Annotated in this window: 58 protein-coding genes and 1 tRNA gene (1 of these 59 running past the window's edge); 8 read left to right on the top strand and 51 right to left on the bottom strand. The window is 44.6% G+C overall.

Annotation, left to right across the window (positions count from 1 at the left end; all coding sequences use genetic code 11):
* The 15 genes from DWZ40_RS14850 to DWZ40_RS14910 all read right to left on the bottom strand — a co-directional run.
* On the bottom strand, positions 1–1,460 hold a 1,460-nt coding region (locus tag DWZ40_RS14850; RefSeq protein WP_182431760.1), incomplete at its 3' end, for a type IV secretory system conjugative DNA transfer family protein.
* Positions 1,457–1,948 (bottom strand): PcfB family protein, encoded by a 492-nt coding sequence (locus DWZ40_RS14855; RefSeq protein ID WP_027090292.1) that lies wholly within the window; start codon positions 1,946–1,948, stop codon positions 1,457–1,459. The genes DWZ40_RS14850 and DWZ40_RS14855, both read right to left, overlap by 4 nt.
* Before the next feature lie 82 nt (positions 1,949–2,030).
* Complete coding sequence (locus tag DWZ40_RS14860) at positions 2,031–2,825, bottom strand: ATP-binding protein (RefSeq protein ID WP_027090291.1); 795 nt, start codon at positions 2,823–2,825, stop codon at positions 2,031–2,033.
* Positions 2,825–3,643, bottom strand: a complete 819-nt coding sequence (locus DWZ40_RS14865) for a replication initiator protein A (RefSeq protein WP_027090290.1) — start codon at positions 3,641–3,643, stop codon at positions 2,825–2,827. Before DWZ40_RS14865 ends, DWZ40_RS14860 begins: the two co-directional genes overlap by 1 nt.
* 10 nt (positions 3,644–3,653) lie before the next feature.
* Positions 3,654–4,502, bottom strand: a complete 849-nt coding sequence (locus DWZ40_RS14870; RefSeq protein WP_118543699.1) for a replication initiator protein A — start codon at positions 4,500–4,502, stop codon at positions 3,654–3,656.
* Entirely contained in the window at positions 4,495–4,887 is a 393-nt protein-coding gene (locus DWZ40_RS14875; RefSeq protein WP_027090288.1) for a hypothetical protein, read from the bottom strand. Before DWZ40_RS14875 ends, DWZ40_RS14870 begins: the two co-directional genes overlap by 8 nt.
* Before the next feature lie 13 nt (positions 4,888–4,900).
* Positions 4,901–5,299 carry a single-stranded DNA-binding protein gene (locus DWZ40_RS14880; protein WP_027090287.1) on the bottom strand — a complete coding sequence of 133 codons (399 nt, stop codon included), beginning with the start codon at positions 5,297–5,299 and terminating at the stop codon, positions 4,901–4,903.
* 13 nt (positions 5,300–5,312) lie between these two features.
* Positions 5,313–5,711: a hypothetical protein gene (locus DWZ40_RS14885; RefSeq protein WP_027090286.1), complete on the bottom strand. Its 399-nt coding sequence runs from the start codon at positions 5,709–5,711 to the stop codon at positions 5,313–5,315.
* A gap of 126 nt (positions 5,712–5,837) precedes the next feature.
* A complete protein-coding gene (locus tag DWZ40_RS14890) occupies positions 5,838–6,149 on the bottom strand; it encodes a DUF6050 family protein (RefSeq protein WP_027090285.1) in 312 nt (103 codons plus the stop codon).
* Positions 6,139–6,306: a hypothetical protein gene (locus DWZ40_RS19650; RefSeq protein WP_173681429.1), complete on the bottom strand. Its 168-nt coding sequence runs from the start codon at positions 6,304–6,306 to the stop codon at positions 6,139–6,141. Before DWZ40_RS19650 ends, DWZ40_RS14890 begins: the two co-directional genes overlap by 11 nt.
* A gap of 4 nt (positions 6,307–6,310) precedes the next feature.
* A complete protein-coding gene (locus DWZ40_RS20350; RefSeq protein WP_255633202.1) occupies positions 6,311–6,445 on the bottom strand; it encodes a hypothetical protein in 135 nt (44 codons plus the stop codon).
* On the bottom strand, positions 6,442–7,347 hold the full coding sequence (locus DWZ40_RS14895; RefSeq protein ID WP_027090284.1) for a ParB/RepB/Spo0J family partition protein: 906 nt from the start codon (positions 7,345–7,347) through the stop codon (positions 6,442–6,444). The genes DWZ40_RS20350 and DWZ40_RS14895 overlap by 4 nt, the downstream gene beginning before the upstream one ends.
* Complete coding sequence (locus DWZ40_RS14900) at positions 7,337–8,122, bottom strand: ParA family protein (RefSeq protein ID WP_027090283.1); 786 nt, start codon at positions 8,120–8,122, stop codon at positions 7,337–7,339. Before DWZ40_RS14900 ends, DWZ40_RS14895 begins: the two co-directional genes overlap by 11 nt.
* 330 nt (positions 8,123–8,452) lie before the next feature.
* A complete protein-coding gene (locus tag DWZ40_RS14905) occupies positions 8,453–9,016 on the bottom strand; it encodes an Arm DNA-binding domain-containing protein (protein WP_243035353.1) in 564 nt (187 codons plus the stop codon).
* Positions 9,013–9,216 (bottom strand): HTH domain-containing protein, encoded by a 204-nt coding sequence (locus tag DWZ40_RS14910; protein ID WP_117827592.1) that lies wholly within the window; start codon positions 9,214–9,216, stop codon positions 9,013–9,015. Before DWZ40_RS14910 ends, DWZ40_RS14905 begins: the two co-directional genes overlap by 4 nt.
* Before the next feature lie 157 nt (positions 9,217–9,373).
* Between DWZ40_RS14910 and DWZ40_RS14915 the strand changes: the two genes are divergently transcribed.
* Entirely contained in the window at positions 9,374–9,979 is a 606-nt protein-coding gene (locus DWZ40_RS14915) for a helix-turn-helix transcriptional regulator (protein WP_118543700.1), read from the top strand.
* 67 nt (positions 9,980–10,046) lie between these two features.
* Positions 10,047–11,975 (top strand): AAA family ATPase, encoded by a 1,929-nt coding sequence (locus DWZ40_RS14920; RefSeq protein WP_182431761.1) that lies wholly within the window; start codon positions 10,047–10,049, stop codon positions 11,973–11,975.
* A 314-nt stretch (positions 11,976–12,289) separates the two neighbouring features.
* On the opposite strand, the gene DWZ40_RS14925 is transcribed toward DWZ40_RS14920, so the two are convergent.
* From DWZ40_RS14925 to DWZ40_RS14960, 8 genes are all read right to left on the bottom strand, one after another.
* On the bottom strand, positions 12,290–12,787 hold the full coding sequence (locus DWZ40_RS14925; RefSeq protein ID WP_009247521.1) for an aminoglycoside nucleotidyltransferase: 498 nt from the start codon (positions 12,785–12,787) through the stop codon (positions 12,290–12,292).
* Positions 12,788–12,871: 84 nt separating this feature from the next.
* Positions 12,872–14,416: an ATP-binding cassette domain-containing protein gene (locus DWZ40_RS14930; protein ID WP_009247522.1), complete on the bottom strand. Its 1,545-nt coding sequence runs from the start codon at positions 14,414–14,416 to the stop codon at positions 12,872–12,874.
* A 453-nt stretch (positions 14,417–14,869) separates the two neighbouring features.
* Entirely contained in the window at positions 14,870–15,247 is a 378-nt protein-coding gene (locus DWZ40_RS14935) for a TnpV protein (RefSeq protein ID WP_009247523.1), read from the bottom strand.
* Between the two features lie 26 nt (positions 15,248–15,273).
* Positions 15,274–16,413: a plasmid recombination protein gene (locus DWZ40_RS14940; protein WP_019190307.1), complete on the bottom strand. Its 1,140-nt coding sequence runs from the start codon at positions 16,411–16,413 to the stop codon at positions 15,274–15,276.
* Between the two features lie 355 nt (positions 16,414–16,768).
* Positions 16,769–17,923, bottom strand: a complete 1,155-nt coding sequence (locus tag DWZ40_RS14945; RefSeq protein WP_055200169.1) for an AAA family ATPase — start codon at positions 17,921–17,923, stop codon at positions 16,769–16,771.
* Positions 17,913–18,248 (bottom strand): hypothetical protein, encoded by a 336-nt coding sequence (locus DWZ40_RS14950; RefSeq protein ID WP_009247526.1) that lies wholly within the window; start codon positions 18,246–18,248, stop codon positions 17,913–17,915. Before DWZ40_RS14950 ends, DWZ40_RS14945 begins: the two co-directional genes overlap by 11 nt.
* On the bottom strand, positions 18,238–19,329 hold the full coding sequence (locus DWZ40_RS14955; RefSeq protein ID WP_009247527.1) for a site-specific integrase: 1,092 nt from the start codon (positions 19,327–19,329) through the stop codon (positions 18,238–18,240). The genes DWZ40_RS14950 and DWZ40_RS14955 overlap by 11 nt, the downstream gene beginning before the upstream one ends.
* Positions 19,330–19,518, bottom strand: a complete 189-nt coding sequence (locus DWZ40_RS14960; protein WP_009247528.1) for a transcriptional regulator — start codon at positions 19,516–19,518, stop codon at positions 19,330–19,332.
* Positions 19,519–19,966: 448 nt separating this feature from the next.
* On the opposite strand from DWZ40_RS14960, the gene DWZ40_RS14965 reads away from it, so the two are divergent.
* Positions 19,967–20,497, top strand: coding sequence for a helix-turn-helix transcriptional regulator (locus DWZ40_RS14965; RefSeq protein ID WP_009247529.1), 531 nt, complete (start codon positions 19,967–19,969; stop codon positions 20,495–20,497).
* A gap of 292 nt (positions 20,498–20,789) precedes the next feature.
* Here DWZ40_RS14965 and guaA read toward each other — a convergent pair whose 3' ends face one another.
* Positions 20,790–22,334, bottom strand: a complete 1,545-nt coding sequence (gene guaA / locus DWZ40_RS14970) for a glutamine-hydrolyzing GMP synthase (protein ID WP_118543702.1) — start codon at positions 22,332–22,334, stop codon at positions 20,790–20,792.
* 258 nt (positions 22,335–22,592) lie between these two features.
* On the opposite strand from guaA, the gene DWZ40_RS14975 reads away from it, so the two are divergent.
* The gene (locus DWZ40_RS14975; RefSeq protein WP_118543703.1) at positions 22,593–23,774 is read left to right on the top strand and encodes a DUF4349 domain-containing protein; all 1,182 of its coding nucleotides are present in this window, start codon (positions 22,593–22,595) and stop codon (positions 23,772–23,774) included.
* A gap of 102 nt (positions 23,775–23,876) precedes the next feature.
* Here DWZ40_RS14975 and ytvI read toward each other — a convergent pair whose 3' ends face one another.
* From ytvI to DWZ40_RS15040, 13 genes are all read right to left on the bottom strand, one after another.
* The gene (ytvI, locus tag DWZ40_RS14980) at positions 23,877–24,989 is read right to left on the bottom strand and encodes a sporulation integral membrane protein YtvI (RefSeq protein WP_118543704.1); all 1,113 of its coding nucleotides are present in this window, start codon (positions 24,987–24,989) and stop codon (positions 23,877–23,879) included.
* Positions 24,990–25,119: 130 nt separating this feature from the next.
* Positions 25,120–26,178: a histidinol-phosphate transaminase gene (gene hisC / locus DWZ40_RS14985; RefSeq protein ID WP_118543768.1), complete on the bottom strand. Its 1,059-nt coding sequence runs from the start codon at positions 26,176–26,178 to the stop codon at positions 25,120–25,122.
* A gap of 124 nt (positions 26,179–26,302) precedes the next feature.
* Positions 26,303–27,499: a pyridoxal phosphate-dependent aminotransferase gene (locus tag DWZ40_RS14990; RefSeq protein WP_118543705.1), complete on the bottom strand. Its 1,197-nt coding sequence runs from the start codon at positions 27,497–27,499 to the stop codon at positions 26,303–26,305.
* Positions 27,500–27,655: 156 nt separating this feature from the next.
* The gene (locus DWZ40_RS14995) at positions 27,656–28,945 is read right to left on the bottom strand and encodes an O-antigen polymerase (protein ID WP_118543706.1); all 1,290 of its coding nucleotides are present in this window, start codon (positions 28,943–28,945) and stop codon (positions 27,656–27,658) included.
* Positions 28,946–29,047: 102 nt separating this feature from the next.
* Entirely contained in the window at positions 29,048–30,766 is a 1,719-nt protein-coding gene (gene ptsP, locus DWZ40_RS15000) for a phosphoenolpyruvate--protein phosphotransferase (protein WP_118543707.1), read from the bottom strand.
* A 119-nt stretch (positions 30,767–30,885) separates the two neighbouring features.
* The gene (locus DWZ40_RS15005) at positions 30,886–31,149 is read right to left on the bottom strand and encodes an HPr family phosphocarrier protein (RefSeq protein ID WP_118543708.1); all 264 of its coding nucleotides are present in this window, start codon (positions 31,147–31,149) and stop codon (positions 30,886–30,888) included.
* A gap of 16 nt (positions 31,150–31,165) precedes the next feature.
* The gene (locus DWZ40_RS15010) at positions 31,166–32,524 is read right to left on the bottom strand and encodes a CdaR family protein (RefSeq protein WP_118543709.1); all 1,359 of its coding nucleotides are present in this window, start codon (positions 32,522–32,524) and stop codon (positions 31,166–31,168) included.
* Positions 32,502–33,398, bottom strand: a complete 897-nt coding sequence (cdaA, locus tag DWZ40_RS15015; protein ID WP_118543710.1) for a diadenylate cyclase CdaA — start codon at positions 33,396–33,398, stop codon at positions 32,502–32,504. The genes DWZ40_RS15010 and cdaA overlap by 23 nt, the downstream gene beginning before the upstream one ends.
* Positions 33,399–33,460: 62 nt before the next feature.
* Entirely contained in the window at positions 33,461–34,423 is a 963-nt protein-coding gene (locus tag DWZ40_RS15020) for an ABC transporter permease (protein ID WP_118543711.1), read from the bottom strand.
* Positions 34,401–34,847, bottom strand: a complete 447-nt coding sequence (locus tag DWZ40_RS15025; RefSeq protein WP_118543712.1) for a hypothetical protein — start codon at positions 34,845–34,847, stop codon at positions 34,401–34,403. Before DWZ40_RS15025 ends, DWZ40_RS15020 begins: the two co-directional genes overlap by 23 nt.
* A 253-nt stretch (positions 34,848–35,100) precedes the next feature.
* Positions 35,101–36,555: an IMP dehydrogenase gene (guaB, locus tag DWZ40_RS15030; protein WP_118543713.1), complete on the bottom strand. Its 1,455-nt coding sequence runs from the start codon at positions 36,553–36,555 to the stop codon at positions 35,101–35,103.
* 385 nt (positions 36,556–36,940) lie between these two features.
* Positions 36,941–38,563 (bottom strand): chaperonin GroEL, encoded by a 1,623-nt coding sequence (gene groL, locus DWZ40_RS15035; RefSeq protein WP_118543714.1) that lies wholly within the window; start codon positions 38,561–38,563, stop codon positions 36,941–36,943.
* Between the two features lie 44 nt (positions 38,564–38,607).
* Entirely contained in the window at positions 38,608–38,892 is a 285-nt protein-coding gene (locus DWZ40_RS15040; RefSeq protein WP_118543715.1) for a co-chaperone GroES, read from the bottom strand.
* 251 nt (positions 38,893–39,143) lie between these two features.
* Here DWZ40_RS15040 and DWZ40_RS19655 point away from each other — a divergent pair, with 251 nt between their 5' ends.
* Positions 39,144–39,812, top strand: coding sequence for a hypothetical protein (locus DWZ40_RS19655; protein WP_182431762.1), 669 nt, complete (start codon positions 39,144–39,146; stop codon positions 39,810–39,812).
* Between the two features lie 170 nt (positions 39,813–39,982).
* Here DWZ40_RS19655 and DWZ40_RS15050 read toward each other — a convergent pair whose 3' ends face one another.
* The 3 genes from DWZ40_RS15050 to DWZ40_RS15060 all read right to left on the bottom strand — a co-directional run bounded on the left by DWZ40_RS15050 (position 39,983) and on the right by DWZ40_RS15060 (position 46,986).
* The gene (locus DWZ40_RS15050) at positions 39,983–41,401 is read right to left on the bottom strand and encodes a PLP-dependent aminotransferase family protein (protein ID WP_118543716.1); all 1,419 of its coding nucleotides are present in this window, start codon (positions 41,399–41,401) and stop codon (positions 39,983–39,985) included.
* 20 nt (positions 41,402–41,421) lie between these two features.
* Positions 41,422–43,119, bottom strand: coding sequence for a glutamine--tRNA ligase/YqeY domain fusion protein (locus DWZ40_RS15055; protein WP_118543717.1), 1,698 nt, complete (start codon positions 43,117–43,119; stop codon positions 41,422–41,424).
* A gap of 165 nt (positions 43,120–43,284) precedes the next feature.
* Positions 43,285–46,986 carry a doubled motif LPXTG anchor domain-containing protein gene (locus tag DWZ40_RS15060; protein WP_182431763.1) on the bottom strand — a complete coding sequence of 1,234 codons (3,702 nt, stop codon included), beginning with the start codon at positions 46,984–46,986 and terminating at the stop codon, positions 43,285–43,287.
* A gap of 240 nt (positions 46,987–47,226) precedes the next feature.
* Here DWZ40_RS15060 and DWZ40_RS15065 point away from each other — a divergent pair.
* Together DWZ40_RS15065 and DWZ40_RS15070 are read left to right on the top strand one after the other, a co-directional pair.
* Positions 47,227–47,299 (top strand) — tRNA-Thr (locus DWZ40_RS15065).
* 84 nt (positions 47,300–47,383) lie between these two features.
* Complete coding sequence (locus tag DWZ40_RS15070) at positions 47,384–47,749, top strand: hypothetical protein (RefSeq protein WP_118543719.1); 366 nt, start codon at positions 47,384–47,386, stop codon at positions 47,747–47,749.
* A gap of 158 nt (positions 47,750–47,907) precedes the next feature.
* Here DWZ40_RS15070 and DWZ40_RS15075 read toward each other — a convergent pair whose 3' ends face one another.
* The 4 genes from DWZ40_RS15075 to DWZ40_RS15090 all read right to left on the bottom strand — a co-directional run bounded on the left by DWZ40_RS15075 (position 47,908) and on the right by DWZ40_RS15090 (position 51,933).
* On the bottom strand, positions 47,908–48,303 hold the full coding sequence (locus DWZ40_RS15075; protein ID WP_118543720.1) for an adenylate/guanylate cyclase domain-containing protein: 396 nt from the start codon (positions 48,301–48,303) through the stop codon (positions 47,908–47,910).
* A gap of 11 nt (positions 48,304–48,314) precedes the next feature.
* Entirely contained in the window at positions 48,315–49,271 is a 957-nt protein-coding gene (locus tag DWZ40_RS15080; protein ID WP_182431764.1) for a CHASE2 domain-containing protein, read from the bottom strand.
* Between the two features lie 176 nt (positions 49,272–49,447).
* Positions 49,448–51,007, bottom strand: a complete 1,560-nt coding sequence (locus tag DWZ40_RS15085) for an HD domain-containing phosphohydrolase (protein WP_118543722.1) — start codon at positions 51,005–51,007, stop codon at positions 49,448–49,450.
* Between the two features lie 92 nt (positions 51,008–51,099).
* Positions 51,100–51,933 (bottom strand): MBL fold metallo-hydrolase, encoded by an 834-nt coding sequence (locus DWZ40_RS15090; RefSeq protein ID WP_118543723.1) that lies wholly within the window; start codon positions 51,931–51,933, stop codon positions 51,100–51,102.
* A 222-nt stretch (positions 51,934–52,155) separates the two neighbouring features.
* On the opposite strand from DWZ40_RS15090, the gene DWZ40_RS15095 reads away from it, so the two are divergent.
* Positions 52,156–53,157 (top strand): DUF4397 domain-containing protein, encoded by a 1,002-nt coding sequence (locus tag DWZ40_RS15095; RefSeq protein WP_182430563.1) that lies wholly within the window; start codon positions 52,156–52,158, stop codon positions 53,155–53,157.
* Positions 53,158–53,354: 197 nt separating this feature from the next.
* Here DWZ40_RS15095 and DWZ40_RS15100 read toward each other — a convergent pair whose 3' ends face one another.
* The 7 genes in view from DWZ40_RS15100 to DWZ40_RS15130 are tightly spaced (at most 19 nt apart) and all read right to left on the bottom strand, a layout consistent with a single transcriptional unit that may run on beyond the window.
* On the bottom strand, positions 53,355–54,419 hold the full coding sequence (locus DWZ40_RS15100) for a PilT/PilU family type 4a pilus ATPase (RefSeq protein ID WP_118543725.1): 1,065 nt from the start codon (positions 54,417–54,419) through the stop codon (positions 53,355–53,357).
* Positions 54,420–54,437: 18 nt separating this feature from the next.
* Positions 54,438–54,863, bottom strand: a complete 426-nt coding sequence (locus DWZ40_RS15105; RefSeq protein ID WP_118543726.1) for a hypothetical protein — start codon at positions 54,861–54,863, stop codon at positions 54,438–54,440.
* A complete protein-coding gene (locus tag DWZ40_RS15110; protein ID WP_118543727.1) occupies positions 54,864–55,370 on the bottom strand; it encodes a hypothetical protein in 507 nt (168 codons plus the stop codon).
* Positions 55,367–55,861, bottom strand: coding sequence for a DUF4860 domain-containing protein (locus DWZ40_RS15115; protein WP_118543728.1), 495 nt, complete (start codon positions 55,859–55,861; stop codon positions 55,367–55,369). The genes DWZ40_RS15110 and DWZ40_RS15115 overlap by 4 nt, the downstream gene beginning before the upstream one ends.
* The gene (locus DWZ40_RS15120) at positions 55,845–56,189 is read right to left on the bottom strand and encodes a hypothetical protein (protein WP_347560102.1); all 345 of its coding nucleotides are present in this window, start codon (positions 56,187–56,189) and stop codon (positions 55,845–55,847) included. The genes DWZ40_RS15115 and DWZ40_RS15120 overlap by 17 nt, the downstream gene beginning before the upstream one ends.
* Before the next feature lie 19 nt (positions 56,190–56,208).
* Positions 56,209–57,252 (bottom strand): type II secretion system F family protein, encoded by a 1,044-nt coding sequence (locus tag DWZ40_RS15125; RefSeq protein ID WP_118543730.1) that lies wholly within the window; start codon positions 57,250–57,252, stop codon positions 56,209–56,211.
* 19 nt (positions 57,253–57,271) lie between these two features.
* Positions 57,272–57,671, bottom strand: partial view of a transglutaminase-like domain-containing protein gene (locus DWZ40_RS15130; protein ID WP_243035354.1) — the 3' portion only. The gene runs 713 nt beyond the window's last position; only the last 400 of its 1,113 coding nucleotides appear in the window; the start codon falls outside the window, past its right edge — the gene reads right to left on this strand; it ends in the stop codon at positions 57,272–57,274.

Here is a 57,671-nt window from a genome sequence, read left to right on the forward strand (position 1 = left end):
TTCAGATAGTCACGACCCATGCGGCTCATGTCCTTGATACACAGATACTCCACATTTCCGGCTTCAACCTCTTTCATCATTGCCAGAAATCCGGGACGGTCAAAGCAAGTGCCGCTAATGCCATCGTCCGTGAAATGGACAATGTTCGTAAACCCCTGCCGTGCGGCGAACTCCTCCAACATTGCTTTTTGGTTGGAAATGGAATTGCTCTCACGCTGTTGGTCATCATCTTTGCCAAAGTCATCACGGCTCAATCGTTCATACAGAGCAGTGATTTTCTCGTTTTTTCTCATAACTTGCGCTCTTTTCTTCGGTTTTAGGTTGTGTGTTCTAAGAGACTTCCCAACCGCTTGATTAAGAAGTCTTTTAGAGCATACAACACCGGCGGCCATTTTGTATTTTTTATACTGTCTGACCGCAAAGTGCTGCGGATCTCTTTCTTCCAGTTCCTGGAACATCATATCCACTGGATTCTGGTAAGTTTCATCCTCTTCACGGGTTTCGCTTTCATTCAAAAGATCCAGAAGAGTATTCAGATTCTTTTCCTCTTCATCACCTTCATACCAGATAAAAGCAATCAGTGCTGTATACAGCAATTTCTCTGCTTTCACCCAAAAATCTTCGGAAGCTTTTTCCCCTTCGCCTTTGGTATTTACAATGATTGTTGTCACCAGCTTCAGGATATCTTTTTCAGACCGTATATAAGCAAATGGATTGTAATGAAGGGATTTAGAAAAATTGATCGTATTCAAAACCTTAATCACATAAGGCTCATATACCACTTTCCTGGATTTATCTTTGATGACATTTCCATCTTTATCCCTCTTCGGCGGTCCCTTTGCTAACATCTTCCCGCACTCCTCGATCAGAGTGCCTTTGGGATCTGTAATGACCATGGAACAGTTCATCTGCATGACCGATGGTTTTACGAAAAAACGTGTCTTACCGGAACCACTGCCGCCGATAACTACAATATTTTTATTTCTTGCATATTTCGGTTGCTTCGGTCTGCTCTCCATCGTCAGTGCTTCTGTTGCTGTCAGTGGAATGTTCATCCATGGATCATCTGACATATAAGGCTTGATATCCTCTGCAGTTCCCCATCTGGCTGAACCATACTCGATTCCTTTCCGGAGTTTCTTTGCATCTGACTGTTTCTGCCAAACCAATAGTTTCAAAATAACTGCGACAGTAACTCCAACCAATAGGTCTCTCAGGTCAAAACTTAGCAGAATTCCTGTAAAGATCCGATCTGCATGTTCCATCGCATATAACAGTTTGTTCCCTATATCTTCTCCGGGACTTCTCCTGTATAAGCAGGAGGCCCGGTCCGCATAAAAAGCGGTCAGAACATAGGGAAGATTCGTAAGAACCAGTTTCTTTTTATCCAGGGCGGACAGCCTGACCCCAGCCTTATTCTTCCACTTCTGCATCAGCTTATTGCCGTGTTGTTTCATCATCGGCTCTGCTCCTGATGCCGGTTCTTTACTTTGTCCTTCGATTTCTTTGGCATCATTGCCCGGTAAGCTGCAAGACGCTTATGAATGGAAGGCTTATTCGCTTTTTGAATCTGTTTCTGGGAAAACTCACGGAAAGCAGCATTGAGGGCATCCTGATCACGTCCCTTGAAAAATACCAGATAAACCGGAGGCTCTTTGCTCTTGTCTTTTTTCAGAGCATAATTGATCCCGTATTTTCTGGCATACCGTTCAAAGGACTTGATATTTTTGTCCGTGATCTCGATATTGACCATCCCGGCATTCTGTTTTGCCAGCTCTTTTACCGTGACCTTTCCCTGTTTTGGCTGATTTTTCTGTGCTTTCTTCTCTACTGATTTCTGCTTCTGATGACGCAGATACGCAACAAGAACCTTTTTCAACAGGTCTGCCGTAATCTTAGTAGTCCGAATACAGAACGTGACCGTTTTCTGAGTTACCTCTTCCTGCATGACTTTTCCCTCCTTTCAGCGATTCAACTGCTGTCCAGATCTGTAATCATGGCAATCACCCCCTTTAATGAAAAAAGACAGATTAACCGGTAATCAGGTTCTGCACCTGTACGAGTTTTTCTGTCCCTTCTTCTTTTCTCTTATCTTCTCCACCACAATAGATGGGAACACACATTTCAAGTATTCTGCTATAAATACGCTGATGAGCAGTATCTAAATCTGTAGATTTCATTTCATTCAGTCCCAGATTCGTTGTTACGATCAGCGGAAGCATTTTACAATAACGGCTGTCTATCACATTATAGACCTGCTCCAAAGCAAACTCGGAATTTCGTTCTATTCCCAAGTCATCAATAATCAGCAGCGGATAATCCACAAGATTTTGTATAATCTGGTTCTTATCTGCCTGATAGCTGGTCATTTCATTTAGGATCCTGGAAAAATTTGTCATCATGACACGTTCTCCCTGTTCCAAAAGTGCATTTGCAATACAACCTGCAAAGAAACTTTTCCCGGTTCCAACAGGTCCCATCAAAAGCAGTCCTACATTTTTTCTCTTCATATCTGTCCAGTTTTCTACATACTGCCTGGCAATTAGTATCTTCTGGTTGCTTCCGTTGTCATTTTCAAATTTCCATTCCCAGAATCTTCTTTCCCGAAGTCCGACGGATTTTCTCTGATAAAGCTGCCGCTGTGCTTCTTCCCACTGCATCTTCTCATCTAGTTCCTGCCTGGCTTTTACCTCGCATTCGCACAAACAGGACACTACATGCTCAAATCCCATCAGACTGACCTTCATCTGTTTTCTTTTTCTACAGATACCACAATGAAGGCACCCATCTTCGTCCACATAATCTTCAACCACTTTATTTTTCATTAAAGGCTTTCTCCTTCCTGAAATTCATATTTGTCCATTCCTGCCCTGGTTCCATCCCTTTCTGCCCAAAGACAGATTGTTGCAAAATGGTTCTGATATTCTTTTCCACTGGATTTCATATAAACAGAAAGATGATCAATCCGTTTCTGGTAATCCCATGGAAATAGCGTCATCAGCTCCTGCAGTTCAGCTTCCGACAGAACAACATTTTTAAATCTACCATACTGACTGAATTTTTCTTCCAAAGTGGGAGTATTGCCCTTACTCTTATCAGTATGATTCTTTTCAGTCTTATTTATCTTAGTATTACTTCCATCCAGATTCTTGCAGTCCGGACTTCTATTTTTTTGCGTTCCGGACTTCCAGTTTCTTGCAATCCGGATTTCCAATTCCTTGCAGTCTGGATTTCCAGTTTCTGGCGTTCCAGAAGCAAAGTATCTTACTGGCTTTCCTCTGCTCCGTTTCACAAAATTTTTCACGTATATGACAGAAGGACGATTATTCCCCTGCCGATACCGTTCGATCAATCCAATGCCATGCACACTGTCAAGCTCATAAAGAAGCTTTGTCACTGTCGTATGCGACATTCGCAACAGCTCCTGTAATTCTGCGATTGTGTAAATGATATAGACATAACCATCACTGTCGATCCAGCCATTTTTCTTGGATAGGCTGATTCGATCAAGCAGAATTCCGTAAAGGAGCTTTGCGTCTGTGGACAGGCTTGCAAACTCTTTTTCTGTGAACAGAGCTTTGGGTATCCGAAAAAAAGAAAACTGGTCAGATTCTTCTGCTCTGAAATATTCAAAATCTGCCATAACTTATTTCCTATTCTTCGGCTTCGTTTTCTTCATAACGTGAATCATACAAAGCATAATCGAATCCCTCCATAAAATCCTCCAGATACATTTTTTTTAACTTCTTATCTGCCATGCTCAAGTCATAAATAAAACTCTTATCATAATCAATAGCGTAAGCAAGTGCTTCCAGGATAATGCTATATCTCTTTCTTGAACAGTCTTTATACTGTCTGTGAAGATATTGCTGAAGTCTTCTTACTCTTTTAAAATCTTCTTCATTTTCATGCAGATATTTAAATGCAAGGTTCATTCCAAACTCAAAACCAGACGTTGGGAAATCCTCTTCTTCCAGATCCTCAAAATCCTCCTGTTCTTCACCTTCCATTGGTTCTGAATCATACTCATCCAGATACCCCATATCTACAATAGTTTTCAGAATATCTCTGGATGCTGCCACCATCTTGTCCATGATAATTTCTCTTTCTTCCAGTGGCATATTTGCCATAATTCTGTCTAATGTCATCATTGATTCTTCCTCCATCTCATTTTCATAAATATCGTTGATATAAAAGTGGTTCGCTTTTCCATTATTCGGAATAATACGCACCAGCTTTCCAACCTGAACCAGTTCCTGTACAGCCTGATCTACTCCATATCGGGTCATATTCAGATTTTTCTTCATTTCACTTTTCGGATAGACAACAAACAGATCTCCATTATGATCTACCCAGCCATTCTGTACCGCAAATTTCAAACGATCCAGAAATAAGCTGTATAAAATCTTTGCTGTATTTGACAGATTTTTGTATTTTTCCATCTGGAACAGCACCTTTGGCACCTGCAGACAATCTACCGGCATATACTCCATCTTACTCATTGATTGTTTTCTCCTTCTGTTTGTACAGCACTTCAGCTGAATTGATATTGATTTCCAACATCCCCACGAAAACCTGATAATACAGCAGGCATATCTGTTCATCCTCCCTTGCCAGATACAATCCTTCCAGTTCATTGGACGGATGTTTCATCCCATATACTGCCTGACAGATATCATGGATTTTCTCACATTCCACACTTCTAAGATGCATCTCCAAGGTGTGATTGAATCTCTGCCAGTCCTCCAGTTTTTGATTTACTGCCATCATGCACTGGAATAGTTCCGCTGCTTCACATGCTGCTGACAGCACTACATTTTTGTTATTGATACTTCCATCGGCATTTTTCATATGCCCTATCATATACACCTGATCTACTGAAACCATCTTTTATCCTCCTCTATCTAAACGGCATTTCCTCTTCCATGCCCTCCGGTATCTCTAAGAACCCTTCCGCATCTTCTGGGAATGGTGGTCTGTCAACCATTTTTGCACCTGCGAATTCAATCCGGTTTGCATACACTTCGGTGGTATAAATCTTTTTCCCGGTATCCTTATCTTCATAATTACCCGTGACAATCTCGCCTTCCACCATGACCTTCGTTCCCTGCATCAGATAATCTCTGGCAAATTCTGCTTTCTTTGCAAAAGCCTTTACCGGAATGAAACTGACTTCATCAGAATAATTTCTTCTGACTGCCAGAACAAACTTGGCAATCTTATGAAGTCCTTTTTCATTCTCCACTTCATTGTATCCAGGATTTCTTACCAATCTCCCGGAAATAATTGTTGTATTCATTGGCTTAACCCTCCTATACTTTCATTGATTTGTAACAGATACCGATACATGGACCACATTTTCCATAGGCACATCCGTAACATTCATCTTTTTCCAACTCTTCCTGCTTCATTTCATCTGCAAACATCTTTAAAAGAGTTGTATAAATCTGTTTCACTGCCAGGAACTTTTCCTCCGCTTTTTCCATCTTCTCTTTGTAAAATGGAATCAATCTACGAAGAATCGGATGGAAACGCTCATTCTCATCATCCCAGGCACAATTTTTCATCATACAGCGTGGCTGTTTCTCATAACTTCCAAGATAATACGGACAAAACGTACAACCTCTTTCTTTGATAATCTCAGGTGAAATTACCGGCATCTGACTTTTGATTTCTTTTGTTACATGCTTGCTTTCAATGCGTTCTCTCATAATAAAATCCTCCAAACTAATATTTGCAAAAGGGATTTACCCTGAATTGCCTGTTTTTAGGCACAAAAAAAGAGGCAGACTTACGATTTTTGTTTTCGCAAGCCTGCCTCTTATCAAACTAATCTTCTATTTTCCAATGATATACCGTATAAAAACGTATATCGCTCTGATCACATACACTGGAATCATGATACTTCCGATCAATGCTCCAATGATGACACTTAATGCAGCCATACCAAGTGTTGCTGTGGTATCCATTCCCCTTGGGATTAGAATCAGCCGCATTTTATGTATTCCAAATGGTAATCCGGCAATAAATATCCACCAGAACCAATCTGTCTGACCGCTGACTTTCATAATTGTTTTTGTCATCCAAAACCAGAATACCATAAATGCCAGCGGCAGAATTGATTTTTTAATTACATCTTCAATCGTCACCTTTTTTCTCCTTCTGTCTGATTCCTTCCGTCACCTCCCGATTGAGGTTTGCCAATATTTCTCTAACCACAGGAGAATCCAATCGAAAGGTTTCCAGATCTTTCTCCGTAAGCTCCCTTCCGTTCGCATCATATCTTCGTACATTTTTTAAAGCCATACTTTCACTTTCTTCCTGCTGATAATCTTAATGTTTTCAACAAATGTTTAAACTTCTCTCTTTTCATCTGTTTAACACGTATCTTTTCTATCTTTTTCCTATAGACTTGTATTCTACTTGCCATATCTTCATTGCTCATTCTTCACCCTCTCTTTCTGCCCACGATGCCAGAAGCATAAATATAATTTCTTCCATCTGAGTCTTTGTATATGTCTCTGGAAAATATTGTTTCAACTTTTTCGCCGGAATCTGCACTTGAACTTTTTCAGTACTTTCATTCATGCAAATCTGGTCAATCTCTGAATACGTCAACATCCGTTCTTTTGAAATCTGTTTCAATTCCTTTGCCTGCTTCATGGACGGTACCATATTGTGATTACTCATATACTGAAGTAACACCTGTTGTTCTTCATTTCTCAAATATGAAATTTCAACAGCCGTGTTAAAAGGAAGTTTCTTATCATCTGCCATTTCCAACAGTTCGGGAAGTAACAATGTCAAATGAATATATCTTAATATTTGTCTGGAACTATCTTCAGTATTCTGACTGACTTCCTCTGCCGCCAACTTCTTGCCAACTTGGCAAGAAGTTAAATCGGATCTCTTACCCTGTCGTTTCAATGCCTCATATTTCATTTTATAAGCAAAAGCTTTTTCACTGATTAAGAGTTCTTCTCTTTGAATATTGGAATCTACCATAATCACCGTTGATTCATCATCCGTAAGATCTTTGATGATAACCGGCATTTTCTCTAATCCTGCAAGTTCACATGCTCGTTTTCGCCGATGACCTGCTACCAACTCATAACCCCCAGACTCTCTCAACCGCACAATGCCAGGAACCAATACGCCGTATTGTATAATACTTTCTGATAATTCTTCCATTTTCTTATCATCTCTTACTTGAAATGGATGATTCGGAAATGGATGAAGACTTCCGATTGCTATCTCACTAATTCCATTGATTGACTCTTCGTTTGTTCCAAACAATGCATCAAGCGGCTGTAAGGAAACGGGAGTTGCTCTTTTTTTAGATGGCATCTTCTAGCACCTCCTCCGTCACTCTCCGATAAGCCTCTGTAGCTTTGCTTTTCGGATCATAAGAGAAAATACTCTGTCCTTCTCTGACTGCTTCCTTCATTCTTACAGAAAATGGAATATAATTATCAAAGATATGGATTTGACTTCCATATGCATTTCTGAGAAGCTCCATATTATTTCTGGCATCATTCGTATGAGCATCGACCATCGTAAACAAAATACCTCCTACTTGCAGCTTCGGATTGATCTGCTTACGGACCTTGCCGATTGTTTTTAACAGTTGCTGCAATCCTTTGATTGGTAGGTAGGACGCTTCAACCGGAATGAGAACTTCATCCGATGCAGCCAGCGCATTAATCGTAATCATTCCCAATGATGGCATACAATCTATGATGACTGCATCATATTGATCCTTGATACCATATAAAATCTGTTTCAATACATATTCCCTGCTCATTGCATTTACCAACTGTACTTCCGTACCTGCCAGTCCAATGTTAGAACAGATAATGTCTATCCCCTCTGCCTGATGTCTGATATAACAGTCGGAAGGAATATCTTCATCTTTCATTACTGCATCCATAAGAACTGTAAGTGTTTCATTACTGTCATCACAATCACGATATCCAAATCCTGCGGATACATCAGACTGTGGATCGGCATCAACGATTAACACTTTCATATTTTTTTGTGCTAATCCTACTGCTAAATTAGCTGTACATGCGGACTTTCCAGTTCCCCCTTTTTGGTTTACAATAGAAATAATTCTAGCCATTTTTTCATCACCTTTCAATCAATAAAAATGACCGAATCAGCTAAACAGATTTTCATCCATTACGAGCTAATTCGGTCCTGTTTTCGCTATTAAATTGTAATATCATCACTTTCGTGATACAGTAAAAGCATCTCAGATAAAAGCGAATATTTTCTTTCATCTGAATAAGGTTTTTATAAAAGATAGGCCTTTCCTTCATAAATTTGTTGATTCGTTGCAAGTTTTTTTCAGGACCAAATCGCCTCAACCCCTTGTATTTACTGGGTTTCCGTTGATTTAGTCTTATTTTATCATCATCATCTCCCAAACGCATTCCCGTCCAGTACAAAGTCATAAATGCCATATAAGAAAGCCTTTGTTCATAACACTGTCGATAAACCTCCTAAACTCCTCTCCTGTCCAGAAATCCATTTCTTCTGCCTTACTCTTACCCATGCTTCCGGCTTTTGCACAGGGATTACTTTTCAAATCATAATATCGAACCGCATAATTAAAAATTGCACTCAACTGGTTATTGATTGTTTTCAGATAAGTGGGTGAATACCCCATTTTAATCAACTCATTCTGCCATTGCCGGATGTCAGCTGCAGTAATATCATTTACCCGCTTATTCCCAAAATACGGGAGAATTTTCAGCTCCACAATATACTTTTTCGTTCTCATGGTATGCTCCCGCAGGCGAGTTTCCATATCTGCACAATACATCTTCCAAAAATCCGCAAACTTCATATCAAAATCCGCTTTTTGCGTAATAAGGAAATTTCGAAGCCATTCCTCCGCCTCTCTTTTGGTCGCAAAACCTCTTTTGGTAGATTTCCGACGTTTTCCTTGCCAATCCGTATAACGATACTGAATCAACCATTTTCCTGTTTTCTTGTCTTTTTCCGCTTTCATTCGACCACCTCCCACACACTGAAACCATACCAGCGTTTTTCAAAATAGCGTCTGGGAACTTTGCCCGCAATCACCAGAAATCCTTCTTTTTCCAGTTCCTGATTCAGCTTACGGATCAGCTTGTAAGCATGACCTACAGAAACACCCAGCATTTCTGCGAGTTCATTTGCAGTAATATAAATCTTTTTGTTTTCTGCCATATATGCATCCTCCTTTTCTCTATGTAGCGAAGTCGCTACTTTGTAATCTCATTATATGTAGCGACTTCGCTATTGTCAAGTATTTTGAAATGCCAGTAGAAAAAATTTTTTAAACATGGTATAATGTAGCCATCTCGATACATGGAGGACGATGAAAATGACCATAGGAGAAAAAATCAAATACTGCCGAAAGCAAATTGGCATTACGCAAGATAAACTGGCTGAGCTGACCGGCATCCATCCGGTTTCTATCCGAAAATACGAAACAAATAAAATGCAGCCACAACCTCCTCAGTTAGAGAAAATTGCAGCTGCACTCGGTGTCAGTTATAATGCTTTGAATGGCAGTGATACCGCCGGACTTCGTCTGGAAACAGTCGGTGATCTGATGGGCGTACTTATGGTGCTTTGTAATTCCGGCATCCTCCAGATCAGCGGAGAGCGTGGAGAAGACAAGATGTTAAAAGATAATACTGTATCCATCCATCTGAATCCGGTTCTCTCTTCTTATCTCGAAATCGGATACACCACCAGAGGGAAGGTACATACGCTGTCTTTGCAGGATGCATTGTTGAATATCAGAAATTACAAGGTATTTAATGACCTGTTGAAATGGGAAAAAATGAATTACATCTACCAGAGTGTTTTGGAATCCGCTGGTGATAATCCAAATGAAGCAACACAGGCAGCTATAGATGAGATAGCCGAGACAAAAGAAAAAGTGGAATTGGAGTTACAGAAAAGTCAGCTACCGCTTGATTAGATTTATAATATTAAAGCATAATTTTAATTGATTAATATCTGATTTTACAAAAGAGGAGGAATAAATATTGTATTTAAAAGAAATCGAAATTCAAAACTATGGTGCTATAGAAAATTTGAAATACTCATTTCCATTTGATGAAACAGGTAATCCCCTACCCGTTATACTAATTGGTAAAAATGGCTCCGGGAAAACTTTAGTTTTATCAAATATTTTGCACTCTTTAATTGAAAACAAACGTCACTTCTACAATGTACTTGAAGAAGTCTCCTCCACAAATTATTACCGATTAGGTTCAAAACACTATATTCGCTCCGGGAAAAACCATTCATATGAGCGAATTACTTTTTCCGATAATTCAGAATATGTAGATTTAATGATATATAATTATGAAACATTTATAGATAATTGTCATAGGGCTGATTTTCCAAATGTAGATTTTGATAATAGAAAATTAAAAGATGACGGTTTCTTTAATAAAATGTCATATTCAGCTGATAATGTATTTGCTAAAGAACTTTTTTTATATTTTCCTGTTGATCGATATTATATACCCACTTGGGAAAATTCCCAAAATGACAAATTACAATTTGTCATTGATGATAATAATTATCTCGGACATTCAACACATAATATTGTTCAATATAATTTATTGAATAATGTTGAGGCTTGGATATTAGATGTAATTATTGATAAAATGCTTTATGAAGAAAAAGATATTCGTATCACAAATACATCTGGTGAAATTGAACACCGAAAAATATATAATGGTAAAAATTCAAAAATACAAACAATGCTTAACCAACTACTTTCACATATATTTAAAAGTTACGATTATAAGTCTTTTCGATTTGGAATTTCTGATAAAACATATCGTAAAATAGTAGTTATCGGAATTAAAAATGATGGTTCTGAAGAAGAACTTGTAGACAAATTTTCTAACCTTTCTTCTGGTGAAATTATGATTTTAGGAATATTTGCTACAATATTAAAAGAATATGATAGAATTTCCGGAAATACAGCAATGGATTTCAAAAATGTGCAGGGAATTGTATTAATTGACGAAATTGATATTCATCTTCATTCCGATTTAGTCAAGGATTCCTTACCTGCATTAATAAAAATCTTTCCAAAAATTCAATTTATTATCAGCAGCCATTCACCATTCTTTTTATTGGGAATGCGAGAAACCTTTTCTCAAAATTGTCAATTTGTTGCACTCCCTACAGGGACTATCATGGATAATATAGACTATTTTGATGAAATAAAAAATTGTTATTCTATTATAGATGAAAACTATATTAATATTTTAAATACATTAGAGCAATACAAAACTAAATTCGAATCGATATCAAGAACACTAATCATTACCGAAGGCAAAACAGATTGGAAACATTTAAAAAATGCATTAATAAAATTTCAAAACAGAGGAGATTACTCTAACTTAGATTTAGATTATTTGGAATATAGTGAAGATTTAGGAGACTCAAAATTAGAAAATTTGCTCAAAAATCTTGCGAAAGTGCCCCATTCTAATAAAATAATTGGTGTATTCGACAATGATTCTTCCATTGGTCAAACATATATTAATCCAGTTTCATTCGGAAATAACGTATATGGATGCAGCATCAAAGACACACAAGGTTTTAACTGTCCAATATCCATTGAAATGCTTTATTCACGAGATGACATTACCAGGTTAGATAAAAACGGAAGGCGTATTTATTTATCAGATGAATTCACTGAAAAATCACATCAATTAAAAGAAAATACCAGTATTGTATGCAATAATAAAACATTAATTGACGCCCAAAAGAAAAGGACTATTAAGATTGTTGATAAAGAGGTTTTCAATAATAATGAAAACAGTTTAGCACTTTCAAAAGAACAATTTGCCGAAAACATCCTCAATAATGTTGATAACTTTGCAAATGTTGATATTATCGGTTTTAAAAACATATTTGATGTTATTTCATCCATTATTGCAATGCCTTAATTTTTTTGTACTCAATCTGTACTCAAATCACATAGCTAGAGCCCGGAAACCCGCATAAACACTGGATTTCCGAGCTCCATTTTTTTATTCAAACTCTACAAAGACTAACGCTTTTTGTTTAGGAATTATTCTCTGTAATGTTTCTCGTTCTTTTGATTATTTGATATATCCATATTATCCTGCCTATACGAGCTAATGTTATCATTTTGTTATCGGCATTGATAACACCTACTCGATAACTGTGGATAATAACTATATGTAGCATGTCAAATTATAAGCTATTTTGCTTAGAGATTCAACACAAAACTGAAATTTTACTTTTCCTTATATTCATCTGGTATTGCTATTTGAAATGTTTCACACAACAGCATCACATCATGCACATCATTTTTATCGTGTTCATATCCCAAATGAAGCATTACCTGACTCAATGGTTCAATACAAGAAACAGTTATATCTCCAACTTTTCCAATACCGGAAAAAGTTTTTGATGGAAATATATCTCCCTCATAAACAATTCCGTCATCTGTAAATTCAAAACAATGTAAATCAATGATTCTTTGTTTATCATCTTTCCAGACAGTATGACCATCCGTTGTATAATCAGTATTTACTTCCTCAAATCCATGCTGCTTAATCACATAAATATAATCATGATAATGTTTCAGTTCAACAAACAAATCAATATCATTGTGTATTCTTGATTCTCTTTTAAGAAGTGCATCAACACCCCATCCGCCATCTAAATATACTTTAATTTCGTTTTGCAAAGCATATTTTATAATTTCACATGCATCTTCTGTACGTACCATAATCTATCCTCCAAATTCAAATCTTTGTATGCTTTCCAACTCACTAAAAGCCTGAAATTTGTCAGTCTTTCATCCTTTTTGTTATCAATCACCAATTAGCTGTAATCCATTAGGATTTAGCTGATATATTTTATCGCACACCTCTTCAATATACTTTCTATCGTGAGAAATGCTAATGACAGCCCCCGGAAATTCTCGGAGCATTTTTCTTATTACCGGACCGGACAATGGTGAAAAATTTCTTGTCGGTTCATCCAGAATAAGAACATTTGCACCACTTAAGCTCATCCTCAAGAGAAGCACTTTCGCCTTTTGTCCGCCTGATAACTCCCGAATCGGATGCTCCATTTCATCTGGTGTGTATTTAAGTGAACCAAGGTATGTTCTAATTCTTGTACGCTCTTCTTTATCTCCTGTTTTATCAAGGTAATCAACCGGTGTAACATCCAAATCCAGCAGGTCTTCATAAGTTTGAGGCATATATTCTGCTTTAATGTCATTCCGATTTAGGAGTTCTTCCGCTATCTTTTTTAGAAGAGTCGTTTTTCCTGCCCCGTTGGCTCCTATCATACAGATTTTTTCTGAACCTTTTATTTTTAAATGAATTCCTTCTGCTAAAATTCTTTTGCCATCCGGAGTCACAAGCTTTGAAAGTTCATATTCTATGACCGTTTTTCCTGCGGGAATGTGTGAGTTTTCATCCCCTAATTTGACAAAGATTGCTTCTTCCTGTTCCGGCATCTGAGTCATATTTTCATCTTCTTTTTCAAATCTTCGTTCCATTGCCTTAACCGTATGCATTTTGTCCTTTAAGTTTTTGGCAACAGACGGTGCTTGTCTGGTACAACTTCTTAATGCACCTTGTACACTCTGCATAACTCTTTGATATTTTTCATCGCGAATCTTTTTCTCCCTACGGTCACTCAGTGCCCGCTGTTTTTGGATTTCAAATTTATGAAGCCGTTCTTCCACATAGCGTCTATAGGGAAGCTTTGCCACGGTATATCTCGCCTTTGTTTTTCGTATAATCTGCTCGATATGTATCACCATGTTGGCAGTACGCTCTATCAGCGTTTCATCGTGTGAAATAAAAAGCACAATGTGCTTCCAGTCATTTATGATTTTTTCCAGTAATGTAAGCGTCGCAATGTCGATGTCATTGGAAGGTTCGTCCAACAACAGCACAGAAACATCGCGAATGAAAAGCCTCATAAGTTGTGTCTTGACTTTTTCGCCTCCTGAAAGACTACCCATTGTCTGGTTACTGTAGAAAAAATCATTTTTCATTCCAAATTTTCCCGCAATAACAGACAATTCTTTAGGCGTTTTCTCCCAGAATATTTCCTCTTCAGAAAAATATTCGTATATTGTTTTTTCCTTATCTTCATCGAGCATCTCCTGCGGAAGATAACCAAGACGTTCGTGTCCCATTATCCTTTCCCCATCTGCTTCTATATAGTTTTCTACAAGCGACGGATTGTATATCCACTTCATTAATGTCGATTTCCCATTTCCCTCTTCTCCAATAATAACTGCCTTATCTCCATCATTTAGCACAAGGTTGAAATCATTAAGAATTATTCTCAGGTCTTTTTTATGTGTTAAATTTAATTTTTTTATCTGCAACATTAAAGTTTCTCCTTTTCGAAGTCTGAGCCAATTATTATTTTGAACACACAAAAACGAGTCTTTTTTGCATACGCAAAAATAGACTCGCTAAATAGACCCTTATTTCTTTTCCAAAAGGAAAACAAAGGAAATGCCTCTTGCGATAATCCAACTTAAGCGTACACAAAACAAACCTATTCTCTACAGGCTCAATAACTATATGTGTCTTACTTAAATCAAATTATCTATTAATCATTTCCTCACCTTACACAAAATGTGCCTTTCTTTCTTCTAATGGCAATACTATCATACTGTATTTTTTGTGTCAATACATTTCACCTTATGGAAGTGCAAATTAAAATTTTCACTTCCTAATTATACATCCAACCATTACGAAATTCAATCTTTCACAACCTCTTTACAACCACAACCACAGCACTCCAGCAAACGCAGGAGCACCATACCGTAAAACGCTTATGTGTAAATCAACTCCGTTCCTACAACTTCCCTCACACAAGCCTGAATATTATTCATTCTTCCAATCCATTCGTAGGGATTATCTTTCTTTAATTGTTCCGTCACATCTTGTCTGTCGGCATATTCCTTTACCAGTCGAAGAAACATATCCTCTGCTTGCTTATCGACTTCTGCAAGATAACTATGCAGCTTTCCGCTTGTCAGCAGGTTCATATATAACACTTTATAGTGTTCCTTTAAATGCCTTGCATGTCGTTTCCCCCATAAACCAATCGGCTCTATTTCTTCTTCGGCTGGTACTGTGATGTTCGGCAATAAATAATCACCCACCTGTCTATAAGTTCCGCCCATTTCTTCAAAAATTGTCTTTGTCATTTTCCTTTTCCTCCTGTGATTTTTGTCTATCGTGATCGTGTATTATCACGCTTGCGACCTTTAACTGTTCTTGCCTGCTCCAACAAATCATCTATCTGTTTGCGACCAAAAACCTTACGGAGCAGGCTGTAATCTTTATTTTCTGCTTTTAGGATTTTGTTTTCTTCGGTCAATCTTTCATTGACTTTCTCCAAACGCTGATTGGTGCGGTATAACTGTGCATTCGCTGTATTCAGCCTATGATAGTTGTCCCACCCCTCAAAGCAGCGGGCAAGCACCGTTTTGACAAGTTGCTTCAATTTCCTTACAACCGGCTCTGCCATTTTGGTTTTATATGCCTTTGCAGTCATAAATTTCTCTGGTTCTGGCAACTGATATTTCGGTGCAGTATCAAGCTCTATTTCAAGATTTGACAGCTCGTCTTTTGCCTTATCATAGTTCAATACTCGTTCCGACAACACATCAAATTCAATCTGTTTCTGCTCGATTTTCGCACCTAATGCCGCCACTTCTTTTTCTCTTTCCTGCTTTTTATAATCCAAAACAGAAAGATGTTTTTCGTGTGTGCCTAAATGTTCCCACTCAATCCCATAACGTTCCATCACCGCCGCAAGCTGTTCTTTTTCGGACTGTATCCATTGCGACCACTCCGTATCGCCACGACTGCCGCCCTTAAAACCTTGCGTTGCAAGAGCCTGCTTTAGTGACACTCTTGTATCAAGTCCACGCTTGCTGCCTGTGGTAAAAGGTACAAAATCTATGTGCAGATGTGGTGTAGCTTCATCCATATGCAGATGAGCCGAGAACACCCGAAGCTGTGGATTTCGCTCCTGAAAACCCTGATAGTATTCATCTAAAATCTGCTTTGCCAGTTCTCCGTTTTCCGTATCGGCGTTCATATTTCCCTTACCGCCCACCTGTAAAATGATTTCGTGGAACGGTTTTTCCTGCTTGGAACTTCGGATTTTTTCATAATAATCTTTTATCTTTCGGTCTGACCTTATCTGCTTGGCATTGTATCTTTCCAATGCTTCATCAAACAATTCGTGATAAACTGTCTTTATATTTTCATTGCAGTAGTCGATATTGAGATGAGTACGAGTTCCGTCTACATTTTCTGCTCGGAACTTTCGGCTATTGTGATTGACCGAGCCTTTACCGACCATTGCACTTATCGTTCTCTGCATTTTTTCATCTCCCATCTGTAAATTTCAACATTCTCAGGTTTTGTTACTTTTGTCAAAAGTAACGCAAAAGCACTTTTGACGGGTACACCCATCAAAAATGCGACCTGTAAACAGGTTTTGCGTTCTCCGAAGGCTCTCCGAGGGGTGAGCGTGTGCCGGTGGCACACACGCCTGCGAACCGACCGAGCCAGCAGGCGAGACCAAAGAGCCGCCTTTGAAAAGGCACTCTCTGCACACTCCCCTAAACTTTATCCGGTGTCAAAGTGTGACGATGGTGACAATGTTTTTCACAGCGTGCTGCTCTCAAAAACATTGACACCTTTGACACCGTTTGTCACGCCGTCTGCTCGGTTTCTTTCCAAAGTGAAACCTTTCTTCCGTCGTGTGTGCGGCTGTTCTGATAACGGATACCGTAATCACGAAACAGCCTGCTTGCGTTGATACTGAGCCTTAAAGAAAGTACATTCGGCTTTATATCCACCGCAAGCCTTTCGCAAAGTTCCGAAGCAGTTCCTTCCCATCTGTCACTTTCCGAAAAGAGCGTATCCGCTATCTTCTCAAGCAGAGGTTCGGGCGGTTCTTTCCACATCTCCGTTTCCGATTTTGCAAAGTTCCACACCAATCGCTCGCTGTCCCTTACAAGATGGATTTTCATATCCTGCTGGTCTCTGCCAGCAACATCAAGTGTGGCATTGTTGGAAGCACGCTTGTCCTTACTGAGAACAAATGCACCGTCTGCCGCACCCATCAGACCATTCGTGCCTGAAATCATATCGAATATATCTTCCGATTTTTGTTTGCGTGTATGATGAACAATAAGCATTGAAACCTTGTAACTGTCTGCCAACGCTTTCAGCCTTGCCACAACATCATAATCACTTGCGTAGCTGTAATCTGCTCCGCCTGCTTCACGCACACGCTTTAAGGTGTCTATGATAATCAAGCCTGTGTCTGGGTGTTCCCTCATAAACCCTCTTATCTGTTCTTCCAGTCCGCCATTGACCGTTTTACATTCCGTTGCGAAATACAGATTGCCTGTCTCCTTTGCACCGAACATCTGAAACAATCGCTTCTGCAAACGTGGGTAATCATCTTCAAGGGCAAAATAAAGCACCGTTGCCTTACGCACCTTATACTCCCAAAGCGGTGTGCCTGTGCTGATATGATAGGCAAGCTGTGCCATCATAAAGCTCTTTCCCACTTTCGGGGAACCTACGAAAAGGTAAGTTCCCCTTTGGAGCAGACCGTCGATAAGTGGTGTCTGAACCTCAAACACCGTATCATACAGCGTTGTCATTGATACTGTTTTCAGATAGGAAGGGTCTAACTGTCTGAGTATTTCCCTTTGCATTTCTTCAAAAGATTGCTCGTACCCCTTGAAATCCGTATCCTGATTGACTATACTATTGTCAGTACATTTGGAAAGTGACTGTTCCGCATCTGTTGCCGCAGATACATTTGGAATAGTCATTTCTTTTTTATTCTCCATTCGCATCCTCTCCTTTCAAACCGCCGAGAATAATGGAAATCAGTTCTATTACACTCAGCAGTTCATCATCCACACCTTTTCCTGCTTCAATCCTTTTCAGTTCCGCAAGGACTGTGGCAAATTCCGTTTTCAACGCCTTATACACTCTCGGATTGCCCTGTACCACCACATCCTGATTTAAGCAACGGCGGTAACAATACTCCTGTTTTGGCAATCCTGATAGAGCTACAGCTCTGTTAATGAGTTCGTTTTCTTCGGGCGATACTCGAAACCCTACTGTGATATTCCTCCAACGATTTTTGTTATCTCTGTTCTTAGCTGACATTTTCAAAATCTCCTTTCCCTAAATCATCTAATTTTTCTGCCATCTCAATCTGCTTTGACGGAAAGAGGTGTGCGTACTGATAAGTAATATCAATACTTTCGTGACCAACTCGGTCAGCAATCGCCACCGCAGAAAAGCCCATATCAATCAAGAGTGAAATGTGGCTGTGACGGAGATCGTGAATGCGGATACGCTTCACGCCTGCCGCCTTTGCCCCTCTGTCCATCTCGTGATGAAGATAGCTTTTCGTCACCGTAAAGATACGGTCTTTCTTCTTCAATCCGTAAAGCATACCGAGATATTCTTTCATTTCCTCACACAGAAACTTCGGCATTTTAATCGTGCGGTTGCTCTTTTTCGTTTTCGGAGAAGTAATCACATCCTGCCCTTTCAAACGCTGATAGGATTTATTGATTGTGACTGTTTCCTTATCAAAGTTGAAATCTGCCGGAGTCAAAGCTAACAGCTCGCCCTCTCGGATACCGCACCAGTAAAGCATTTCAAACGCATAAAAGGAAACAGGCTTGTCCATCATCTCAAAAGAGAATTTCTTGTATTCTTCCTTTGTCCAGAACAGCATTTCCTTGTGTTCCTCACGTCCCATATTTCCCACCTTTGCCGCAGGATTGGAACGCAGTTCATAGTAGCGGACAGCGTGATTGAAAATGGCGGACAACTGATTGTGCAGCGTTTTCAGATACGTCTGTGAATAAGGCTTTTTCTTCTCATCACGATAGGCAAGCATTTCATTCTGCCAAGTAATAATCTCCTTTGTGGAAATCTCGCTGATTTTCAGTTTCCCGAAATACGGAAGTATCTTTGTGCGTATGATATGCTCTTTGGTAAGCCACGTGTTTTCCTTCAAACGGTTCTTCACATCATTGATATAAAGCTCCGTAAAGGCTTCAAAACTCATATCAAGGTCTGAAGAAGTCTGCAATTTGAACATTCTTTCCCATTCCTGTGCTTCTCGTTTGGTAGCAAAGCCACGCTTGCATTTCTGCTTGCGTTCCCCTTTCCAGTTCACATACCTTGCCATCACATACCAAGTACCGTTATCTTCATTCTTAAATACCGGCATTTACATTTCCCCCTTTCCTGCTCCGTAGAGCCTTTCGTAAAAATACTGGCGATTTACACGCCCTGCAATCGTAATAAAGCCCTTTGCTTTCAATTCCTCATTTAATTGTCTGATGAGTTTATATGCATAAGGTTTTGATACGTTTAGTTCCTGAGCCACATCTTCGGCTCGGATAAATCTGTTTTCCATATCCTTTTTCTTCCTTTCTTAAAATAATTTTTTGCTTGCCGCTTTCTCCGTGTTAAAGTTCCAACAGGCACTCCTGCTTGTCGGCAGGCGCTGTGCTGTCCCAATGCACCGCAGTACATCAGGCGCTCGCTCGTATAGGGGTTCCCGAAAAGTCGGAGACTTTTGGGGAAGAGGAGGAGCAGTGCAGCGAATGAGCTTTTGTGCTTGCACACAAGCGAACGATACGGAACTTGCTCCGACGAGGTCTTGGCGGTTTGGCTTTTCGGACGGTCATTCAGTTGTCGCATTAAGCATATTTGTTTAATTCGTAATTTATTTTACTAAACATATTTGCTATTGTCAAGTGGTTGCAAAGAAAATATTAAACATTTTTGTTTCGGTTTTTCTTGACTTCCACTAAACATTTCTGCTATACTTATTTCACTAAATATAAAAGGAGCGTATCATTATGGCTATCAGCGAAAGAATACATTTTTTCAGACTAATGCGTGGTATGACACAAAAGTATCTCGGTACAGCAATCGGTTTTCCAGAAAAGAGTGCTGATGTGCGTTTGGCACAGTACGAAACTGGTACACGCAAACCGAAAGCAGACCTTACAAATGCATTGGCACAGGTGCTTGATGTTTCTCCACAGGCTCTTGATGTTCCTGACATAGACAGCTATATCGGTCTTATGCACACTCTGTTTACCCTTGAAGATATTTACGGTCTTACTGTCAGTGAAGCAGACGGAGAGGTATGCTTAAAGGTCAACAAGGACAAAGGCAGAGAAGCATATGAACTCCTCAAAATGCTGTATGCTTGGAAAGAACAGGCAGACAAGCTATCTTCCGAAGAAATCAACAGAGAAGAATACGATAACTGGCGTTACCATTATCCAGAGTTCGACACCACACAGCGTTGGGCAAAAGTTCCATCACAGGAATTAAGTGACGCTCTCGTGGAAGCATTCAAAGACCACTTGAAAGATAAATAAGCACCTACAGGACCTGCCACTGGCAGCTCCCTACAGATGCTTTGGCAACGACAAAAAAGCCCTTAACTATGGTTATTAACCACAGCTAAGGGCTTAGTTTATAATATGGAATTTGTTCAGAGCCAAGCTCCGAACTTTAGTCTGCAAGCCACCTGTTAATTGTTCCGTTACCCATAAACCACTGGATAACAAGAATAATGGCACTTGCTATGACTGTTATCAATTTGTTATCAAAAGACTAATCGAAATCGCTGAAACCCGCATAAACACTGGCTTTTTTAAGCAACTCGATTTATTCAAACTCAATTGTTGCCGGCGGTTTCCCCGTGCAGTCATAAAGTACTCTGTTCACATGCTTCACTTCATTTACGATTCTGCTAGCTACCTTTCCAAGTACCTCCCACGGAATCTCTGCTGCTTCTGCAGTCATGAAGTCGATGGTATTTACCGCTCTTAATGCGATCGCATAGTCATAGGTTCTCTCGTCGCCCATAACACCGACGGAACGCATGTTGGTCAGTGCTGCGAAGTACTGTCCGATGCTGCGGTCGAGGCCTGCGTTTGCGATTTCTTCGCGGTAGATGGCATCTGCCTCCTGTACCATTTTTACCTTCTCAGCGGTTACTTCTCCGATGATACGGATGCCAAGTCCCGGACCCGGGAATGGCTGACGGTATACCAGCTTCTCCGGGATACCGAGTTCCAGACCAGCTTTGCGGACCTCATCTTTGAACAGGTCACGCAGCGGCTCGATGATTTCTTTGAAATCAACGTAATCCGGGAGTCCTCCAACATTGTGGTGGGACTTGATGACAGCAGACTCGCCGCCCAGACCACTCTCTACTACGTCCGGGTAGATGGTTCCCTGTACCAGGAAGTCTACTGCACCGATCTTCTTTGCTTCTTCCTCAAATACACGGATGAATTCTTCGCCGATGATCTTTCGCTTGCGCTCCGGCTCTTCTACACCTTTCAGCTTTGCGTAGAAACGCTCCTGTGCGTTGACACGGATGAAGTTTAAGTTGTACGGGCCGTTCGGACCAAATACTTCCTCAACCTCGTCTCCCTCGTCCTTACGGAGCAGACCATGGTCTACAAATACACAGGTCAGCTGGTCACCAACTGCCTTTGCCAGCATAACAGCTGCTACGGAGGAGTCTACACCGCCGGATAACGCACAGAGCACTTTACCGTTTCCGACTTTCTCACGTACTGCTTTGATGGTGTTTTCTACAAAAGCATCCATCTTCCAGTCGCCTGCGCAGCCACACACTTCGTACACGAAGTTGGAGAGCATCTTGGTTCCCTCTACGGTATGCAGTACTTCCGGATGGAACTGGATCGCATAGAGATTCTTCTCTGCACACTCTGCTGCTGCCACCGGGCAGTCCGGGGTATGCGCAATGATCTTGAAGCCAGGAGCTTCCTTCTCAATGTAGTCGTTGTGGCTCATCCAGCAGATGGTCTTCTCGGATACATTGCCGAACAGCTTGCTGGACTTGTCCACGGTTACTTCGATTTTTCCATACTCACGGACAGGAGCCTTGCAGACATGACCGCCTAATACATGGCTCATTAACTGAGCGCCATAGCACAGTCCCAGTACCGGAACGCCAAGTTCAAACAGTTCTTTGCTGCAGGTTGCTGCGCCCTCTTCATAGACACTGTTTGGGCCTCCGGTTAAGATGATGCCCTTCGGATTCATTTCTTTGATCTTTTCAATATCGGTCTTGTAAGAATAGATCTCACAATAAACATTGCACTCACGTACACGGCGGGCAACCAGCTGATTGTACTGACCGCCAAAGTCGATTACAATAATCTTCTCTCTGTTCACGAGTATTCCTCCTAATTTTATTATGATGAAACAATAACGCATTGTTACTGGATACGCTTTTTGTAAGCAACAATGATAAGCTTGCCTCATCATGGTATATCTCACGTTATTATACCTAAAATCATTGTACTATACAAGTGGATTCCAAAAAATTATCCTTCCTTACAATTCACTTTCCAAGCACTTAAGATTCTCTGGAACGCCTTGTTTTATTTCCAGAATATGAGATAATGAAAGCAAAGAAAGGAGGACGTGATCATGAAAAAATATCCATTCAAAACAGGTGAGGCAAAACATAAACTTCTTACTGCTGCCCTTTTCCTTTCCCTGCTTTCTAGCAGTCTGACCGCCTGTGGTTCTGCATCGCGAAGTGCTTCTAATGCCTCATATCTTACAGAAACAGCCGCCGCATCCTACGACGTGGCAGCAAACAGCGGATTTTCCGGCGGAGCTGGCATGCCTGCAGCCTTTTCCAAATCTGAAGCCGCATCTTTCCGCTCCAATGATGCAGGTGATTCCGTGGAGGAAGCTGCGGTCGACGCAGGGGCATACGTGGCAGATTCAGACACTTTTTCAAATGGATCCGAAAGCACAGAGCTTCCGCAAAATGCAGCAGCAGCCCAGGATCCTACCGAACGCAAACTGATCCGCAACGTCAATCTGGATCTGGAAACACGCGAATTTGATACGCTCCTGCAGTCTGTATCCGATGCCGTTGCTTCTTTCTGCGGCTATATTGAGCAATCGGATGTTTCCGGCAACAGCTTAACCTGGTCCGGCAATCAGTCCCGGCGTTCTTCTAACATGACGATCCGGATTCCGGCAGACCAGCTCGATGCATTTCTTTCCGAAGTATCCACACAGGGAAATATCACCTATAAGAATGAAAATGTCCAGGATGTCACCCTGCAATACACCGACATAACAAGCCGGAAAAAGACTTTGCAGGTAGAACAGGACCGTCTTTGGGCTCTTTTAGAAAAAGCAGACTCCGTAGATGCCGTGATTGCATTGGAATCCCGCCTGTCCGAAGTACGCTATCAGCTTGAATCCCTGGAGTCCCAGCTGCGAACTCTCGACAACCAGGTTGTATACAGCACGGTTTACCTCTCCATACAGGAGGTTCAGGTACTCACCGCCACCGACCCGGACACCATTCCGGTCCGCATCCAGAAAGGATTTGCACACAGCCTGAACCAGTTACAGACCGCATCCGTAGACCTGCTCGTATGGTTTGTATCCAATCTCCCAATCCTGATCGTACTGATCGTACTGGCCGCTCTGATTCTGGTCATCGTATGGATTCTGCGGAAAATATGGAAAAAACGGAAACTTCGCAAAAGCAAGTTAAAGACAAGCAACAAAGCAAACAGTAATATCAAATCAGACATCACCACAAAAGAAGACTCATCCTCATCCAACAACAATATTGCACAGTAACAATTTAACACAGTAAGTATCAAAGGGGCGAAAGTTCCCACAGCCGCCATGCATGGCGGCTGCGGGAACTTTCGCCCCTCATTCGTTATCGTGCAATGTTGTTTATTTGCGCACTTTCCTCACTTCTTCTGCCAGTTCTTTCGCGCTTTCAATCATCCGGTCGAACGCACCATATTCATAGAGATTCATCAGAAAGATTCCGACCGGCACGGCGATGATCATGCCGGATATCCCGTGAAGTTTGAATCCCAGATACAGAAAAACCAGTGTCCACAGCGGCGAAAGTCCCATGGAATCGCCCACGATCTTGGGCTGGATCACCTGACGGATCACCTGAGTCAGTACATAGAGGAGCGCAAGTCCTGCTGCCAGCGCGTAATCCGCAGACAAAAGCTTAAACAGTGCCCACGGAATCAGAACCGTTCCGGTTCCAAAGAGCGGCAGAAAATCAAGGACTGCCACCAGTACACCAAGCAGAAATGTGTACTTAATCCCTAGGATCAGAAATCCCACGATGAGGATAGCACCTACGACAAACATAATACGAAACTGGGCAAGAAAATAGCCGCCAATCAGTTTTTTGACATCATTCTTTAAGTACCGGCCATAATCCTTCGCGCTTTCCGGCAGATATTTTTTCCAGAATTCGATGATCTTATCCTGTTCTGCAATGAAGAAATAGGACGAGAGAATCGTTACCACAACATTTACCAGCGCATTTGGGATTCCCTTTGCTACATTTCCAGCCACTTCTACCGTCGGCGATGCAATCTTCTGTACCAGAAGACTGGCAGCATGACCAATGTTTCCAACCAGTTCCTGCCAGTTTGTCTGTACATCGGTCGGAAGTCTGGAAAACAGGCTGGAAAACCGGGCTGCAATTGCCTGCAGATCTTCTGATAATGTATCATATAACAGCGGCAGGTCTTTTGCCAGTTCGACTGCCTGCATAACCAGCCGTGATATCAGGAAATATCCCAGTCCGATGATCAGTGCCAATACTGCGATCACGATCAATGCAGAACTGTGTTTACGTACCAATTTTACCTTGCTCTCCAAAAAACGGACCAGCGGGTTGGCAATCATGGCAATGATCCAGCCGATCACAAATGGCATAAAAAATTTCAAGAGTTTTGGCCCCAGCAGACAGACCAGTAAAATCTCCACTGTCGGGATCACAATATTTAAAATCAAACGGGCATAACGTCTGTCCATACAATCACCTTCTTATCCTTATCTGCCTTTCATCAGATTATGTGGAATCAGTGAACTGTTTTCATACTTTTCCCCGATCGTTTTCCTTTTATTCTTTCAAAGCCCATTTTGTTGCTGTTAACAAAACAACCTACTCTGCCAAATATTTCTCCAGAAATGCAAACAATGCTTCCATCTCTTCCCGCGTACCGATGCTGATGCGCAGGTAATTAGAAAGGCGCGGCTGGTCAAAGTAACGCACATAGATCTGCTGCTGTTTCAATGCCTCAAACAATTCTTTTGCCGGAACACGGTTGTGAGACGCAAAAATAAAGTTGGACATGGAATCCGGGAAAGTAAAGCCAAGTTCCGTCAGCCGGGTTTTGGACCATTCCCTGGTGTCGATGATTTTCTGCACGGTTTCTTTGAAATAGGCATCGTCTTTCACAGCTTCGGTTCCTAAAACCAGAGATGGCATATTCATGGTGTAGGAGTTGTAAGAATACTTCACATCATTCAGTGCCTTGATGAGATCCGGGTGTCCGATTGCAAATCCGATACGCATACCAGCCATGGAACGGGATTTACTGAAGGTCTGCACGACCAGCAGGTTCTCGTATTTCTGAATCAGCTCCAGAGCTGATTTTCCGCCAAAATCGATATAAGCTTCATCCACGATCACAACCACATCCTGATTGTGACGGATGATATCTTCTACCGCTTCTAAAGATAACAGAAGTCCGGTCGGCGCATTCGGGTTTGGGAAGATCACTCCTCCATTTTCGCGGTAATAATCCTCCGGGCGGATACAAAACTGTTCGTCCAGAGCCGGTGTCTCGTAAGGGACCTGGAACAGATCTGCCCATACTTTATAGAAGGAATAGCTCACATCCGGAAATAAAACCGGCTTTTTGGAGTTAAAGAACGTCAAAAAGCTCATGGCAATGACATCGTCCGAGCCAACACCTACAAACACCTGATCATCCCCTACGCCATAATACTCTGCCAGTACATGAACCAGATCGGATGCCGTCGGATCCGGATATTTGCGGAAACGGTCCATTTCCATATTCTTCAGCGCGTTTTCCACCCCTGGTGCTGGCGGATATGGATTTTCATTGGTATTTAACTTGATCAGCCGGTCCCCTTTCGGCTGCTCCCCCGGTACATAAGGAACTACTTTACGAATATTACTCTCCCATGCTCTCATCTTCGTGTCCTCCTGTTGTTTGTCTGTCCGAATAGCAGCTGCTGTGTCAGACAAATCTTTGCTGTCCGGCACAGGAACTGATGCAAAATCAGATTCTTTTTTCCGTGCAAGATCTCCCTGGAATTTAGCACAGTCCATATTCTTTTGCGACTGCCTCAAATGCCGGCAGGGAACGCTCAATCTGCTGATACGATACGCAGTAAGCAATCCGCACATAACCAGGACATGCAAAAGAGCTTCCCGGCACCAGTAACAGATTATGCTTCTGAGCCTGCGCACAGAATTCTTTATCGTCTGCGATCGGAGCCTTTACAAAAAGATAGAAAGCGCCCTCCGGTTTGATGCACTCAAATCCAAACTTCTTTAAGCTGTTATAGAGCAGGTTCCGGTTTTTGTCATAAGCATCCAGATTCACTGCTGCGCCTTTTTCAATGCAGCGTTTGATGACTCTCTGGATCAGGGACGGGGCATTGACACAGCCGATCACGCGGTTTGCGATGGTTGCCGCTGTAAATACCTCTGCACTGTCAGTCAGCTCGTCCGGAATGACCAGATAGCCGATACGTTCTCCCGGCAGGGACAGAGATTTACTGTATGAATAACAAACTACCGTATTGGCATAATATTTTGTCACATATGGCACAACTGCTCCATCGTAAGCCAGCTCGCGGTACGGCTCATCGGAGATCAGCACGATCTCGGTTCCAAACTCTGCACTCTTTGCACGGAGAATATCGGCCAGACGGGTAAGTGTTTCATCGGAATAAATGACACCGGTCGGATTGTTTGGGGTGTTGATGATGACTGCCTTGGTACGCGCCGTGATCTTCTGGGCAAATTCTTCCAGATTTGGCTGGAAGTCTTTGGTATTCGGTGAAACGACGATCAGCTTCCCATCGTAGTTGCGCACATAGTTGCCATATTCTACAAAATAAGGAGCAAAGGTCAGAACTTCATCCTCCGGATCCAGGATGGTCTTTAAAATGATATTCAGGCCACTGGCTGCACCTACCGTCATCAGGATATTTCCCTGGTGGAAGTTCGTCCCGAAACGGCGGTTTAAATCCTGCGCGATGGTCTCCCGCACATCCTCATAACCAGAGTTGCTCATATAGCCGTGAACAAAGGTGGAATCTTCTTCCTTTAACGTTTCAAGAATGGAATCTTCTACTTCCTGCGGCGCCGGTACATTCGGATTTCCAAGACTGAAATCGTACACATTCTCTGCACCATAAATGGCTGCCAGCCGTTTTCCTTCTTCGAACATGACACGGATCACAGAATTATTCTGGACCAGCGGATTCATCTTTTTTGAAATCATTTTCATATCCTCCTCATCACAAAATATCATTGATATCCCATAACTGCTTCCTATTTTCACAGTTACGGTATATAGCAAAGCAGCTCTCACCAGATGACTCTGTAGCGAAAGCTGCATTGTACCCTTTTGCATTATTATACAGGATTCTTTATAAAATTACCAGCGGCTTGCCCTCAAATGGTAAAACAAAGCCATCGCTCCTGTCAGGATCAGATAAAACCAGGTCGTCGTATTGGAAAACCAGGTCGTAAAAAAGGACAGCATCAGATATGCGGCAAACTGTGCATACAGCAGATAGCCAAGCGGATTTCTCATCTCTCTGAGTTTCACCACCAGAATATAGGCAATGGCACCCAGAATGCAGGAAAAAAACAGCACACCGATCCAGCCAAAATCATAATAAGCATCGTAAAAAAGCGTGAGGGTTGTGAGCTCCGTTTTATCTACATAAATCGGAAAATGGATCAGCTGCGGGAAGAAAAATTTCAGTCCTGACAATGCCCACAATGGAAACAGTCCCTTCAGTCCAAAGCTGTGTCCTGGCAGTGCCTCCACCAGACAGTTAAAATTGTCGTAATTATTGGCAATGTAAATGTATGGCTGACTGATGAAGATCGGCATGGATGTGCGCTTCATTTCAAAAATTCCGTTTAAATATTCAATGTTGTGGCTTCGTGCTACCGTGAGGATCAGGTAAAACGGGAGCAACACCACAAACAGCGCAAAAAGCCAGCCAGGGTGAAACATTTTCTGCAGGGAAATATACGTAAACGCCGCCAAAAGCACGGCAAAAACAAGCTGGAATCTGGATACACATAAGATCGGGATCAGCATGGAAATGGTCGTCATGACCAGGGCTGCAATGAGAAGCTTCTCACTGCCCCGTCCGTTCCGCATATGAATATACAGCACCGTCAGCGACGGAACCAGCACACAGGATACGGTAAAATAATGTACTCCGGTCAGATGAAATTCCGAATAGGCATGCGGCACTCCCCGCAAAAACAGAGGAACATATCCAAGCACCACCGCCTCCGCAATAAAACATCCCAGTGATAATACCGTCAGTCCGCAGATCATGGTAAACACCGGTTTCGAATCCCCGGAAAAACTTCTCCACCGTCCATAACTGTCATAGCCGGAACCATAGACACGGACCAGAATCTCAAATACCAGCCAGAAGCCTATGTATGCCAGGAACAGACAGAACCAGGTCATGCGGGACCAGTCGGTCTGCAGATTACTGAGTTTCATGCAGGCCAGCCCTTCGCCACCTACCCAGAATAAAGAAAACAGTCCACGCAAATGGATCAGGTTCTTATATTTCCGGTAATCCTCCATATAAAGCCATCCGGCTGCCACCAAAAGAAGCAGGCCGGATAACAGATAATGGTCAAACCGCGCCAGAATGTAAGATGCCAGATAACAGATCACGTAGACTGCCATATTTCTTTCTCCTCGTGTGAATGTATTTGTATAACCGTTTCATCGTTTTATAAATGGCTGCCTCCTGCAATGCAGGTGACAGCCCCAAAATCTGGATTTTTATTAAGCCTGTGCAGATGCAAACTCCCGCATATATGATTCCACTTCCGCTGTAGTCGCAAAGCTCATGGCCTTGTCTGCCACTGCCTGAAGTTCCTCAATGCTGTAATTGGTAATCAGCTTTCTGGAATACAGGATCGCAGACGCACTCATACTGAACTCATTCAATCCAAATGCCAGAAGCAGCGGGATCATCAGTGGATCACTTGCCGCCTCGCCGCACATACCTACCATAATTCCCGCTTCTCGACCGCAGGTGATGATGCGCTTAATGCTGCGCAGGACTGCCGGATTGAATGTGGAATACAGATAAGATACCTTATCGTTTCCACGGTCTACGGACATGGTGTACTGGGTCAGGTCATTGGTTCCTATGCTGAAGAACGCTGCCTCTTTTGCAAAGACATCTGCCATCAGGGATGCAGCTGCCGTCTCCACCATGATACCGACTTCGATATCTTTCTTGTACGGGATATTCTTCTCATCTAATTCTTTCTTAATCTCTTCGATCAATGCTTTCGCCTCACGAAGCTCCTCAATGCAGGTGACCATCGGTACCATGATCTTGATGTTGCCGTAAGCACTGGCACGAAGCAATGCACGAAGCTGTGGTCTGTATACATCGTCTTTACGGTCCAGACAGAAACGGATCGCACGGTAGCCCAAAAACGGGTTTTCATCTTTGGTCAGACCCATATACGGAATTTCTTTGTCGCCGCCGATATCCAGGGTGCGGATGATGACCGGCTTGCCCTTTAAGCCCTCAGCAACAGCCTTGTAGGCCTCAAACTGCTCTTCCTCGGTTGGCATGGCAGTGCGGTCCATAAATAAGAACTCCGTACGGAACAGACCAACACCCTCGCCATCATACTGGAACACCTTTTCCAGATCTTCCGGTTTTCCGATGTTTGCAACCAGCTCAATGTGCACGCCGTCCTTTGTCACGGTTGGTTTGCCAATATACTGCTCCAGTTCCTGTTTCTCTTTCAGGAATTTTTCCCGCTTTTCAGAAAACGCATCGACCACTGTCTGGTCTGGATCCACATAAACCACACCTTCACTGCCATCCAGCACGATCACGTGACCGTTTTTCACCTGATTCATCAAATCCGGCACTGCTACCACAGCTGGAATTTCCAATGCGCGGGCAAGAATTGCACTGTGGGAAGTCTTGCCGCCCAGTTCTGTTACAATGCCCGTCACATGCTCCGGGTTAATCCCTGCTGTCATGGACGGAGTCAGATCTTTCGCTACCAGAACGCTGCCCGCCGGAAGTGATGCAATGTCCACACTCTCCACGCCAAGCAGTTCCCGCTGCATGCGGGTCTTAATATCACGCATATCGGTTGCACGCTGCTGCATCAGCTCATCGTCCATTGCCGCAAACATATCTGCATAGGTCGTACATACCTGCTCAATCGCATATTCTGCACAGATGCCCTCGCCGGTTACAGTGCTTTCAATCTCACCCGTCAGCATCGGATCCATAAGCAGCATCATATGCCCCTGCATGATCTCCGCTTCCTTCTCCCCTACTCTGGTTGCGAGATCTGCTGCAAGTTCTTCGGTTTTCTTGAGAGTTTTCTCGAGCGCCCCCTTAAAGCGTTCTACCTCAGCCGCTGCATCTGCAACTGCCGCTCTCTGGATCACCAATTCTTTTTCTTCTACGATCACGGCGTTCCCAATGCCGATTCCGGAAGAAGCGTTTGTACCTTTTAACATGATACGTCCTCCTTATTAATTATTGATTTCTATTATGAAACTGCAGCCGATGCATCGTTGCTGTTCAAATATGCATGCCCGTCAATCCTGCATCTGCAGATATCATACATCTGGCGTTCTTACTCCCCAAGTCCGCTTTCGATGACTCCAATGACTCCGTCAAGTGCTTCCTGCTCATCTGGTCCCTCGCAGATAAACTCTACTTCGTCCCCACATTTGATGCATGCACCCAGCACGCTGAGTACACTTTTTGCATTGGATGTGGTATTGCCAAAATGAAATTTAATGGATGATTTATACTTGATGGCTTCATTGCAAAGCACCCCGGTAGGGCGAAGATGAAGTCCTGATACATTTTTGATAACAATTTTTCTGCTAACCATGTTATCCCTCTTTCTGTCAGCCGGCGTTTGCGCCGTTCGTCTCTGTGTCTTGTAATTTTGTCGTGTCGTTTTCTGTACTGGTTTCTGATTCTGTTGTTTCTTCTTCTGCCTGTGTGGTCTGCTCCAGCTGTGCCGCCGGACCTCCTGCCGTCACTTCGATATTGAAAGCAGAAACAGAGATCAGTTTAAAGTTTTTGCCAAGACCTCCCATATTCAGGGTTCCTGTATGGGTGCCAAGCTGCATACCGGACAGATTGATGACTGCTTTTAAATCTGCGGCCTTTAATGTGTCCAGATCTTCTTTCAGCCCCTGAAGCTTCACTTCCAGCCGCGTCGGCACCAAATGGTAATGATAATAATCTGCACCATTTTCCATGGAAATATCCGACTCACCCAAACTGATGGTTCTGGTGGTGAGCTGCTCTACCTTCAGGCGAATGGTAACATTTGCGTCATCGGCATTTGCCAGAGTCACATCTTCCGGAAGATAATCATTTAAATTCACGGTTACTACCTTATCCTGCGTAGCCCAGGAAATATTGAGTACCGAAGATGGAATCGTAATCTTGTTTACTGATGCAAGACTGTTTTTCAATCCCAGAACGGAAACATGTTTCGTGCTGCATTCCACGCCCGTATACTGGTAACCGGACGCAGCCGTGCCCGTCACTTCGAAATCCAGTGGAAGTGTTTTTACCTTGCTGATCTCCAGACTGTACTGGATCTGGACCGGACTCACACTCACACGGTCGCTAACCGAGATCTCGTTGCCGTTTGCATCATAAAATACAGGTTCTGTTGTTCCGTCGACGTTATTCTCCAGACCATTTACATTCAGTTCAATTCCCACATGGTTGATCAGTCCCACCTGGGAAGTCGGACCTTCCACCGTCACATGGTCCGGTGTCAGAATTGCTTTGTTGATCGCATATTCTTCTGCCAGACTTCCATAGGTATTCATGATCAGGGAAAACTGCTTGCTCTGAAGTTCTTCCGTCTGAATACGAACCACGCCAGGACGGCTTTCCGCATTATAGATCAGTTCTTTGTTGTTCAGCACTTCGATCTTCACCTGCACGGATCCGGTCACATCGTAGAGCTCCGCCAGGTCTACATACGCACGGAAATCGGATGAACGGATCTTATAGGCATCCTTGGTCCGCACCTCAAAGTATACCGTTACGGTGTCTTTTCCGCCAAGTTCATAGGTTCTGCCTGCTTTGGTCAGTACCTGCTCGTTTACGATCTCTAATGGAACTTCCTTGCTCCCCGTCACCTCCGGATTTGAGACGTTCACAACGACCAGCCACATAAAAAAAGCCAGAAAGCAGGAAAGAATCTTTAGTCCAAGATTATTTATCAGCTTTTCTTTCATTTCTGCGCTTTCCCTTCCAAATTTTTAACAGCGTGCCATTGGTTTCCTCCTGCGTCTCCGCAACAGCCAGTGCTTTTCTTAAATCTTCTGCTGTAGAGATTCTTCTCAAAGTTCCTTTTTCTACAACAGATACCCGGCCTGTCTCTTCTGATACCACAACGGTAAGGCTGTCCGTCACCTCACTGATTCCAACTGCTGCACGGTGTCTGGTTCCCAGATCCTTACTGATCGTCATGTTGTCAGACAATGGCAGATAGCAGGTAGCTGCCGTAACACGGTTTCCGCGGATTACGACCGCGCCGTCATGAAGCGGCGTGTTATGTTCAAAAATATTGATCAGCAGCTGGCTGCTGACTACTCCGTTGATCTCGATACCGGTACGCTCGATTTCTTTCAGGGAAACGTTGCGTTCGATGACCATAAGAGCACCTGTTTTGACTTTTGCCATCTCAAAGGTTGCTTTTACGATCTCATTTACCGTACGCTCTGAAAAGCCCTGACTTTCTTTGTTATCATCAAAAGAAAAAAGTTCTGAGATCAGATTTCGGCTTCCCAGCTGTTCCAGGGCTTTTCGCAGTTCCGGCTGGAAAATGATCACCAGCGCCGTTACCGCGATACCGCCGGTTTTTCCAAGGATCCACAAAATCGTGTCCCAGTGAAAAATTGCCGCAGCCACGGCAAATGCAAGGATCATCGCGATTCCGCGCAGCAGATACCATGCCCTGGTGCTCTTGATCCACAACAATGCATAATATACCAGGATCGTCAGTATGATGATCTCGGTTAAATTGGAAAACGTAATTCTTGGCAAAAAGGAGATCCAGGAGCGCATGCCCTGAAAAATCATCTCCACATTCTGGAATATGCCAGTCATACCTGGTCCTCTCTTTCTCTTTCTATATTTTCATTCCAGAAAAATTCATTCCGAAACAGCAGCTATGATTCTCTGTACTTACGGTCATGTCTGCCCCGTGCCGGATTGTTAATGCGCTGCACTTTGACATCCGTCCGCGTTACTGCCACTTTCGGCACTGCCTTAACATAATAGACGTAATCATCGTCCTCATACTGTACATATTCTGTCCGTGTGTAATCTACCGTAAACACAAAGAAATGATACAGCAGCGCCACACACATAGAAACCAATGCACCGATCAGCAATTCCACGATCGGGATCGATACATGGAACAGGAAATCTCCGACAAAAACAGCTGCAAGCTGTGCGATCGTACCCGTCACGATTGCAATTTCCCATGCATAATCCAGGGACATATTGTGAAGCATGTATACACAGAGGATTCCAACCATGCACACCATGATCATGACTGCGATTGCCTGGTTTGACAAAAGTCCTCGGATGATCTGCACAAATTTCTGGGTGATATCGACCGATGCATCGTTAGATAAAACGCCTGCATTCTGTTTTACATAGGAAATAATGTAGTAAATCACAACACCACTTCCGATCGGGATCACGGAAAGCAGACTGCCAGACAAACCGGCCAGAAGCGGTACTGCTAACGGAATCTTCAGCAAAAATGCCATCGGTGTCAGCACCAGCCAATAGCTGTCTCCCGGCTGAAACCCATAATAAAGAAGGATAACGATAATCAGGATGACTGCCGTGATCAATGCCATCTCCATAGAAACCGCATAAATGTGGACCAGCATAACTGCCCCAAGCAGACAGCCAATCGCCCCATACGGAAGAAATGCACTAAACAATGCCAGGATCAGCATCGCCGCAAGTCCGGTAAGTTCTGTCCGGTATCCGATATTGCTGCTCAGCAGCGCTACTGCGGTCAGACTGTAAATAAATTTGACAACACCATGAACCAGTGTTGCATACTTTCCATAAAATGATTTCAGCCGTTCTTTAAGTACGAGAAATATCATCATAGCGGCTGCCCTCCTTCGTCAGTTCTCTGGTACGGCTTTGCACATCGTACCGTTTTTCCAGCCTTTTCAGCTTTGCGATGTAAACCCGCATACCGCGTCTTGCATATTCATAACGCTTGCTGCTGACAAGCCCGGTGATGATGAGATACAGGACAAGCCCGGCAACATAGAAGATCACGCCCATTCTGGCAGCACCCATCACTTCGTTTAACTCCATCACGTTAAGCAGGCGCTCCATACTGTAAAGGACCCAGATGAGTGCACATAAAATAAAGCAGACTGTGTAAGCAAAGAAAGACCTCATCATACGGCCGCTGATATAATCGCTGCGAAAAAAACGGTTTGCAGGAACAATGTGTTTTCCCTCCCGTTTTTCGAACATGGCAATGCTTGTCATCAGTTTTATTTTGTCTTCATTGAGCATAAAATGTTCTCCATCATCTATTCATTAAAGCATACTTTTTACTCGTGACTCTGTCACTCGTTTGCCTCGTCGTTCGCCAAAAACATGTAAACATGTTTCTGGCTCTCTTGCACTCGTTATATCTTACCATATTTATTCTGTCAATGCCACCGTTCCGGCATTTTTTTATCTTTTTTCAGTATAACACAAAAATACCGCCATGTAAAACACAGCGGTATCTTTCCAGAACAGTTTGTCTGTTTCATAACGTATTTTATTCGTCTACACTATAGTTTGGTGCTTCTTTGGTAATATGGATGTCGTGCGGATGGCTTTCTTTTAAGGAAGCTGCGGAAATCTTCACGAAACGTCCGGTCTCCTGCAGGGTCGGAATGTCTTTTGCTCCGCAGTAGCCCATACCGGAACGAAGTCCGCCGAGCATCTGGAACACGGTATCCTCTACCAGACCCTTGTAAGCTACACGACCCTCAACGCCTTCCGGAACCAGCTTCTTTGCGTCAGACTGGAAGTAACGATCCTTGCTTCCGTTCTCCATAGCTGCGATGGAACCCATACCACGGTAAACTTTGTATTTTCTGCCCTGATACAGTTCGAAAGTTCCCGGGCTCTCGTCGCATCCTGCAAACATGCTTCCCATCATGCAGACATTGCCGCCTGCTGCGATGGCCTTAGTGATATCTCCAGAGTACTTGATACCGCCATCTGCGATGATCGGGATACCATACTCTTTCGCAACTGCGTAGCAGTCCATAACTGCAGTGATCTGCGGAACACCGATGCCTGCAACCACACGGGTAGTACAGATAGAACCAGGTCCGATACCAACCTTAACTGCGTCTACACCAGCCTCGATCAGAGCCTTGGTTGCCTCGCCGGTTGCAACGTTTCCTGCGATAACCTGTACATCCGGATATGCTTCTTTGATCATTCTGACGCAACGCAGAACGTTCTCGGAATGTCCATGAGCGGAGTCTAAAACGATCACGTCAACATGTGCCTTTACCAGAGCTTCGACACGATCCAGTACGTTTGCAGTGATACCAACAGCTGCACCACAGAGCAGACGACCCTGTTCGTCCTTTGCGGAGAGCGGATATTTGATCTGCTTTTCAATATCCTTGATGGTGATAAGTCCTTTTAAGTTGAAGTCATCATCAACGATCGGAAGTTTCTCTACTCTTGCTTTTGCAAGGATGCGCTTTGCTTCCATAAGGGTGATGCCCTCTTTTGCGGTAACCAGATGCTCAGACGTCATGCACTCTTTGATCTTCTTGGTGAAATCTTCCTCAAATTTTAAGTCACGGTTGGTGATAATACCAACCAGCTTGCGGCCCTCTGTGATCGGAACACCGGAGATGCGGAACTTCGCCATAAGCTCATCAGCATCTTTTAAGGTATGCTCCGGGGAGAGGAAAAACGGATCAGTGATGACACCATTCTCCGAACGTTTCACCTTGTCTACTTCCTCTGCCTGCGCTTCAATTGACATATTCTTGTGGATGATACCAATACCGCCCTGACGCGCCATGGCAATCGCCATACGGTGTTCTGTAACGGTATCCATGCCCGCACTCATAAGCGGAATGTTCAGTTTGATTTTCTTGGTCAGATAAGTGGTTAAATCTACCTGATTCGGAATAACCTGGGAATAAGCCGGCACCAGGAGCACATCGTCAAACGTAATGCCCTCACCAATAATTGTACCCATTATTCGTTCCTCTCTTTCTTTTGTTTTTTGGTTCATAATATTTCAATGGCTAGCTCCGCTCTTTTATTAGCGTAGCTAATATTTCAGCGTCATTGAATCTATTGAACTTATTAATTGCATATTGTAGCAAATTTCTGTCCGCTTGTCAAATACTTCTGAAAGGAATTTGTCCGTGAAGAATTTTATTGAAAAAAGAAGAGGCGGAACTGCTCCGAAAGGGACAATTCCGCCTGTAAGGTTGTTGGGTATTATATTTTTCACCAAAGGTTCACTCGTGAACCCCGCGCTAACGCGCTCCATGTCTGCTGTCGCAGACGGTTCACTCGTTAAGACGCTGGGAAAACAAATGTCTGCTTCGCAGCCGCTTGTTTTCCCTGGTCGCGTCTTACATCATTCCGCCCATGCCGCCGCCGGCTGGCATTGCCGGAGTTTCTTCTTTGATGTTTGCTACTACAGACTCGGTGGTCAGAAGGGTAGATGCTACGCTGGTTGCGTTCTGCAGTGCGCTTCTGGTAACCTTAGCCGGATCCAGGATGCCAGCCTTGATCATATCAACATACTCTTCCTTGTATGCATCGAAGCCATAGCCTACCGGAGACTCTTTTACCTTATTGATAATAACAGAGCCTTCCAGACCTGCGTTTGCAGAAATGTGGAACAGCGGAGCCTCCAGAGCTTTCAGGATAATCTTACCACCGGTCTTCTCATCGCCCTCAAGGCTGTCTACTACAGACTTGATCTCCTGGGTTACATGAACATATGCAGAGCCGCCGCCTGCGATGATGCCCTCTTCTACTGCTGCTCTTGCTGCAGACAGTGCATCTTCCATACGAAGCTTTGCTTCTTTCATCTCGGTCTCGGTTGCAGCGCCGACACGGATGACTGCTACGCCGCCTGCCAGTTTTGCAAGACGCTCCTGCAGTTTCTCTTTATCAAACTCAGAAGTGGTCTCACCGATCTGTGCACGAATCTGTGCAACTCTTGCTGCGATCTCGTCCTTGTTGCCGCAGCCGTCAACGATGATGGTGTTCTCTTTCTGAACTTTTACGGATTTTGCACGACCAAGCTGCTCCATGGTGGTATCCTTCAGTTCAAGGCCAAGCTCCTCGGAGATAACGGTACCGCCGGTCAGGATAGCCAGATCCTTTAACATCTCTTTTCTTCTGTCGCCGTAGCCCGGTGCTTTCACACCAACAACAGTAAAGGTACCTCTTAACTTGTTGACAATCAGGGTGGTCAGTGCCTCGCCCTCGATGTCCTCTGCTACGATCAGCAGTTTGGAACCGGACTGTACGATCTGCTCCAGAACCGGAAGAATCTCCTGGATATTGGAAATCTTCTTATCGGTAATGAGGATGTACGGATCGTCCAGGTTTGCTTCCATCTTGTCCATATCGGTGCACATGTAAGCGGAAACATAACCACGGTCGAACTGCATACCTTCTACCAGGTCAAGTTCGGTCTTCATGGTCTTGGACTCCTCGATGGTGATCACGCCGTCTTTGGAAACTTTCTCCATAGCGTCTGCTACCATCTCGCCGACCTCATCGTCTGCTGCGGAAATAGATGCAACACGTGCGATGCTGTCTCTGCCGGAGATCGGCTGGCTCATCTTTGCGATTGCCTCAACTGCAGCCTCGGTTGCTTTCTTCATGCCCTTTCTTAATACGATCGGGTTAGCGCCTGCTGCCAGGTTCTTCATACCTTCGTTGATCATAGCTTGTGCCAGAACAGTTGCGGTGGTGGTACCATCACCAGCTACGTCGTTGGTCTTGGTTGCTACTTCTTTTACCAGCTGTGCGCCCATGTTCTCAAACGGATCTTCCAGCTCGATCTCTTTTGCGATGGTCACACCATCGTTGGTGATGAGCGGAGCACCGAAAGACTTATCCAGAACAACGTTTCTTCCTTTCGGTCCAAGGGTTACACGAACGGTATCTGCTAACTGATTAACACCTGCCTCCAGGGCTTTTCTTGCTTCTACGCCATATTTAATCTGTTTTGCCATGACTAAATTCCTCCAGTTTCTATCAATAAATAATGTTTGATCTCTTATTCAATAACTGCCAGAATATCATTCTGTTTTACAACAACGTACTTCTCGTCCTCAACCTCTACTTCGGTTCCAGAGTACTTGGAGTAGATAACCTTATCACCCGGTTTTACCTGCATTGTGATCTCTTTGCCGTCAACCACACCGCCAGGACCTACTGCGATAACCTCTGCCTGCTGTGGTTTTTCTTTTGCCTGGCCCGGAAGTACGATACCAGATTTGGTAGTCTCCTCTGCCACAAGCTGTTTTAATACAACCCGATCAAATAACGGTACTAATTTCATGGATAACTCCTCCTTACATCGAATCTTTTTTTCGCTGCTGTTTCCATACCAGAAAACAACCGCTTTTCTTTTTTTCCGGGGGCTTTTCAATGCCCTCTCTGATGTACATTACCATTTATAGCACGAGTTGTTAGCACTGTCAATAGTTGAGTGCTAATTTTATCATTTTTTTATAAGTTAGCCCTTTTCTTTTTCACAGCTTCGTATTAAAATAAACGCAAGACAGATATTCAGGAAAGGGGTAGTGTATTATGGCAAAAAAATTTGGTAAACTGATGGCTCTTGCAACCATCGCCGGAGCTGCTGCTGCCGGTATTTCCTATCTTGCGAAATATCATTCTTTTCATAAAGAACTGGATGAAGATTTCCATGATTTCGAGGATGAGGACGATACCGAAGTGCCAGACAGCACCATGAGCCGCAACTATGTTTCACTCCATGCTGACAAAGATGAATTTCTCGTAGCTGCAGGTGACATGATGAATGCAGCAAAAGATGCTGCAAGCGCTGCAAAAAATATGGTTAAGGATGCTGCCGCTATCATGGCAGACAACACCCGCGAGGCAGTCAGTGTTGCCCGCGATGGCGCACAGAAAGCTGGCACTGCGGCGGAAGACGCAGCTGAAAAAGCTGAAACCGCTGTGGAAAATGTAGTAGAAAAAACAGAAAGCGCCGTAGAAGACGCTGTCATCAAGACAGAGGACGCTGTGGAAAATATCGCTGAGACCGTAGAGGATGCCATGGCTGAAACCGCAGAAAAGCTGGAAGACGCGGCCGATCAAGCCGAGGACATCACACCGGAAGATACTCCGGTCGCAGACACTTCCGTGGAAGATGCGGCGGAAGAACCGTCAAAATACGAGCAGGCGCCTGCCGAAAAACCGTCTGCGACCACAGTCAGTGACGACACAGAAGCATAACAAACAAAAAAGCATATGGAATTACAAAAACGGATCCGCGTTCTTTTTAAGGGACACGCGATCCGTTTCTTATTTTCTGGTTTGTTTCTATTTGTACATTCCCCTTTTCGGTCTTCGTTTTTCCGTTTTTCTGTATTTTATTCTTTCTTTTTTGTTTGCATATATCTGTATCACGTTTTACTTGCACAGTTTTCGTTCCAGCATCTGTTCAAAATTTCAATGCCCTCCCGAATCGCATCTTCACTCAGGCTTGCATAACCCAGCACGACTGTGGCAGGCCGGTGATTATGCTCCGGATGAATAAAATAACTGCTCAGTCCATAAACCTTCACGCCAGCTTCTGCCGCTTTCCGGATCAGTTCCGGTTCCGACTCTCCCGTTTTTGAAGTCAGCAGAATATGAATCCCGGCATGTTCGCCGCGGACCTCGAACTGCTCTTTCAGCGGCTCGATCTGGTCGATCAGAAGATCATGCTTTGTCTTGTAGATCGCACGCATACGGTTTAAATGCCGTTCAAAATGTCCCTGGGATAAAAACTGATACAGAATGTTCTGGTCAATGCGCGATACCGTAGACGCATAGAATGATGTCTGGCTGCGATAACGCGCAAGGAGCGGCTTCGGCAGCACCAGATAGCTGACACGAATTGCCGGGGCAATGCACTTGGAAAACGTTCCAAGATAAATCACCTTTCCGCTGCGGTCCATGCCCTGAAGCGCCGGAATCGGCTTTCCACGGTAGCGGAATTCACTATCGTAATCATCTTCTATGATATAACGCCCCGCTTCTTCCACTGCCCACTTCAAAAGCTCCTGGCGCCGCCCGACCGGCATCACAACTCCGGTAGGGAACTGATGGGACGGCATCACATAAGCGACATTGGCACCGCTCTCTGACAGAATCGATGGCTCCATACCATTGGCATCCATCTCCACCGGGCAGACCTCATAACCCAGGCTGTGAAACACCCGGTACGCCTGCTTGTAAGTCGGGTTCTCCATGGCAATCACATGCTTTCCTTCTAGGATCTGCGATAACAGCATCAGCAGGTACTCACTTCCTGCACCCACAATGATCTGCTCTGTGCTGCAGTTGACCCCACGGGCAGAATGCAGGTAGCTGCGGATTGCCTCGCGAAGCCCCGGCTCCCCCTGATGGTCTCCAGAGTGAAACATCTCTTTGTTGTCATCAACCAGCGTATTGCGGCTCAGCTTGCGCCACACATGATAAGGGAAGCTGTCCAGATCAATTCCCCGCGGGGAAAAATCCACACGCCACCCTGCATCCGGCTCTGCCGCAGTCTGCATCTCCTCCGTGCCGGACGACCCGGTCTCCACCAATTCCTCCAGATGACTGACAAAATAGCCGCGGCACGGCCGAGCTTCCATATATCCCTCGGCCAGCAGCTGGTCATAGGCCATCTGCGTTGTGCTGCGGCTAACTTTCAAATGCTCCGCCAGTACCCGCGTAGAGGGAAGACGGTCTCCTGCCTTTAAGGCACCGCTCCGGATCTCTGCGCAGATATGGGAGTAAATCTGTTCATACAGTGGTTTTTTCGACCGGGAATCCAGCGGAATCAAAAGTTCCATAATCTTATCCCCTAATCTGATTACTTCTGGATCTTGAAAGAGCTCTTTAAGGAAACGATACGGTTAAATACCGGCTCGCCCGGTTTGCTGTCCTTGCAGTCTGCGCAGAAGAAGCCATTGCGCACGAACTGGAAGCTGTCGTAAGCCTTTGCCTCTGCAAGAGCCGGCTCCACATAGCAGTTCTTTAAGATGGTAAGGGAATTCGGATTTAAGTTCAGACTTCCATCCTCATTTAACTTGCCCTTCTCTTCATCGACAATGTTCTCGTACAGGCGTACCTCAACCTGCTTTGCAGTCTCAGCTGCAACCCAGTGAATGGTACCCTTTACTTTACGCTCGCAGAAACCGGAACCGCTCTTGGTAGCCGGATCGTAAGTAGCGTGAACCACGGTAACATTGCCATTTTCATCTTTCTCGAAGCCGGTACAGGTTACAAAGTATGCACTCATGAGACGAACCTCATTGCCCGGGAACAGACGGAAGTATTTGCGCGGCGGCTCCTCCATGAAGTCCTCACGTTCAATGTAAAGCTCTCTGCCAAACGGGACCATACGGGAACCAAGTTCCGGATTTTCCAAGTTGTTCGGAACCTCCAGCATCTCGGTCTGTCCCTCCGGATAATTATCGATCACCAGTTTCACCGGATCCAGGATTGCCATCATACGAGACTTCTTCAGTTTTAAGTCCTCGCGGATGCAGTACTCCAACATCGCGTAATCGACAGAGCTGTTTGCCTTGGAAACACCAACCAGGTCTACGAACTTGCGGATAGACTCCGGAGTGTAGCCACGTCTGCGCAGGGCAGCGATGGAAACCAGACGCGGGTCATCCCAACCGTCTACAATGCCATCTTCCACAAGCTTCTTAATATAACGCTTACCGGTAATGACATTGGTCAGATACAGCTTTGCAAACTCAATCTGGCGCGGCGGGTTCTCAAACTCGCACTCGCGTACCACCCAGTCGTACAGCGGACGATGGTCCTCAAACTCCAGGGTACAGATGGAATGGGTAACATGCTCAATCGCATCCTCGATCGGATGTGCAAAATCATACATCGGATAAATGCACCATGCATCCCCAGTGTTATGGTGCGTCATACGTGCCACACGGTAAATAACCGGATCTCTCATGTTGATGTTCGGAGATGCCATATCGATCTTCGCACGCAGAACCTTCTCACCGTCCTGGTACTTGCCCTCTTTCATCTCCTCAAAGAGTTTTAAGTTCTCTTCGATGCTGCGGTTGCGGTACGGGCTCTCCTTACCAGGAGTAGTAAAGTCACCGCGGTACTCACGGATCTGATCTGCAGTCAGGTCGCAGACGAATGCTTTTCCTTTCTTAATTAAAAGAACGGCACACTCATACATCTGCTGGAAATAGTTGGATGCAAAGAACAGTCTGTCCTCGAAATCGGCACCCAGCCACTGTACATCAGCCTTAATGGATTCCACGAACTCGGTTTTCTCCTTGGTCGGGTTGGTATCGTCGAATCGTAAGTTAAACTTGCCGTGATACTTCTGGGCAAGACCATAGTTTAATAAAATGGACTTGGCATGTCCGATATGCAGGTAGCCATTCGGCTCCGGCGGGAAACGGGTCTGGACATGGTCGTAAACGCCCTCCGCCAGATCTTTCTCGATCTCCTGCTCAATAAAGTTCTTGGAAACAACTTCTTTCTCTTCCGCTGTCTCTAAAACTTCTTTTTCTTTTTCCATCGTGAAGTCCTCCATACTGTTTGCGGACGGTTTCAGCTACACGCCGCATGATAATAACTTATCATAACACATTTCCTGGAAATGGGAAAGGGGTAAAGCACAAAAAAGGGCTGCCCTGTTTTTCAGGGCAACCCAATTTCTCGTTTCTGTTAAGAAAAATGTTCTTTACTGTTCCTCTTTCTTCTTACCTGCCACTGCAAATACACCGAGCATCAGGCTGGAAAGAAGCAGGAGCAACGCATTGGAAGAAGTCTGACCAGTCTTCGGTAATGCTGCTAACGGAACCTCTTCATCCAACAGGGTAAGCCGTTCATCCTGACTATCTTCCGGGAGTGATGCTAACGGAACCGCTTCATCCACGATCGTAGTTGCACCAGGACCGCCCGGGACAGAAGAACTGTCTCTGCGAGGTCCGGAACTGCTTCCGCCACCGCCACTGCTGCTACCACCGCCGTTGCCCGGATTCGAAGTCTGCTGTTTCGTATAGTACACATTAAACACCAGATTCTTATCCAAAACACCATTTAGCAGTGCATCCTGCATGCTCATCCAACTGTCATAATTCCATCCATCAATAGAAACACCGGTTACTTCGCCATTCACATCATATGTGAAGTTCGGCTCGATGTAGGTCTGCTGCCAGCTGTCGCGCAGTTTATTAGTAGTACCTTTTTCGTAGTAGTTGATTACGATGGTAAACTGACCAGGAATCGGAGTTGGCGTATTCAGGAAACTAATGTCCGTGGTTTTATCTGTTTTTACTTCTGCATTCATCGGAGCTTCTGCCAGATCATAGCCGTCCGGTGCCTGAATCTCCTGAATGTAGTAGATGCCGATTGGCAGATCCTTCACTTCTGCAACACCGTCTACCGTTGTAATGGTTGCTGCCTCCTGCTCAGAAGCGCTCCAGGTCGTTTCTCTAACATAGTACTCTTTCGTCTCACCGTTCATGCGGTAAATGTGGAAAGAAGCCGGTGAAGCAGTGATTGCGTTACCAGTATTGCTGTCGGTTTTCTGAATTTTCAGATTGCCGGTAGCACGAACCAGTTTGAAGCCGAAAGCGATATTCGTCGCATAATTTTCAAATGTATTTTTTGTATCATAAAAATCAATCGACATTTTAAATTCCAGATTTTTCTGCTGCACGTTCTTGCCTGGAATCATTGAAAATGCTGCAGCTACCTTATCTTCAAGACTAGCCTTATTGCTATCAATCGCTGCATAATAATCAGCAATCGGTTTCCCATCTACTTTCAGACATTTCCGATAGAATAAATCGTTATAAAACTGTTTTAACGTTTTATTAGACTCTTTACAGGCAGCTACAGAATCATCTGTAATAATGCTCAATGCATCCTCCAGAGAAACATCATCTAACGAGTAAGGGTACTCACTTCCTTTATCTTCAATCATATTATGGTCTATAAAGTAATCGATGTAATACTGGTGGAGTTCATCAATTCCATTATATCCTTTTTTCTTTAGTACCTGTCCCAATGCAGCATCGCTAAGATCACCATCTTTCCCAACTAACGCAAGCAATGCCCTATCCATAATACGGTTTGGTCCTGATAAAGAACCATCCATCATAGTCTTATATGGATAATTGTCCGGGGTACGGAACGAAAAACTTCTTGTCTGATACTGATAATCATACTCTGACTTATTATTGATAAGTACATTACAGGTAATTTCAGACCCTGGAATATATTTTTCATATGCAGTTGCCTGATGGAAAACTTCATCTGCATCAATAATAACTTCATTTTCTTTATAGCCTTCTGGAATTGTGATAATCAGAGTTCCTGAGCCTTCGCCATGCCCATAAACTTTATTTTCCGAAATAAACTCAATATTAGCGGATGTCGTATTTTCTTCTGTCTTTTCTGGAGGTTCTGGAAGATTGTACTTTGATGCTTCCTTTACATCACGGTACTGTCTTTCCGGTCTTTCTGGTGCCTCATCAAACACTCCGTAAAGACCATATATAATAGTACTATAAGAACCCATAAATGTAGAAAGTACTTTTGAAAATGCCGCGTCACAACGATAGGCAACTTTTACTCCACTCACATCCAAAACTACGCCATTTTCTTCCAAGCTTACTTTCCCATCCGGGAATGCATAATCTACAGAACGTCTATTCGTTACATCATATTGTGCGCAAGCATAAATCCGCTTAATTCCCTCCATCCTGGAACCAGATATCGTAATGGTCGGAGTACCCTCTGTAATCTTAGTAACATATTCGCCCGTTTTCTTATTCAAGATACGGAATGTATAATGACCAAGATTTCTGTATTCTTCCCCTTCCTGCAAAGAAAGATTTTTATTTGCCTTTGTCTTAACAAGCGTTTCAAATCGGTCTTTGTACATAGAATTCGTGATCACATTATCACTCCAAGAACTATATACTTCCAATTCGCACTCATTGGTGGTGAAATAATCCGACGTCACCGTAAAGGTTAGTCCATCTTTCTCCAAGCTGATCTGGTTGTCTGCAAGTTCCTGCTGCACAGCCCGTCCATACCCATACATAGAGAAGTGGGTTGCTTCAAATGTCAACTCGCCGCTTTCTGCGTCCAGTTCGCCTTTTTTCGTCTCTGCAACATATGGAGTTCCGTCTTCTGCTTCTTTGACGTGCATGACATCTACTTTTTCTTCTGCTTCTCCAGAAAGTTCATTTACTTTCTGAAGTGCATTGTCAACGAATGTCACTTTTACACTCTCATCCGGCTGGATTTTATTGCCCTCTGCATCTAAAAGGCTGATATCAAACAGGCGAAGTTCTTCATACTGAACGCCTTTCTTCTCTGCCTCTTTTTCCATTGCCGCATATGCTGCTTCATCGGTCACTGCAGTTGCTTCCACTGCTACAATGTTCTTATTCCAGCTTCCGCTGACTGGTTCTACCGTAATCAAAACACCGTCACACTCTGTAGAAACTTCTGATACTTCTTCAGCACCCTGCTCCATGGTAATTTTTACCTTGGTGTCCTCTACAACATGTTCCAGAACATATTCTGTCTCTGCGGATGCGATTTCAGCATCTTCCACTTCAGAAAGTTCCTCTCCGTTTGCGGTTACTTTTCCAATGACATAACCATTCTTCGGTTCAATGGAAAATACCAAGTCATCGCCTGCTGTTAATGTAGTATCGCCAATTACTTCTGCCGCTGCCTCTGGCATAACCACATAGGTAATGGAAACTTCTTTCTTCACACTGGCTTCTGCAGTTCCTACACCTATGCCACTTCCATTTCCAGAAGCGCCTGTTCCGGCATTACCTGTATTTTCTGTGCTTTCCGGAGTTTCTGCAGGCTTTTCTGCGTCAGATGGTTTTTCTTCCGAATCAGTTTCATTCTCTGTACTTTCAGAAGTTTCATTCTGACCGCCTTTCTGCTCATCCTTTTCTTCTGAATTCTCTTCGGAATCTGTTTCCTTTTCTTCTGAACCATCGTCCTTAGATTCATCTGAACCTGTCTCGGATTCATCTTTGGAATCATTTTCTGAATCGCTATCAGATTCATCTTTAGAATCTTCTTCGGAACTATTCCCAGTGTTATCTTCTGAATCTTTTTCTTCTGAACTATCGTCTTCTGATTCAGAATTTTCCTCACCGGATTCATTCTCTCCTGCTTCTTCCTCAGAACCAGCATCTTCTGTACTGTTGTCTGTGTCTTCGCTATTTTCTTCCTGTCCCTCATTCTCAGAAGCATTGTCTTCTGCTTCTTCAACAGTATCATTTTCTGTGTCAGAAATTTCTTCTGCGTAACTGGTAAGTACACCTCCTGCAGCAACGTTTCCTGCGGTCATTGTACAGCTGAGAAGAACCGCAAGAGCCCTGGTTAAGTTGGTTTTTCTCATAATATCCCTCCTAGCATATAGCATTTCCTCTTTATGACTTGATTATAGCAGATGGGGTATCTCGCATAGTGTCTCGCGTCTTCTGTTTTTTTGACTTTTTATTCCTGAGCAATCAAAAATTCCAAACAGCCAGATAAGACGCTCTCATAAAAGGGTGAATAATTTGGTGAATAATTTTTTAACTTTTTTCAAAAATATTGTTGACAAACTGAAATGTCCATGCTATATTATACGAGGTTCGCTGCTGTGGCTCAGTCGGTAGAGCGTCGCATTGGTAGTGCGGAGGTCACGGGTCCGATTCCCGTCAGCAGCTTTAAAAACGGAATTTCATATTGGAGTTCCGTTTTTCTGTATATCCAAATATTTCACGACATGGCTTTTTCTATAAGGAGCGTATATGTGCGAACTCATCCCATTAAAACTCGCGGATGGAACCAGTATCAATGTGTCTGAATACAAAATCAGCAAACTAAAACGTTATCTTGAAATTTTCCCGTTAATCAAAAGCGTAGATAAGGTTATTTTATTTGCTTCTGCTTTAGAAAGCAGATGTCGTGAGGATTCCGACATTGATTTTCTTTTCTTTTATAATGATCGAAAGCAATTTCATCATGATATGTCTTATGTATTACCCAATTATTTCCCAGAATCCTGCTACGATGATAAACTGCGTTTTCCAACCGGTTCTACATCTATGTCAGGAGCTTTCGCTGATGCACAAACGAAAGGAGTCGTGATTTATAAGACGCCTATGAAGCCCTAACACGCTTTATCAACCTACTATTAGATACTTGCGCGAAAGAGCTCCTAGACAAGATCAAAGATTTATTACCTGAAGATTACGATAAAAATGTGCCCGCAGATATTCTTCTGCTCAATCACTTTCATCTTCTGAAAGAAAATCTCTGAATATCATGTTCATTACGATTCTATAATCCCATCCATCGTAAGAATTTCCATATCCGATTTTCCCTTTAATTTAATACTGGTTCCGAGAGACGTCACTTTAATGCGTCCTTCCAACTGGTCTGCTACCTCACGGGAAATAAAGATGGTCCGCGCCGGAGCATTTGCTTCCAGTCTTGCAGAGGTGTTGACCGTGTCACCGATGAATTTGTCCAGCGTTCCGCCATTGCGCATGATGCAGTCCGCAATCAGGGTCAGGTACTGGTTTAAGATTTCCACGACCTCCGATGGGGATAACTTTTCTGACATGGTTGTAAATCCGCGGATATCCACAAACAGCACTACAATGTTTACGACCCGTCCGCCGACCATAAGCGCTTCCGGATTGCCGTTGTCCAGGATTTCCTGCACGATCTGCGGTGCTACATATTTTTAAAGGTACTGGTCACCCGGTGTTTTTCAAGAGCCGCCGTGATGTAGTTGATTGCAATTCCTGCAACATAGACAACGGTAGCCGCGAGTGGGATCCAGATCAATCGAAGCACCATGCCATGCTCATAAGCAAGTTTCGCAATCAATCTCCAGCCGCCACTTATGACGAGCCAGCCGATGGTTGCCGGAAGCATCTTCTGTTTCCAGATCCAGAGTCCAAACACGCCTGTAACCAGAAAAACTGCCAGATACTGCCAGATGTCCGATGCTTCTTTTTTGTAATTGCCCATAAGCAGCGCTTCCACTGCATTTGCCTGATACTCCACTCCATACATTGGCTCTGCATGATCGATGGCTGTGGAATAGCTGTCCTGAAGTCCTGCTGCATACGGTCCGATCAGCACAATGCGGTCTGCAAAATATTCTGGCGGTACGTCGCCGGAAAGGATGTCTGCCACGGAAATGGACTCGCTGTAATCCCCCGGAAGTCCGGCAAATGGCAGATACCAGAATGCATGTGCATCTACCGGCGGTTTGCTTACGTAGCGCTGCACCACAAATCCTGCACCGTTTCCGCCCGCGCCAGTTCCACCTCCGCCGCCATTCCGGATCCGGTCACAAAGCGGCTGGTTCTTTTTCAGTTCTACTGCCACAAAGCCTTCGATCTCGTCTTCCCCATACTGCCGGACGATGATATCACATTTGTCGCCTTCTTTATTTCTGTCATAAACCCAGAATTCCGCACGCTGTCCGCCGCGCAGGGTGATGGTCTTTCTCTGTCCGCTGGCCGGGTCGGTGACATAAGCGGTGACTTCGCCTTCCAGCATATACAGGATGCTGTGGTACTGGTCGACCACTTTCACCCAGCCAGAGGTACCTCGAATACCGACTACCATAGAGGAAGTGCGGATATTGAGCATTTCCTCCCATGTACGAAGAAAACTCATAACCATCCGGTTTCCAGACAGCTACAAGTTTTCTATTTTTGCAGGTTTCGTTCTGTATCCCTGCTTCTTTATTTATCTTACCATATACTACCAAAAGCTTCCAGTTATACGTTATTTTTTAAATAACGCAAACCTCGCCATTTCTGCATAATTTCTGCCATTTTCGCTATTTTTTGCTATTTGCCCTCTTTTTCACTGTTTTTCTGCTCTGCCTGCACTTTTTCCCAGCTTTTGCTCTCGATGAACAGACGGGTCAGTTCCGGATCGAGCTTGCCTTCCTTGTTTGCCATGGCATCGAGGATGTTCAATGCTTTTTCGATCGGCATGCCTGGTTTATACGGACGGTCATCTGCCACCAGGGCATCGAAAATATCCAGAATGGTGATGATGCGCACCTCCATCGGGATCTGCTCTGCAGTCAGATGTTTCGGATAACCGCTTCCATTTAACAGTTCATGATGGCTTGCTGCCCATTCCCGAACATGGGACAGTTCTTTTGAAAAACGAATCTCGGAAAGCAGTTTGTCCGTAATGACAACGTGGCTTTCCATCACCTCTCGCTCTGCCTCTGATAAGGTTCCTTTGCGGATCATAAGCATCTGGAATTCTTCCTCTTCCAGCCATGGATGCGTACTGCCGTCTTCTTCCGTATAGGTTTTCTCATGGATCTGGCAGACTGCATCCCGCAGATCATCCGGGCAGAACCCGGCTGTATTGGCGCGGAGAATGGTTTCCTGTGCATTCTTTAACTCTTTCACACGGTTTTGCATGGTTTCTTCGGAAATCATGCCTTTCAGCTGTGCGATCTGGGTCAGAAGACGGATTTTTTCAAAACGATGTAAAATCGCGGTCTTTTGCTCTGGCAGGAATCTTGCATCTTTGTTCATGACCTCCAGCGGAATGACCAGTTTTCCGATATCGTGCAGCCAGATACTCATAAGCAGTTCATGCTTGTGGTCGGCATTGAACAGGATATCTTTTCCCGCTTCGTTTGCTTTCTCGTTCAGATAATCGATGAAATGTGTGCCGTATTCCACCATGTGCCGGGTGTGACTGGCATTGTACGGGGTTCTTTCGTCGACTGCGGAAGACATCACGCGTACAAAGGACTCGAACAGGTTTTTAATCTCTTCAATATAAAGAACATTCTGGATCGTAATCGCTGCCTGGGAAGCAATCGATTCGACCATCGGGATCATTTCCGGAGAGAAGGCACAGATTCTATGGGAAGCAATCGTCTCCACGACCGGCACAAGTTCCGGGGAAAAGGTGCCAATGCTGCCGTCATCGTTTAACGCATTGATCAGCTGGATGACACCAAGGCGGTCTCCCTGGCGGTTGTGCATCGGCACCACCAGCATCGACTGGGTATGATACCCTGTCATGGCATCGTAGCGGATTGGTCCGGAGAAGTCATATTCCTTGCAGGTCCGCACATTTTCAATACAGATCGTGCGGTTTTCGAGATAACACATGGAACATACATTTTCATGGCTCATCTTGACCGGCGGAAGGTTCGGCTCTTTGCCATCTCCGCCCTCGTAGGTCTTCAGGGTATTGTTGCGCATGATCTTAAAGCGCAGCAGATCGCCATCCGCCAGATAAAGCGTTCCGGCATCGCAGTGCGTCAGCTCCATGATGCGGTTTAAGATCATCTCCAGAAGCCGGTTGTAATCTTTTTCGGAGGAAAGGGCTGTGCCGATCTCCAGAATGCTTTGTATTTCTTTTTGCGTCATTTGTATTTTTTCTCCCTGTTTTCTCCCACGTTATTTGCTTTTTTCCAGGCATACGCCAATCCCAGATTTCTGCATTCATGATGCACTATGGATTAGAGCTCCACCGTCATTTTCTCCCGGGCAAATATGCAATTCGGATCCTGTGTCATGGACAGTTTCTCCTGTTCCTGCAGGAATGCATCCTGATAAGTGCGCTCATAATGCGTCAGAAGTGCCTGTTTTGCACCGCTCATTTGCCGGAGTTTCCGGCTGCGTTCTATGGAACCGTGCCCCCAGCCATGCCGGATTGCAAGTTCTGCTTCCGTATAGCAGAAATCGCAGATCAAAAGACTGCAATTTCTGGCAAATTCTGCCAGGCGCGGCAGCATGGTGTCGGTCAGTTCACAGTCAAGCCCATACACGACGCTGGCAGCTTCTTTTTCTACGACTTCATCGAGCCGGTAAAGAATGCTGTTTCCGGGATGCAGTCCTCTCATGGTCTTCACCTGGATTCCTTTTCCAAGTATAAATGTGTCGCCCTCTGTAATTTCATGAAACAGCACATGGGCAGGAATCTGATCCAGACTCACCGGCCAGTACGGCGGCGAAAAAATACTGCACAGCAGTTCTTTCAGACTTTTGTTTTCGGACCGTTCTCCATAAATATGAAACTCCATCTGCGGATCAAACAACATAGAACAGGCGTAAAGCCCCAAAAGATGATCCATATGGGGATGGCTCAACAGAAGATCCAGCCGTTTTCTTCCCGATCCCATCTGCCCTTTCATGCTCCGGTCAAACTGTCCCAGACCGGTTCCTGCATCCAGAATGACCGTCTGTTCTTTTGTATGAACTGTTATGCATGAGGTGTTGCCCCCATACTCCTGGTATTCCGGTCCTGTTTCCGGTCCGGAACCGCGTACGCCCCATATCCGTAGCTGCATCATGCCATTGTTCTCCAATCTGCCAGGCTCATGCGATACGACCTGTTATTCACTGCCATTTTCCGCAGTATCTCTTTCATTATAAGCCATGTGTTTGCGGAATGGAATCCGGAAGCTCATAAAATTTTCAGCTAAATATTTCCGACTTCGCCGATCCATACAGAAAGCCATGCACCGCCCAGTCCAACACTTCATAACCTAAAGTAAAAAACAATGAGGCGCATTATGGCTGAAAACGATACACATTACAACGGCACTCCGGATATGAATGAGAATGATGCAGTGACTCTGCTTCCGACTCCGGAAGAAGGTGGTGCAACCTATCCCGGAAACGAGGAAAACACACCGGTAATTCCATTTCCAAACCCGGAAGAAGGCGGTGCAGCTTATCCTGGAAATGATGCAAATACCCCCGTTGTTCCGCTCCCTGGATTTGAAGAGGGCGGACCGGTTTATCCGGGAAATAACACTACCGGAAATATTGGCGGCAGCTGGAACTGGGGAAATGGAAACTGGGGTAGCGGTTTCTTCCCGCTGACTCCAAGTACTCCGAATATTTCTCCGCGCTACTACGGGCAGGTACGTTTCTTAAATGCCTCGACCAACAGCTTTGCTGTGAATATCAGCATCGACGGCACTGCCTATGCCATCAATTCCAGATTCGGCACCATTTCCAATTATGACTGGATTTCCGATGGCTTCCATACCGTGACCGTGCGCCGTGCATCGGGCATGCGTTCCGTGCTGCTGCAGCAGAATTTCCCATTTACCGCAGGCGAAAAAGTTACTATGATCCTGACCGATTCAGCCTCCGGCGGACTGGAACTGGTCCAGGTTTCCGATACCGGCTGCAGCACCCGTGCCTACAACACCGGCTGCTACCGTTTTGCGAACATGACCTTTGCCGGTTCGCGCTACGACCTGCTGCTCTACGGCGGAGAAACGGTCTTCCGCAATGTGGCATTCCAGACGGTAACTCCTTATAAACAGGCCATGGCAGGCACCTACCAGTTCTATGTCACTAACTCCAACAGCTACTCTTTCCTGCGGGAAATCCCGATCATTGTCATTGGCGTGAAGGGATCCGGCGCGATTGCAGGAACCAGCGCCCCGCAGCCACTTCTTTCCGCACAGATTGAGATTGCTTCCGGGCAGAATTACACGTCTTATCTGATCGGGAATACCTGGTCGGATATGGGGCTGCGGCTTCTGACTGTGGAAGACTGACTAAATTCCTTGTAAAAAGTGTGACAGTGCTGCATTTTTTCGCTGCAAAAAGTGTGATAGCATTACACTTTTTCATGGCAAAAAATACAGCACACGATTCGTTTGATCAAACAACTGAAAAAAGGGCGCTCTCAGATTTCTCCGAGAACGCCCTCTCTGTTCCACCTTCATAATGAATTCTTAATTTCGATTCTATTTTACAGTCTCGCCAGCTTCTTCTCCATCAATTCCCCATTACTGCTGTAAATGATCGCATTTTCCTTGCTGATCTTTCCTTCCCTAAACAGCTTGATGATGCTGTTATCCATGGTGATCATGCCTTCTTCCTGGGAAGTGGCGATGATATTGTCGATCTGGTGGATCTTGGATTCGCGGATCAAGTTCCGGATCGCATTGTTGAAGAACATGACTTCAAATGCCGGAACGACACCTCCGTCTACTCCCGGGATCAGCTGCTGGGATACTACTGCCTGCATGACCATGGAAAGCTGTGCACGCACCTGCTCCTGCTGCGCAGGCGGGAAGCTGTCGATGATTCGGTCGATCGTGTTGGCTGCACCTACAGTATGCAGTGTGGAGATGACCAGATGTCCGGTCTCTGCTGCAGTCAGCGCGGTTTTAATGGTTTCTTCGTCTCGCATCTCACCGACTAAAATGACATCTGGTGCCTGGCGGAGCGCCGCACGTAAGCCCGTCACATAGCTTTCGGTATCCAGACCGATTTCTCGCTGGGTAACGACACTCTTGTTATGCCGGTGCAGATACTCGATCGGGTCTTCCAGCGTGATGACGTGTGCGTTACGGGTTTTGTTGATCTGGTCGATGATACAGGCAAGGGTCGTACTCTTACCGCTGCCAGCCGGTCCGGTTACCAGGACAAATCCTTTGGTCATACGGGAAATGTCGATGACCACCTGCGGAATATGCAGATTGTGGAAATCTGGCAGGGCGAATGTAATGACACGGATGATCGTTGCCAGAGAACCTCTCTGACGGAACACGTTTACACGGAAACGGGAAACGCCCGGAAGTGCCATGGCAAAGTCATCGTCACCATGCTCCATGACATGGTCCATACTGCGGTTGTTTGCAAGTGCGTAAATTTCCCGCACCATCTCTTCGATTTCCTTTGGAAAGATTTTTTCTTCTGTCTGATAAACAATCTTTCCGCCTACTTTCCAGGAAAGCGGCATGCCTGGGATCAGGAATATGTCTGCCGCGCCCTGTTCCACTGCTTTTCGCAGAACTTCTTCTGTATACATACGCGTTTCCTCCATCAATCAATTCCCGCTCCACACCGGAACAGACTGGTCAATCTCATAATCTTCCTGATGGTATACCTTCCAGGATTGGATCTCATAAGTTTTCTTCTCCCAGTCCAGTGCCAGTTCTACCCTGAGCGCCTGCCCTGCAGACATGGCAACATCTGTACAGTAATTGCCTGTATCGCTCTGCAGATATGGGGCAAGCGTTTCTTTCTCTCCCTTTAAAAGTGCCTGGTCTGCAAGCTGCAGAAATTTTTCTCCTTCTGCGTCAGCCCGGTAATATTCCTGCACGGAATCCGCACTTCTTTGAGAAAGCGCATCTTCCCGCTTTGCGTTGCCGAGCGACAGGACACTGAATGTCACCAGGCAAAGTACGATAAAGATCAGGATCAGGCTGGAGCTTCCGATATTTGCTTTTCTTCTGAGTTCCTGTTTTGCCATCTAATCTTGCCTCCGGATATATTTTTCCGCATCCAGCGTAAACAGTTCTTCACCACGCTCTCCGTTTTCCCGGATCACAATCTGAAAGCTGTGCATTCCGTTTTCCTGATCTGTCTCTGTCAGGTTTCCGGTGTATGCTGCAGCGGACGGATCTGTTGTCTCTTCCCAGTCTGCATTCCAGTACACCAAGTCGGAATCTGCCTGTGTTTCCAGTCCGGCAGATTGTTTTTCTGCCTGCTGCGTTTCTCCAGAAACCGTTTGTGTTTTTCCGGACGGAAGCCCCTTCTGCAGATTGCCTGTTCCGTCCTCGCCAGACAACTTCCACATCTCAGCCACAGACTGCGCTGCACTGACTGCGTGGTCTCGTTCCCATGCCAGACGGCTCATCCGGTCTGATTTTGCAAATGCAAGAATGCAGGTAGATGCGCAGAGCATAAAGAAAAATACGACTACCATCATTTCCATCAGGAAAATGCCGGAGCCGGAACCACCTCGTTTATTCGTCACTCCGTCACCGCCCTTCCGCTGCGCAAAGATAACGTCAGACTGCCTCCGCCTGTTCCCATGGTTTTTACATGAAGCAACGCGCCATCCTGCTCTAATTCCAGACCGTCGCATTCCAGAATTTCCAGACCGTCTGCAAGCCCGAGTCCACTGTCTTCATAGGTAAATAACTCGCGGATGCTGCCCTCAAAATAGTAGATCCAGGTGACGTAGTCCCCGCCTTCGATGCTTTCCCGGATTTCCAGAACCTGCTGTCCGTCAATCGTTTTTACATCTACACAACCTTCCGTATCGCCCTGTCGTACCTTGTTCGCCACGTACTGGAGCGCGACACTTCCGGTATAAGTCTGGTCCATACGCCTGCTGATATTTTCATACACCTTGCTTCCTGCAAGTACCGTAAACAGGGCACACATGATGAAGACAAGGAACAGGAGCATGGTAAAGAGGACACTCATGGTCTGTCCGTCGTTGCGGTTATGGCTGCCAGTCATTGTCTTCACCTCCTTCTACAGGGATCACGGTGATGTCTGGCATGATATTGGAAGCGAAACCGCTGTAGAACACGTTGTAGCGTTCCCGGTCGATCTGGATTCCATAGTTTTCCTCCAGATACTCGACACTTGGCGGATAGCGCCCTTCAATCGCATAGCACTGGACCGATGCCTGGCGGATCGCCTTGATAAGTGTATCGGAGCCTTCCGATTTTGCCTTTCCCAGAAAAGAGAATACGCCATTCATAAACAGCGCCATGATCACGCCAAATACTGCGGCCGACACGATACAGCCAGCAACAAAGCGTTTGTCCCATTTCTTTTTCATGTTCATTCCTCCGTCCGTATCAGCCTACTCCGGCCAGAATCCCAGCCAGCGGAAGCATGACGGAAAGAAGGATCAGACCAACCGCAATCGCCAACACTGCAACCAGGGTCGGCTCCAGTCTTGCCACCATCGCATCGATGGAAGCATCTGCCTGCTGTTCGTAATCATCGGAAATGTTCTGCATGACTTCGTCCATCTTACCGCTGCGCACACCTACTTTGATGAGCTGGATGTGGAAGCTGCTGAACAGTCCGGACTCCTTCATGGCCTCATAATAGCCCTCACCCAGCTGCAGCTTTTCGCTGCAGACATCGATTTTTTCTGCCACCGTGCCATTGTCTACCAGCTCTCTTGCCAGCTCCATACCTTTATCCAGTTCCATACCGCTTCGAATGGTCAGTGCAAGCACTGCGGTAAAACGGCGGCCGGCAGCTGCCAGCGCTGTCTTGCTGTTTCGTTTCAGCCTCTCCATAAGCTTGTGAGCAATCGTCAGTTCTTTTCCTGCGCCAGCCGCGATCGCCGCGATCAGGATTGCCACTGCCAGAAGCACAAACACCACCAGAGCTGCACCGCTTAAAATACCGCCCAGTCTGGAGGCCGCCTGGGAAAGCGGAGACATCTGTACACCAAGCTGTGCGTATACCTGCTCAAAAACCGGCATAACCCGAGTGAACAGAACAAACAAAACAATCAACAGCATGCCGACCATCATCACCGGATAGGTGATGGCATTGCGGATGTTTTTCATCATGTAATATTCTTTTTCATAGTAGTCTGCCAGGGACTCCATCATCTGGTCCAGGGTACCACTCTGCTGTCCCAGCTTTGCCATGCGCACCACGTAGGGCGGAAATGCGCCGGTACGTTCCAGGGATTCAAAGAACGGATCCCCCAGCTCCACATCCTCACCCATGGTGTGGAGAAGCTTCTTTTCCTCTTCGGTCGGGGCATCATCTGCCATGAGATACAGTCCCTCGTCCAACGGAACTGCCGCCTTTAACAGGATAGACACCTGAAGGCAGAATGCCGACAGTTCCCGTCCGGTGTAAACTTTCTCTGCCATAGTTCTCTCCCTTTATCCCTTAGTAAGTATACTTTGCCTGATAGTTGGAACCATTTCCGATATACTGCTTGATCGAGTCACTCTGTCCGCCTGAGGAAGCGAAGGTCGGATCCATCAGCGACCAGTTGTGTCCGTCAAAGTAGATGAAGTTGTCTACCCAGCCGACATTGTCGATGTAAACATTGACCCACGCATGATACAGGCCGCCGCTGTAGCCAATGACCAGCTTGGTCGGGATGTCCTGGGAACGGAGCATAGCCGTCATCAGGGCTGCGTAATCAAAGCAGATGCCTTTGTGCTCTGCAAGAACCTGGTCCACATTCGGCAGGTAACCGCTCTGCACGGATGCTGCCCTTGCCGTATCGTACGTAATGTTGTTGATCACGTAATTGTATACATTGGTAACAACACCGATCTCG

It is taken from the genome of Clostridium sp. AF32-12BH, from assembly GCF_003477935.1.
Taxonomy (GTDB): domain Bacteria; phylum Bacillota; class Clostridia; order Lachnospirales; family Lachnospiraceae; genus Brotaphodocola.

Coding starts and splice junctions, on each gene's coding strand:
- DWZ40_RS15115 (WP_118543728.1), bottom strand. CDS start 55,861: ATGACTGGCAGCCATAACCGCAACGACGGACAGACCATGAGTGTCCTC.
- DWZ40_RS14865 (WP_027090290.1), bottom strand. CDS start 3,643: ATGGCAGATTTTGAATATTTCAGAGCAGAAGAATCTGACCAGTTTTCT.
- DWZ40_RS15080 (WP_182431764.1), bottom strand. CDS start 49,271: ATGAGTTTTCTTCGTACATGGGAGGAAATGCTCAATATCCGCACTTCC.
- DWZ40_RS15060 (WP_182431763.1), bottom strand. CDS start 46,986: ATGAGAAAAACCAACTTAACCAGGGCTCTTGCGGTTCTTCTCAGCTGT.
- DWZ40_RS20350 (WP_255633202.1), bottom strand. CDS start 6,445: ATGAGCAATGAAGATATGGCAAGTAGAATACAAGTCTATAGGAAAAAG.
- guaB (WP_118543713.1), bottom strand. CDS start 36,555: ATGGGTACAATTATTGGTGAGGGCATTACGTTTGACGATGTGCTCCTG.
- DWZ40_RS14895 (WP_027090284.1), bottom strand. CDS start 7,347: ATGCCATCTAAAAAAAGAGCAACTCCCGTTTCCTTACAGCCGCTTGAT.
- DWZ40_RS15005 (WP_118543708.1), bottom strand. CDS start 31,149: ATGGTTAGCAGAAAAATTGTTATCAAAAATGTATCAGGACTTCATCTT.
- DWZ40_RS14975 (WP_118543703.1), top strand. CDS start 22,593: ATGAAAAAATATCCATTCAAAACAGGTGAGGCAAAACATAAACTTCTT.
- DWZ40_RS14935 (WP_009247523.1), bottom strand. CDS start 15,247: ATGACAAAGACAATTTTTGAAGAAATGGGCGGAACTTATAGACAGGTG.
- DWZ40_RS14885 (WP_027090286.1), bottom strand. CDS start 5,711: ATGAGAGAACGCATTGAAAGCAAGCATGTAACAAAAGAAATCAAAAGT.
- DWZ40_RS14925 (WP_009247521.1), bottom strand. CDS start 12,787: ATGGTACGTACAGAAGATGCATGTGAAATTATAAAATATGCTTTGCAA.
- DWZ40_RS14905 (WP_243035353.1), bottom strand. CDS start 9,016: ATGAAAGCGGAAAAAGACAAGAAAACAGGAAAATGGTTGATTCAGTAT.
- DWZ40_RS19650 (WP_173681429.1), bottom strand. CDS start 6,306: ATGGCTTTAAAAAATGTACGAAGATATGATGCGAACGGAAGGGAGCTT.
- DWZ40_RS14910 (WP_117827592.1), bottom strand. CDS start 9,216: ATGGCAGAAAACAAAAAGATTTATATTACTGCAAATGAACTCGCAGAA.
- DWZ40_RS14995 (WP_118543706.1), bottom strand. CDS start 28,945: ATGGCAGTCTACGTGATCTGTTATCTGGCATCTTACATTCTGGCGCGG.
- DWZ40_RS14950 (WP_009247526.1), bottom strand. CDS start 18,248: ATGTCAGCTAAGAACAGAGATAACAAAAATCGTTGGAGGAATATCACA.
- DWZ40_RS15090 (WP_118543723.1), bottom strand. CDS start 51,933: ATGATGCAGCTACGGATATGGGGCGTACGCGGTTCCGGACCGGAAACA.
- DWZ40_RS15105 (WP_118543726.1), bottom strand. CDS start 54,863: ATGGCAAAACAGGAACTCAGAAGAAAAGCAAATATCGGAAGCTCCAGC.
- DWZ40_RS15010 (WP_118543709.1), bottom strand. CDS start 32,524: ATGAAAGAAAAGCTGATAAATAATCTTGGACTAAAGATTCTTTCCTGC.
- hisC (WP_118543768.1), bottom strand. CDS start 26,178: ATGAGAGCATGGGAGAGTAATATTCGTAAAGTAGTTCCTTATGTACCG.
- cdaA (WP_118543710.1), bottom strand. CDS start 33,398: ATGACTGGCATATTCCAGAATGTGGAGATGATTTTTCAGGGCATGCGC.
- DWZ40_RS15055 (WP_118543717.1), bottom strand. CDS start 43,119: ATGGAAAAAGAAAAAGAAGTTTTAGAGACAGCGGAAGAGAAAGAAGTT.
- DWZ40_RS14860 (WP_027090291.1), bottom strand. CDS start 2,825: ATGAAAAATAAAGTGGTTGAAGATTATGTGGACGAAGATGGGTGCCTT.
- DWZ40_RS14900 (WP_027090283.1), bottom strand. CDS start 8,122: ATGGCTAGAATTATTTCTATTGTAAACCAAAAAGGGGGAACTGGAAAG.
- DWZ40_RS15020 (WP_118543711.1), bottom strand. CDS start 34,423: ATGATGATATTTCTCGTACTTAAAGAACGGCTGAAATCATTTTATGGA.
- DWZ40_RS15025 (WP_118543712.1), bottom strand. CDS start 34,847: ATGCTCAATGAAGACAAAATAAAACTGATGACAAGCATTGCCATGTTC.
- DWZ40_RS19655 (WP_182431762.1), top strand. CDS start 39,144: ATGGCAAAAAAATTTGGTAAACTGATGGCTCTTGCAACCATCGCCGGA.
- DWZ40_RS14960 (WP_009247528.1), bottom strand. CDS start 19,518: ATGGAAAACAGATTTATCCGAGCCGAAGATGTGGCTCAGGAACTAAAC.
- DWZ40_RS15050 (WP_118543716.1), bottom strand. CDS start 41,401: ATGGAACTTTTGATTCCGCTGGATTCCCGGTCGAAAAAACCACTGTAT.
- groL (WP_118543714.1), bottom strand. CDS start 38,563: ATGGCAAAACAGATTAAATATGGCGTAGAAGCAAGAAAAGCCCTGGAG.
- DWZ40_RS15125 (WP_118543730.1), bottom strand. CDS start 57,252: ATGGCAGAGAAAGTTTACACCGGACGGGAACTGTCGGCATTCTGCCTT.
- DWZ40_RS14990 (WP_118543705.1), bottom strand. CDS start 27,499: ATGATTTCAAAAAAGATGAATCCGCTGGTCCAGAATAATTCTGTGATC.
- DWZ40_RS15120 (WP_347560102.1), bottom strand. CDS start 56,189: ATGAAAAAGAAATGGGACAAACGCTTTGTTGCTGGCTGTATCGTGTCG.
- DWZ40_RS14955 (WP_009247527.1), bottom strand. CDS start 19,329: ATGCCGGTATTTAAGAATGAAGATAACGGTACTTGGTATGTGATGGCA.
- DWZ40_RS15070 (WP_118543719.1), top strand. CDS start 47,384: ATGTGCGAACTCATCCCATTAAAACTCGCGGATGGAACCAGTATCAAT.
- DWZ40_RS15100 (WP_118543725.1), bottom strand. CDS start 54,419: ATGTATACAGAAGAAGTTCTGCGAAAAGCAGTGGAACAGGGCGCGGCA.
- DWZ40_RS14945 (WP_055200169.1), bottom strand. CDS start 17,923: ATGGAGAATAAAAAAGAAATGACTATTCCAAATGTATCTGCGGCAACA.
- DWZ40_RS14875 (WP_027090288.1), bottom strand. CDS start 4,887: ATGGTTTCAGTAGATCAGGTGTATATGATAGGGCATATGAAAAATGCC.
- ytvI (WP_118543704.1), bottom strand. CDS start 24,989: ATGGACAGACGTTATGCCCGTTTGATTTTAAATATTGTGATCCCGACA.
- DWZ40_RS14870 (WP_118543699.1), bottom strand. CDS start 4,502: ATGAGTAAGATGGAGTATATGCCGGTAGATTGTCTGCAGGTGCCAAAG.
- DWZ40_RS14930 (WP_009247522.1), bottom strand. CDS start 14,416: ATGTTGCAGATAAAAAAATTAAATTTAACACATAAAAAAGACCTGAGA.
- DWZ40_RS14965 (WP_009247529.1), top strand. CDS start 19,967: ATGGCTATCAGCGAAAGAATACATTTTTTCAGACTAATGCGTGGTATG.
- DWZ40_RS15095 (WP_182430563.1), top strand. CDS start 52,156: ATGGCTGAAAACGATACACATTACAACGGCACTCCGGATATGAATGAG.
- DWZ40_RS14940 (WP_019190307.1), bottom strand. CDS start 16,413: ATGGTCGGTAAAGGCTCGGTCAATCACAATAGCCGAAAGTTCCGAGCA.
- DWZ40_RS14880 (WP_027090287.1), bottom strand. CDS start 5,299: ATGAATACAACAATTATTTCCGGGAGATTGGTAAGAAATCCTGGATAC.
- DWZ40_RS14855 (WP_027090292.1), bottom strand. CDS start 1,948: ATGCAGGAAGAGGTAACTCAGAAAACGGTCACGTTCTGTATTCGGACT.
- ptsP (WP_118543707.1), bottom strand. CDS start 30,766: ATGTTAAAAGGTACAAACGCTTCTTCCGGAATCGGCATTGGGAACGCC.
- DWZ40_RS15040 (WP_118543715.1), bottom strand. CDS start 38,892: ATGAAATTAGTACCGTTATTTGATCGGGTTGTATTAAAACAGCTTGTG.
- DWZ40_RS15085 (WP_118543722.1), bottom strand. CDS start 51,007: ATGACGCAAAAAGAAATACAAAGCATTCTGGAGATCGGCACAGCCCTT.
- DWZ40_RS14915 (WP_118543700.1), top strand. CDS start 9,374: ATGACCATAGGAGAAAAAATCAAATACTGCCGAAAGCAAATTGGCATT.